53 protein-coding genes and 1 pseudogene (1 of these 54 cut by a window edge) are annotated in these 57,671 nt (G+C 54.8%); 32 read left to right on the top strand and 22 right to left on the bottom strand.

All coding sequences use genetic code 11. The features are described 5' to 3' along the window. Window positions 1-209: the 3' portion of a 2-keto-3-deoxygluconate transporter gene (gene kdgT, locus OGY67_RS15700; RefSeq protein WP_003826735.1), read on the top strand. It extends 790 nt beyond the left edge of the window; the window shows 209 of its 999 coding nt (coding positions 791-999); the start codon falls outside the window, past its left edge; its stop codon occupies window positions 207-209. 30 nt (window positions 210-239) lie between these two features. Here kdgT and OGY67_RS15695 read toward each other — a convergent pair whose 3' ends face one another. Both OGY67_RS15695 and crfC read right to left on the bottom strand, forming a co-directional pair. Next, on the bottom strand, window positions 240-1,133 hold the full coding sequence (locus OGY67_RS15695) for a diguanylate cyclase regulator RdcB family protein (RefSeq protein ID WP_286574133.1): 894 nt from the start codon (window positions 1,131-1,133) through the stop codon (window positions 240-242). After that, a complete protein-coding gene (gene crfC / locus OGY67_RS15690; RefSeq protein WP_286574132.1) occupies window positions 1,130-3,487 on the bottom strand; it encodes a clamp-binding protein CrfC in 2,358 nt (785 codons plus the stop codon). Before crfC ends, OGY67_RS15695 begins: the two co-directional genes overlap by 4 nt. 541 nt (window positions 3,488-4,028) lie before the next feature. Between crfC and OGY67_RS15685 the strand changes: the two genes are divergently transcribed. From OGY67_RS15685 to phnP, 16 genes are all read left to right on the top strand, one after another. After that, complete coding sequence (locus OGY67_RS15685; protein ID WP_003031835.1) at window positions 4,029-4,364, top strand: zinc ribbon domain-containing protein YjdM; 336 nt, start codon at window positions 4,029-4,031, stop codon at window positions 4,362-4,364. Between the two features lie 139 nt (window positions 4,365-4,503). Then, the gene (gene yjdN, locus OGY67_RS15680) at window positions 4,504-4,953 is read left to right on the top strand and encodes a VOC family metalloprotein YjdN (RefSeq protein WP_286574130.1); all 450 of its coding nucleotides are present in this window, start codon (window positions 4,504-4,506) and stop codon (window positions 4,951-4,953) included. Between the two features lie 132 nt (window positions 4,954-5,085). Then, on the top strand, window positions 5,086-5,874 hold the full coding sequence (gene phnC / locus OGY67_RS15675) for a phosphonate ABC transporter ATP-binding protein (RefSeq protein ID WP_003826726.1): 789 nt from the start codon (window positions 5,086-5,088) through the stop codon (window positions 5,872-5,874). Between the two features lie 23 nt (window positions 5,875-5,897). Continuing rightward, a complete protein-coding gene (phnD, locus tag OGY67_RS15670) occupies window positions 5,898-6,914 on the top strand; it encodes a phosphonate ABC transporter substrate-binding protein (protein ID WP_008786961.1) in 1,017 nt (338 codons plus the stop codon). A gap of 133 nt (window positions 6,915-7,047) precedes the next feature. Next, window positions 7,048-7,827: a phosphonate ABC transporter, permease protein PhnE gene (gene phnE, locus OGY67_RS15665; RefSeq protein ID WP_016155398.1), complete on the top strand. Its 780-nt coding sequence runs from the start codon at window positions 7,048-7,050 to the stop codon at window positions 7,825-7,827. A 20-nt stretch (window positions 7,828-7,847) separates the two neighbouring features. After that, window positions 7,848-8,573, top strand: coding sequence for a phosphonate metabolism transcriptional regulator PhnF (gene phnF / locus OGY67_RS15660; protein ID WP_071445601.1), 726 nt, complete (start codon window positions 7,848-7,850; stop codon window positions 8,571-8,573). Beyond that, window positions 8,574-9,026, top strand: a complete 453-nt coding sequence (phnG, locus tag OGY67_RS15655) for a phosphonate C-P lyase system protein PhnG (RefSeq protein ID WP_008786958.1) — start codon at window positions 8,574-8,576, stop codon at window positions 9,024-9,026. Next, entirely contained in the window at window positions 9,023-9,619 is a 597-nt protein-coding gene (gene phnH, locus OGY67_RS15650; protein WP_008786957.1) for a phosphonate C-P lyase system protein PhnH, read from the top strand. The genes phnG and phnH overlap by 4 nt, the downstream gene beginning before the upstream one ends. Then, window positions 9,619-10,686 carry a carbon-phosphorus lyase complex subunit gene (locus tag OGY67_RS15645; RefSeq protein WP_286574128.1) on the top strand — a complete coding sequence of 356 codons (1,068 nt, stop codon included), beginning with the start codon at window positions 9,619-9,621 and terminating at the stop codon, window positions 10,684-10,686. Before phnH ends, OGY67_RS15645 begins: the two co-directional genes overlap by 1 nt. A gap of 46 nt (window positions 10,687-10,732) precedes the next feature. Then, complete coding sequence (phnJ, locus tag OGY67_RS15640) at window positions 10,733-11,524, top strand: alpha-D-ribose 1-methylphosphonate 5-phosphate C-P-lyase PhnJ (protein WP_049259807.1); 792 nt, start codon at window positions 10,733-10,735, stop codon at window positions 11,522-11,524. Beyond that, the gene (gene phnK / locus OGY67_RS15635) at window positions 11,521-12,279 is read left to right on the top strand and encodes a phosphonate C-P lyase system protein PhnK (protein WP_003844769.1); all 759 of its coding nucleotides are present in this window, start codon (window positions 11,521-11,523) and stop codon (window positions 12,277-12,279) included. Before phnJ ends, phnK begins: the two co-directional genes overlap by 4 nt. Window positions 12,280-12,743: 464 nt before the next feature. Then, window positions 12,744-13,430: a phosphonate C-P lyase system protein PhnL gene (phnL, locus tag OGY67_RS15630; protein ID WP_003826708.1), complete on the top strand. Its 687-nt coding sequence runs from the start codon at window positions 12,744-12,746 to the stop codon at window positions 13,428-13,430. Further along, window positions 13,427-14,563, top strand: coding sequence for an alpha-D-ribose 1-methylphosphonate 5-triphosphate diphosphatase (gene phnM / locus OGY67_RS15625; RefSeq protein WP_286574126.1), 1,137 nt, complete (start codon window positions 13,427-13,429; stop codon window positions 14,561-14,563). The genes phnL and phnM overlap by 4 nt, the downstream gene beginning before the upstream one ends. Before the next feature lie 2 nt (window positions 14,564-14,565). Further along, a complete protein-coding gene (gene phnN, locus OGY67_RS15620; protein ID WP_100271633.1) occupies window positions 14,566-15,120 on the top strand; it encodes a ribose 1,5-bisphosphokinase in 555 nt (184 codons plus the stop codon). Next, window positions 15,107-15,541, top strand: coding sequence for an aminoalkylphosphonate N-acetyltransferase (gene phnO / locus OGY67_RS15615; RefSeq protein WP_008786952.1), 435 nt, complete (start codon window positions 15,107-15,109; stop codon window positions 15,539-15,541). Before phnN ends, phnO begins: the two co-directional genes overlap by 14 nt. An 8-nt stretch (window positions 15,542-15,549) precedes the next feature. After that, complete coding sequence (gene phnP / locus OGY67_RS15610) at window positions 15,550-16,308, top strand: phosphonate metabolism protein PhnP (RefSeq protein WP_128612522.1); 759 nt, start codon at window positions 15,550-15,552, stop codon at window positions 16,306-16,308. A 52-nt stretch (window positions 16,309-16,360) separates the two neighbouring features. On the opposite strand, the gene OGY67_RS15605 is transcribed toward phnP, so the two are convergent. The 4 genes and pseudogenes from OGY67_RS15605 to OGY67_RS15590 form a co-directional block, all read right to left on the bottom strand. Further along, entirely contained in the window at window positions 16,361-16,702 is a 342-nt protein-coding gene (locus OGY67_RS15605) for a HigA family addiction module antitoxin (RefSeq protein ID WP_008786950.1), read from the bottom strand. 20 nt (window positions 16,703-16,722) lie between these two features. Further along, window positions 16,723-17,026 (bottom strand): annotated as a pseudogene (locus OGY67_RS15600) (type II toxin-antitoxin system RelE/ParE family toxin). 155 nt (window positions 17,027-17,181) lie between these two features. Then, complete coding sequence (gene yjdP, locus OGY67_RS15595; protein ID WP_270423684.1) at window positions 17,182-17,511, bottom strand: DDRRRQL repeat protein YjdP; 330 nt, start codon at window positions 17,509-17,511, stop codon at window positions 17,182-17,184. Between the two features lie 69 nt (window positions 17,512-17,580). Then, window positions 17,581-19,845 carry a hybrid sensor histidine kinase/response regulator gene (locus OGY67_RS15590; protein WP_286574123.1) on the bottom strand — a complete coding sequence of 755 codons (2,265 nt, stop codon included), beginning with the start codon at window positions 19,843-19,845 and terminating at the stop codon, window positions 17,581-17,583. Between the two features lie 114 nt (window positions 19,846-19,959). Here OGY67_RS15590 and OGY67_RS15585 point away from each other — a divergent pair, with 114 nt between their 5' ends. The 6 genes from OGY67_RS15585 to OGY67_RS15560 all read left to right on the top strand — a co-directional run bounded on the left by OGY67_RS15585 (window position 19,960) and on the right by OGY67_RS15560 (window position 26,181). Next, a complete protein-coding gene (locus OGY67_RS15585; RefSeq protein WP_003844755.1) occupies window positions 19,960-21,483 on the top strand; it encodes a sugar ABC transporter ATP-binding protein in 1,524 nt (507 codons plus the stop codon). Beyond that, entirely contained in the window at window positions 21,476-22,471 is a 996-nt protein-coding gene (locus OGY67_RS15580) for an ABC transporter permease subunit (protein ID WP_032948335.1), read from the top strand. Before OGY67_RS15585 ends, OGY67_RS15580 begins: the two co-directional genes overlap by 8 nt. Window positions 22,472-22,559: 88 nt before the next feature. Next, window positions 22,560-23,501, top strand: a complete 942-nt coding sequence (locus OGY67_RS15575) for an ABC transporter substrate-binding protein (RefSeq protein WP_003826688.1) — start codon at window positions 22,560-22,562, stop codon at window positions 23,499-23,501. A 120-nt stretch (window positions 23,502-23,621) separates the two neighbouring features. Then, window positions 23,622-24,305: a D-lyxose/D-mannose isomerase gene (locus tag OGY67_RS15570; RefSeq protein ID WP_286574122.1), complete on the top strand. Its 684-nt coding sequence runs from the start codon at window positions 23,622-23,624 to the stop codon at window positions 24,303-24,305. A 14-nt stretch (window positions 24,306-24,319) separates the two neighbouring features. Continuing rightward, the gene (locus tag OGY67_RS15565; RefSeq protein WP_008786944.1) at window positions 24,320-25,180 is read left to right on the top strand and encodes a ketose 1,6-bisphosphate aldolase; all 861 of its coding nucleotides are present in this window, start codon (window positions 24,320-24,322) and stop codon (window positions 25,178-25,180) included. Beyond that, window positions 25,177-26,181, top strand: a complete 1,005-nt coding sequence (locus tag OGY67_RS15560) for a carbohydrate kinase family protein (protein ID WP_286574148.1) — start codon at window positions 25,177-25,179, stop codon at window positions 26,179-26,181. The genes OGY67_RS15565 and OGY67_RS15560 overlap by 4 nt, the downstream gene beginning before the upstream one ends. 87 nt (window positions 26,182-26,268) lie before the next feature. Here the strand turns inward: OGY67_RS15560 and OGY67_RS15555 are convergent, their stop codons facing one another. Further along, window positions 26,269-27,000 (bottom strand): response regulator transcription factor, encoded by a 732-nt coding sequence (locus OGY67_RS15555; RefSeq protein ID WP_234691939.1) that lies wholly within the window; start codon window positions 26,998-27,000, stop codon window positions 26,269-26,271. Between the two features lie 288 nt (window positions 27,001-27,288). On the opposite strand from OGY67_RS15555, the gene fdhF reads away from it, so the two are divergent. Together fdhF and yjcO are read left to right on the top strand one after the other, a co-directional pair. Beyond that, on the top strand, window positions 27,289-29,436 hold the full coding sequence (gene fdhF / locus OGY67_RS15550; protein ID WP_081003612.1) for a formate dehydrogenase subunit alpha: 2,148 nt from the start codon (window positions 27,289-27,291) through the stop codon (window positions 29,434-29,436). Between the two features lie 91 nt (window positions 29,437-29,527). Further along, a complete protein-coding gene (gene yjcO, locus OGY67_RS15545; RefSeq protein ID WP_032934129.1) occupies window positions 29,528-30,211 on the top strand; it encodes a Sel1 family TPR-like repeat protein YjcO in 684 nt (227 codons plus the stop codon). A gap of 78 nt (window positions 30,212-30,289) precedes the next feature. Here yjcO and gltP read toward each other — a convergent pair whose 3' ends face one another. The 7 genes from gltP to nrfA all read right to left on the bottom strand — a co-directional run bounded on the left by gltP (window position 30,290) and on the right by nrfA (window position 38,443). Further along, a complete protein-coding gene (gltP, locus tag OGY67_RS15540; RefSeq protein ID WP_020996087.1) occupies window positions 30,290-31,600 on the bottom strand; it encodes a glutamate/aspartate:proton symporter GltP in 1,311 nt (436 codons plus the stop codon). A 344-nt stretch (window positions 31,601-31,944) separates the two neighbouring features. Beyond that, the gene (nrfG, locus tag OGY67_RS15535) at window positions 31,945-32,556 is read right to left on the bottom strand and encodes a heme lyase NrfEFG subunit NrfG (protein WP_003826658.1); all 612 of its coding nucleotides are present in this window, start codon (window positions 32,554-32,556) and stop codon (window positions 31,945-31,947) included. Beyond that, complete coding sequence (gene nrfF, locus OGY67_RS15530; protein ID WP_286574147.1) at window positions 32,553-34,766, bottom strand: heme lyase NrfEFG subunit NrfF; 2,214 nt, start codon at window positions 34,764-34,766, stop codon at window positions 32,553-32,555. The genes nrfG and nrfF overlap by 4 nt, the downstream gene beginning before the upstream one ends. 8 nt (window positions 34,767-34,774) lie before the next feature. After that, window positions 34,775-35,731 carry a cytochrome c nitrite reductase subunit NrfD gene (gene nrfD, locus OGY67_RS15525; protein ID WP_032942109.1) on the bottom strand — a complete coding sequence of 319 codons (957 nt, stop codon included), beginning with the start codon at window positions 35,729-35,731 and terminating at the stop codon, window positions 34,775-34,777. Continuing rightward, window positions 35,728-36,399 (bottom strand): cytochrome c nitrite reductase Fe-S protein, encoded by a 672-nt coding sequence (nrfC, locus tag OGY67_RS15520; RefSeq protein ID WP_003031761.1) that lies wholly within the window; start codon window positions 36,397-36,399, stop codon window positions 35,728-35,730. The genes nrfD and nrfC overlap by 4 nt, the downstream gene beginning before the upstream one ends. Then, complete coding sequence (nrfB, locus tag OGY67_RS15515; protein WP_003826649.1) at window positions 36,396-36,962, bottom strand: cytochrome c nitrite reductase pentaheme subunit; 567 nt, start codon at window positions 36,960-36,962, stop codon at window positions 36,396-36,398. Before nrfB ends, nrfC begins: the two co-directional genes overlap by 4 nt. A 44-nt stretch (window positions 36,963-37,006) precedes the next feature. After that, window positions 37,007-38,443 (bottom strand): ammonia-forming nitrite reductase cytochrome c552 subunit, encoded by a 1,437-nt coding sequence (gene nrfA / locus OGY67_RS15510; protein ID WP_003826647.1) that lies wholly within the window; start codon window positions 38,441-38,443, stop codon window positions 37,007-37,009. A 434-nt stretch (window positions 38,444-38,877) separates the two neighbouring features. Here nrfA and acs point away from each other — a divergent pair, with 434 nt between their 5' ends. The 3 genes from acs to actP all read left to right on the top strand — a co-directional run bounded on the left by acs (window position 38,878) and on the right by actP (window position 43,040). Next, window positions 38,878-40,836: an acetate--CoA ligase gene (gene acs, locus OGY67_RS15505; protein WP_003826645.1), complete on the top strand. Its 1,959-nt coding sequence runs from the start codon at window positions 38,878-38,880 to the stop codon at window positions 40,834-40,836. A 243-nt stretch (window positions 40,837-41,079) separates the two neighbouring features. Next, a complete protein-coding gene (locus OGY67_RS15500) occupies window positions 41,080-41,394 on the top strand; it encodes a DUF485 domain-containing protein (protein WP_003031750.1) in 315 nt (104 codons plus the stop codon). Beyond that, window positions 41,391-43,040: a cation/acetate symporter ActP gene (gene actP / locus OGY67_RS15495; protein WP_008786931.1), complete on the top strand. Its 1,650-nt coding sequence runs from the start codon at window positions 41,391-41,393 to the stop codon at window positions 43,038-43,040. The genes OGY67_RS15500 and actP overlap by 4 nt, the downstream gene beginning before the upstream one ends. A gap of 45 nt (window positions 43,041-43,085) precedes the next feature. Here the strand turns inward: actP and OGY67_RS15490 are convergent, their stop codons facing one another. Then, on the bottom strand, window positions 43,086-43,775 hold the full coding sequence (locus OGY67_RS15490; RefSeq protein ID WP_003031745.1) for an LrgB family protein: 690 nt from the start codon (window positions 43,773-43,775) through the stop codon (window positions 43,086-43,088). Beyond that, window positions 43,768-44,178 carry a CidA/LrgA family protein gene (locus OGY67_RS15485; RefSeq protein ID WP_003826638.1) on the bottom strand — a complete coding sequence of 137 codons (411 nt, stop codon included), beginning with the start codon at window positions 44,176-44,178 and terminating at the stop codon, window positions 43,768-43,770. Before OGY67_RS15485 ends, OGY67_RS15490 begins: the two co-directional genes overlap by 8 nt. A gap of 101 nt (window positions 44,179-44,279) precedes the next feature. On the opposite strand from OGY67_RS15485, the gene OGY67_RS15480 reads away from it, so the two are divergent. Continuing rightward, entirely contained in the window at window positions 44,280-45,170 is an 891-nt protein-coding gene (locus OGY67_RS15480; RefSeq protein ID WP_003826636.1) for a LysR family transcriptional regulator, read from the top strand. Between the two features lie 76 nt (window positions 45,171-45,246). On the opposite strand, the gene OGY67_RS15475 is transcribed toward OGY67_RS15480, so the two are convergent. The 4 genes from OGY67_RS15475 to soxR all read right to left on the bottom strand — a co-directional run bounded on the left by OGY67_RS15475 (window position 45,247) and on the right by soxR (window position 50,357). After that, window positions 45,247-45,738, bottom strand: coding sequence for an REP-associated tyrosine transposase (locus tag OGY67_RS15475; protein ID WP_252431282.1), 492 nt, complete (start codon window positions 45,736-45,738; stop codon window positions 45,247-45,249). A 398-nt stretch (window positions 45,739-46,136) separates the two neighbouring features. After that, on the bottom strand, window positions 46,137-47,783 hold the full coding sequence (locus OGY67_RS15470; protein WP_003826634.1) for a Na+/H+ antiporter: 1,647 nt from the start codon (window positions 47,781-47,783) through the stop codon (window positions 46,137-46,139). Window positions 47,784-47,940: 157 nt separating this feature from the next. Beyond that, a complete protein-coding gene (gene ghxP, locus OGY67_RS15465) occupies window positions 47,941-49,290 on the bottom strand; it encodes a guanine/hypoxanthine transporter GhxP (RefSeq protein ID WP_003826632.1) in 1,350 nt (449 codons plus the stop codon). Window positions 49,291-49,898: 608 nt separating this feature from the next. Continuing rightward, on the bottom strand, window positions 49,899-50,357 hold the full coding sequence (gene soxR / locus OGY67_RS15460; RefSeq protein ID WP_003826630.1) for a redox-sensitive transcriptional activator SoxR: 459 nt from the start codon (window positions 50,355-50,357) through the stop codon (window positions 49,899-49,901). Window positions 50,358-50,443: 86 nt separating this feature from the next. On the opposite strand from soxR, the gene soxS reads away from it, so the two are divergent. Beyond that, entirely contained in the window at window positions 50,444-50,767 is a 324-nt protein-coding gene (gene soxS / locus OGY67_RS15455; RefSeq protein ID WP_003031731.1) for a superoxide response transcriptional regulator SoxS, read from the top strand. Between the two features lie 2 nt (window positions 50,768-50,769). Here soxS and pdeC read toward each other — a convergent pair whose 3' ends face one another. Then, window positions 50,770-52,356: a cyclic di-3',5'-guanosine monophosphate phosphodiesterase PdeC gene (gene pdeC, locus OGY67_RS15450; RefSeq protein WP_149607436.1), complete on the bottom strand. Its 1,587-nt coding sequence runs from the start codon at window positions 52,354-52,356 to the stop codon at window positions 50,770-50,772. Window positions 52,357-52,908: 552 nt separating this feature from the next. Between pdeC and OGY67_RS15445 the strand changes: the two genes are divergently transcribed. Beyond that, window positions 52,909-53,190 carry a YjcB family protein gene (locus OGY67_RS15445; RefSeq protein WP_003826625.1) on the top strand — a complete coding sequence of 94 codons (282 nt, stop codon included), beginning with the start codon at window positions 52,909-52,911 and terminating at the stop codon, window positions 53,188-53,190. 66 nt (window positions 53,191-53,256) lie between these two features. Here the strand turns inward: OGY67_RS15445 and ssb1 are convergent, their stop codons facing one another. Further along, on the bottom strand, window positions 53,257-53,781 hold the full coding sequence (gene ssb1, locus OGY67_RS15440; RefSeq protein ID WP_003826621.1) for a single-stranded DNA-binding protein SSB1: 525 nt from the start codon (window positions 53,779-53,781) through the stop codon (window positions 53,257-53,259). 251 nt (window positions 53,782-54,032) lie between these two features. Between ssb1 and uvrA the strand changes: the two genes are divergently transcribed. Then, window positions 54,033-56,855: an excinuclease ABC subunit UvrA gene (gene uvrA / locus OGY67_RS15435; protein WP_003826619.1), complete on the top strand. Its 2,823-nt coding sequence runs from the start codon at window positions 54,033-54,035 to the stop codon at window positions 56,853-56,855. Window positions 56,856-57,671 lie beyond the last annotated feature (816 nt).

Below are 57,671 nucleotides of genomic sequence, written 5' to 3'. Positions count from 1 at the left end.
GCGCTGCGGTAGCAAACCCGGTGATTATCGCCCAGATTAACCCGGCGTTCGAACCGGTTGCCGCATCCGCTACGGCGCTGGTTGCCGCCAGCGTAATTGTCACCGCCATTCTGGTGCCGATTATCACCGCGCTGTACGCCAAACGTTTTAATAAAAACCTGGTCGCCAACGAAGCGGTGGCCACCCCGGCAGACTCTCTGCACCACTAAACCTGCCTTTATCCTACTCACCAGCCCTGCTCAATTGACGAGCAGGGTCGGTGCAAAAATCTCCTCAACCATCGCATCGACCAGCCGCTTTGCCGAACACAATCGCGGCATTCCCAGCGCCACATTTTGCCAACGCTGCGTCACCGACCAGCTCACAGGATGGCGTTGCGCATCGCACCAGCTCCCCAGCCAGCTCAGCATATCGTTATACTCGCCCGATCCGCCGACAGCTGGCGTGCTGAGCCAATAATGATAGTAATGACGCGTAGCGGGCGCTGCATTCACGCTGTCCGCCAATGCCTGAGCCGCCATGGTTCGCAGGTTGTCTTTTAGCATTAACACCACATCGGCATTCGCTAACCGGCAGGCATCACCAAAAGCTCCCCAACGTAGCTCCTCCAGCGCGACAAAACAGCGTCCTGGTAACGACCAGCCGTCATACGCGCCAGCCCGCCAGCGGGTAAAAATTTGTTCGCTATGCTCGCCCGCCTGAACCGTCAGGCCGCGCTGGGTCAGCGCCTTCTCTTTATACGCCGCACGTTGGGTAAACCAGTCAGTCAGTGAATTTATTTGCTGTAAAAGACCGGGGGTTGAAAGCCCACGCGGGTGTTCTGTTTGTTGCAAAAACATCAGCCCTTCGGCGATCCGTACCAGCGCCAGATGACCCGGGTCAATCATGCCTGCCAGCTTCTCCACCAGCTTAAGGCGCATCACCAGATGCTCGCTGGACACTCCCGCCATCACCCACGCACGCAGTTGCGTCTGGGATAACACTTCCTGCGTCAGACGCGCGCGCAGCCGCTGCTGCTGTTGCAGAAAACCGCCGGAACGTTTGGTTTCATCTCCCTGAACCAGATCGACCATAAACTTCGGGTAGACACACTCCAGCGTCCTCCCGGGGCCTTCCAGTAAAACGTTAGTCATGTGTGCTCGGTTGCAAAAAGGGTATTGATATCGTCACGCAGCAATCGGGAATCTTCATAAAGCCATGCCGCAATCGTAATGCGCTGCTGCAATTGCTCATTCATTGCATTCACCGCGGATTCATTTTGTTGGCGTAGCGTCAGACTCTCACTCAGACTCGCCTGCAATTGCGCCAGGCACAGAGAGAAATCAGCAAAAAATGTGGCCATGCCAGCCGTAACGGAGATATCGACCTGAGCAGCTAAAGCTTTACGAATTTGTTGGCAAAACTGGGAGACGTACTGCACAAGGTTTTTATGCAATGCGCCCATATCAATGAGATAACGCGTTTTTGTTTCGACGTAATCATTCCATCCCCAGTTGGGTTGATTTAGCCAACGAGAGAAAGTGTCACGCACCACACCGCCAGTAGACGGCGCATTTTCTGCCGGAATATCCTGCTCAATGGCCTCGTTAAACAATTGGCGGGTATTGAAATTAAACATCGCCGTATGGAACGCTGGAAAACGGATCCGCGCACGAAAACCGGCGTGGTTTAGCTCCTCTTTCACCCTTTGCTCAATTGGCCGCATCGCGTCATTTAGCGCCCGGGAGAGCGTCGACTCAAGCTGTTCAAAACGCAGGGCTAAGTCCCGGCTGATGCTTTCCTGCGCCGCCAGCAATACCCCCTCACAGGACGAGCGAATTTTATCTAACACAATTTTTGCCTGCCCTTCATCATGCAGCACCAACATCTCTCCGGCCATTTCTGCCGTATTCACAGCATTCCCCAGACCGTGTTGTGACATCATCAGGACGTTTTCTTTGACAAAGAACGTGTTGATACCGCAAAGAATCTCAGTCTGTTGCTCACTGAGATAGACAGCGGCAGCCTCCAGCGCCAGTTCTACTTCATGGCTGACTTCATCGCTCACCCGCCCCTGGCTCACTTCTAACTGCTGCATATCCTCTTCAATATGCGTGATGTTCAGCCGCAGTTTGTCATAGGCGACCGTTAACCCGTGGGCGCGAAATTCCAGATATTCGTGCACGCTTTGTGCATAGTTCAATAACTTATGTGACGCTGAGCGAAGCGCATACAACGAAGCATTAGCATAAGCGGCGTGGATCACTTTCTGAATTGGCTGTTCAAACAGCGAGTCTTCCCACAACAGGTCGGCGGCATGGCGGATGTGTTCTGTATCGTCAAGATCGGTGGTGCGCCAGCGTCTGCCAAGCGCCGCTTCGGCAAAATCCTGCACCCAACGTTGCTCCTGATGATCCGGCAGTCGCCCGCGCGTCGTCAGCTCATGACGCGCCCTGTTCGCCAGATAGCCCCACATTGAGGAGACCGGATAAATTCTTTCAGGGGCGATTCCGCCTTGCATCAACGTGCCGGAAATCAACGCCCGCACCTGTTCTTCATCATCACTGTTGCGGTCTTTCTGATCGAACTTGTTCACCAGCGCATACAGCGGTACTGACTTGCCGACCGCCATAATCGCCTGACGCACTTCCTCATCGGAAATCGATTTCAGTTGGGTGTAATCCAACACCGCCAGCACCGCAGAGGCCCGCACCAGCTGTTCATTGAGCATTTTTTGTAAGTGCGGTTGCCCCGCCTCGTTCGGCCCCGGCGTATCCAGCAGCGTTAATTGCCCTGGGTAGCTTGCCTGTCCGGCCAAATGGACAAACTCAACTTCAATAACCGGAATATGCTCAATCGCGGCATAGGCGGCAAAAGGAAAATCAACGTCCAATGCTTTTGACAGGCGCACCAGGTCGTTCAGGCTTTTAAGGCAATGGAAAATAGGCTGTGCGCCAAGATAATACCGTTCAAATGCCACACCATTTTCAATATGTTGCAGCAGGACATTCATATCCTTGTCAATTTCCAGGGTCTGTGTAAGACGCAGACGATCGCACTCGCGCACGCGCTGCTGCAAAACCTTCATTAAGGCATCAATCGGCGCGACATGTGAAAAATGCAGCACCGGCTCTTTCTGCCCCGGCGTATGGCGTATTAGCGTTGGTAACGCCGTCATGGGGCGATTACGATTAGGTAACACCTCTGTCCCCACAATCGCGTTAATCGTCGTCGATTTTCCCGCTTTCATCGTGCCAACAATCGCCAGCACCATTTCCAGACGCGTAATCTTGCGCAGCTCATTATTGAGCGTTGCTTGCTGGACATCCATGCCACGCGCGCTGAAATGCAGGGGCTGAACAACCTGACTGCTATGCTCTCCTTGTTTTAGCGCGACATCATCCAACGACGTCATAGGCAATTTTTGCAATTGCCTGAGATGTTCAAGCGAGAGCATCAGCAAGCGTTCCGCTTCCTGACTTAATTCATATATTGTCTGTGTGTGCATGGAAAATTTTTCCTTAACGCAAATGGCATTGCTTTTATTTAGCCCAATCGTTTTATTTATAGATTTTTTGGCTTTTATAATTACGTATAGAAATAATTAAAATCAAAACAACCAATTGATATTATTAAAATAAATTTGGTGTATAACCGCTGGCCTGATGCCTCTCACTTATGAAAATAAGTAAGAAAGATAGACAGCGTAGTTCAGTTTTAAAAAATGCCAGCGGAATCCCCCTACTAAATTTAAGGGGTTCAATGATATTCAATCACAATGACTTAGGCATTTCTAAGCAATGTTACCTATGAATATCAGATATTTCGCCTCACCTTATCTTAAATATCTAAGCGTAGCAATTTCCCTTAAAAAATATTCCGCCATACTTTCATTGAGGTGAAAGCAGAGGGTCTTTACAGCAGATCATTTTGCGTAATCGCGCAGTAGTCCCGACAAATGCAGGGATTTTATGTATAATTGCGGCCTTTTTCGGCAATCTGCCATTTTTTGGGCGCATTTGCCCCTGCTGACTTTTGAGGAAATCCACATGTCATTACCACACTGCCCGCAATGCAACTCCGAATACACTTACGAAGATAACGGCATGTTCATCTGCCCGGAATGCGCTCACGAATGGAACGATGCTGAACCGGCGCAGGACAGCGACGAACTGATCGTTAAAGATGCCAACGGCAACCTGCTGGCTGACGGCGACAGCGTTACCGTCGTGAAAGACCTGAAGGTAAAAGGTAGCTCTTCCATGCTGAAGATTGGTACCAAAGTGAAAAACATTCGTCTGGTTGAAGGTGACCACAACATCGATTGCAAAATCGATGGCTTTGGCCCAATGAAGCTGAAATCTGAGTTTGTGAAAAAGAACTGATGCCAATTGCCTGATAGCGCGACGCTAATCAGGTCAACTCCAGCTCATCTGCCAGGCGGGAAGCTCATACTTCCCGCCTGGTTTATTTTTGCAGACGCTAACTACACTTAATTGGCTTCTTTTACCTGAGGTAAAGATTATGCCGTTAAGTCCCTATATCTCCTTTGCAGGCAACTGCGCTGACGCTATCGCCTACTATCAAAAAACGCTAGGCGCTGAGCTACTCTACAAAATCAACTTCGGTGAAATGCCCAAATCGGCGCAGGATAGCGAAGATGGTTGCCCTTCAGGCTTGAAATTCCCCGACACCGCCATCGCCCACGCCAACCTGCGCGTTGCGGGCAGTGACATCATGATGAGCGATAGCGCCCCGGACGGAAATGCTCACTACTCTGGCTTCACGCTGGTGCTCGACACGCAAAACGTCGATGAAGGCAAACGCTGGTTTGATAACCTGGCAGCAAACGGAAAAATCGAAATGGACTGGCAGGAAACCTTCTGGGCCCACGGTTTCGGTAAAGTGAGCGACCAGTATGGCGTGCCGTGGATGATCAACGTCGTCAAACAACAGCACCCCCCTACAGAGTAATCCAACGGGAGGCCAGCCCTCCCGTACTGTCATCAAATAGCGCTCAACTCTTCATCGTCGAGTAACCATCCCTTAACGAAAACGTCACATTGATCCGCCACGATGGGGCCACTTTTTTAGGGAGGCCGCATCATGCAAACGATTATTCGCGTCGAGAAACTCTCCAAGTCCTTCAATCAACATCAGGCGCTCAATGCGGTTGATCTGAACATCTGTTCCGGTGAGATGGTGGCTCTGCTTGGGCCGTCTGGCTCCGGCAAATCCACCCTTTTACGTCATTTAAGCGGTTTGATCACCGGTGATAAATCCCCCGGCAGCCGCGTCGAGCTGCTGGGCCGCACCGTTCAACATGAAGGCCGCCTGGCGCGCGATATCCGCAAAAGCCGCGCCCACACCGGCTACATCTTCCAGCAGTTCAATCTGGTGAACCGCCTGACAGTGCTGGAGAACGTCCTGATTGGCGCGCTCGGCAGCACGCCGTTCTGGCGTACCTGTTTTAGCTGGTTTAGCCAGGAACAAAAACAGCGTGCATTACAGGCGCTGACCCGCGTGGGCATGGCGCACTTTGCATACCAGCGCGTTTCCACGCTTTCGGGCGGTCAGCAGCAGCGCGTTGCAATCGCCCGCGCGCTGATGCAGCAGGCCAAAGTGATCCTCGCCGACGAGCCGATAGCCTCTCTGGACCCGGAATCCGCCCGCATCGTGATGGACACCCTACGCGATATAAACCAGACCGACGGCATCACCGTGGTCGTCACGCTGCATCAGGTGGATTACGCCCTGCGCTACTGCGAACGCATCGTCGCGCTGCGCCAGGGCAACGTCTTCTTTGATGGCAGCAGCCAGCATTTTGATAACGATCGTTTTGACCATCTCTACCGCAGCATGAACCGCGTCGAACAGAACGCGCAGGCTGCCTGACATCCCCACAATGAGGAATGGAAATGAGCTATAAGACCGTTGCCGCGCTGGCTTTCACCAGCATGTTTAGTCTCAGCACACTGCTCACCCCGGCCCATGCCGAAGAGCAAGAAAAAGCGCTGAACTTTGGCATTATTTCGACCGAATCACAGCAAAATCTGAAACCGCAGTGGGAACCGTTCCTGAAGGACATGGAAAAATCACTGGGCGTGAAAGTGAACGCCTTCTTCGCCCCGGACTACGCCGGGATCATCCAGGGAATGCGCTTTAACAAAGTTGATATCGCCTGGTACGGCAACCTCTCGGCAATGGAAGCGGTGGATCGCGCTAACGGGCAAGTGTTTGCCCAGACCGTCGCCGCCGACGGATCCCCTGGTTACTGGAGCGTGTTGATCGTTAACAAAGACAGCCCGATCAATAACCTGAACGATCTGATCGCCAAACGTAAGGATCTGACCTTCGGCAACGGCGATCCCAACTCAACGTCAGGCTTCCTCGTCCCCGGTTACTACGTCTTCGCCAAAAACAACATCTCCGCCAGCGACTTCAAACGCACCGTTAACGCCGGACACGAAACCAACGCGCTGGCCGTCGCCAACAAGCAGGTCGATGTCGCCACCAACAACACCGAAAACCTCGACAAGCTGAAAACTTCCGCGCCGGAAAAACTGAAAGAACTGAAGGTGATCTGGAAGTCGCCGCTGATCCCGGGCGATCCGATCGTCTGGCGTAAAAACCTCTCCGAAACCACCAAGGACAAGGTGTACGACTTCTTTATGAATTACGGCAAAACGCCGGAACAGAAAACCGTACTGGAACGCCTGGGATGGGCACCGTTCCGCGCCTCCAGCGATCTGCAACTGGTGCCGATTCGCCAGTTGGCACTGTTTAAAGAGATGCAGGGTGTGAAGGACAACAAAGGGCTGAACGAGGAAGAGAAAACCAGCAAAACCTCGGCATTGAAAGCGCAGCTCGATGACCTTGACCGTCTGACCGCCGCACTGGGCGCTATGACCAGCGTCACCAAAGCGGTGCAGTAAACCTGGTGACCAAATTGTAGGCCTGATAAGCGCAGCGCCATCAGGCAATGCAAGGGATTCCATGCCGGATGGCGGTGCCAGCACCTTATCCGGCCTACAACAGACCCGAAACATCGACACCCAGGAGCTAAACATGCAAACCATCACCGTCGCCCCGCCCAAACGTAGCTGGTTCTCGCTGCTGAGCTGGGCCATTCTTCTCGCCGTGCTGGTGGTCTCGTGGAAAGGTGCCGAAATGGCCCCGCTCACGCTGATCCAGGATTCCGGCAATATGGCGACCTTCGCCGCCGACTTCTTCCCGCCGGACTTCAGCCAGTGGCAGGACTATCTCGGTGAAATGGCCGTCACCCTGCAAATTGCCGTCTGGGGGACTGCCCTCGCCGTTGTGCTGTCGATTCCCTTCGGCCTGATGTGCGCCGATAACCTCGTGCCGTGGTGGATTTACCAGCCGATGCGTCGCCTGATGGACGCCTGCCGCGCCATCAATGAAATGGTCTTCGCCATGCTGTTCGTGGTCGCCGTCGGGTTAGGCCCATTCGCCGGGGTGATGGCGCTGTTTATCCACACTACCGGGGTGCTCTCCAAACTGCTTTCTGAAGCGGTAGAAGCTATTGAGCCAGGTCCGGTAGAAGGCATTCGCGCCACCGGTGCCAACAAAATTGAAGAGATTCTGTACGGCGTTCTGCCACAGGTCATGCCGCTGCTTATCTCTTACTCGCTGTATCGCTTTGAATCCAACGTTCGCTCGGCCACGGTGGTCGGAATGGTGGGTGCAGGCGGTATTGGCGTGACCTTATGGGAGGCGATTCGCGGCTTTCAGTTCCAGCAAACCTGCGCCTTGATGGTGTTAATCATCGTCACCGTCAGCCTGTTGGATTTCCTTTCCCAGCGTTTGCGTAAGCACTTTATCTGATTAGCGAGGCATTGATTGCTATGCACTTGTCTACACATCCGACCAGTTATCCAACGCGTTATCAGGAAATTGCCGCGAGACTTGAGCAGGAGCTACGTCAACATTATCGCTGCGGTGACTATCTGCCCGCCGAGCATCAGCTTGCCGCGCGCTACGAGGTAAACCGCCACACCCTGCGCCGCGCCATTGACCAGTTGGTTGAACGCGGTTGGGTTCAGCGTCGTCAGGGCGTCGGCGTGCTGGTGCTGATGCGCCCGTTCGATTACCCGCTTAATGCCCAGGCGCGCTTTAGTCAGAATCTGCTGGACCAGGGCAGCCATCCCACCAGCGAAAAACTGCTGGCGGTGCTGCGTCCGGCCTCCAGCCACATTGCCGATGCGCTCAGCATAAACGAGGGCGATAACGTGATTCACCTGCGCACCCTGCGCCGGGTTAACGGCATCGCACTGTGCCAGATCGACCACTATTTTTCCGACCTCTCGCTGTGGCCGCTGCTGCAAGGCTTCAACAGCGGTTCGCTTCATGACTACCTGCGCGAACAGTCCGGTCTGACGCTGCTACGCACGCAAACGCGCATCAGCGCCCGCCGTGCGCAGGCAAAAGAGAGCAAGGTGCTGGAAATCCCCAATATGGCGCCGCTGCTGTGCGTGCGCACCCTGAACCACCGTGAAGGCGAAGAACTCGCGGCGGAATACTCCGTCAGCCTGACCCGCGCCGACATGATCGAATTCACTATGGAGCACTGAATGCATTTCGATACCGCCACCCGCCAGCGCTGGATGCGCGCGCTGGCTTACAGCAATGCCGATGCCCTGAACGCCCGCATCACCGCGCTCAAACTGACGCCGGACTATGAACTTATCCGCGCTCCGGAAAGCGGACTGATGCAGATCCAGGCCCGTATGGGCGGTACCGGCAACCGCTTCTTTGCCGGTGACACCACGCTAACTCGCGCAGTGGTACGTCTGAAGAGCGGCACGCTGGGTTACAGCTACCTGCTGGGACGCAATAAACAACATGCCGAGCAGTGCGCGGTGATTGACGCACTGCTGCAGGAACAAACGCATTTCCAGAACCTAATGGAAACCTTAATTGCCCCGCTGGAAGCGGAACGCGATGCGCTGATTAACGCACGCCGTGCCGAAGTCAACGCCAGCCGGGTCGACTTCTTCACGCTGGTACGCGGAGATAACGCATGACACGATCTACAGCACTTCTGACCGCTTTTAATTTACCCGTTCAGGATGCTCAGCAGAGCTTTCGTCGCCTGCTGAAAGCCATGAGCGAACCGGGCGTAATCGTCGCCCTGCATCAACTGAAACACGGCTGGCAGCCGCTGGGTCTGGCAACCACCAGCGTGCTGCTGACCCTGGTCGATGGCGACACGCCGGTCTGGCTGGCGCCGTCGATGGATAACGATATTGCCCGCCAGAACCTGCGTTTTCATACCAACGCGCCGCTGGTGGATCAGCCGCAGCTGGCGGCCTTTGCCGTCGCCGACGAGCGCATCAGCAGCGAACAGCTTAACGCCCTCTCCGCCGGTTCAGCCGTCGCGCCAGAGACCAGCGCCACGCTGATTGTGCAGGTCTCTGGCTTAAGCGGCGGACGCATGCTGCGTCTGACCGGCGCGGGCATCGCCGAAGAGCGCATGATCGCGCCACAGCTGCCGGAATGTCTGATTCACGAACTCACCGAACGCCCGCACCCGTTCCCACTGGGGGTCGATCTGATCCTCACCTGCGGCGAACGCCTGCTGGCTATTCCGCGAACCACCCATGTGGAGGTGTGCTGATGTACGTCGCCGTCAAAGGGGGCGAAAAGGCGATAGCCAACGCCCACGCCCTGCAGGAAAACCGACGCCGGGGCGATGAAACCATTGCTGAACTGAGCGTGGCGCAAATCGAACAGCAGATGAACCTGGCCGTTGACCGGGTGATGACCGAAGGCGGCATCGCCGACCGCGAACTGGCGGCACTGGCGCTGAAGCAGGCCAGCGGCGATAACGTCGAAGCCATCTTCTTGCTCCGTGCCTACCGCACTACGCTGGCAAAGGTGGCGGTCAGTGAGCCGCTTAACAGCGCAGAAATGCGCCTTGAGCGCCGAATCTCAGCGGTCTACAAAGATATTCCCGGCGGGCAACTGTTGGGTCCAACCTATGACTACACCCATCGCCTGCTGGATTTTACCCTGCTGGCCAATGGCGAAACGCCGCCCCTGCGCAGCGCAGACGGCGTGCAGGATGCCTCCCCGCACGTTTTTTCCCTGCTGGCCAACCAGGGGCTGGCAAAGCGTGAAGAGGATGATGGCGCGACACCCGACGACATCACCCGCACGCCGCCGGTTTACCCCTGCTCACGCGCTTCACGTCTGCAACAGCTGATGCGCGGTGACGAGGGCTATCTGCTGGCGCTGGCCTACTCCACCCAGCGCGGCTACGGGCGCAACCACCCGTTTGCCGCCGAAATCCGCAGCGGCTATGTGGCACTGGAAACGGTACCGGAAGAGCTGGGATTTGCGGTGAACGTCGGCGAACTGCTGATGACCGAATGCGAAATGGTGAACGGGTTTGTCGCACCAGAAAACCAATCTCCCCATTTTACCCGCGGCTACGGGCTGGTGTTCGGTATGAGCGAACGTAAAGCGATGGCGATGGCGCTGGTGGACCGCGCCCTACAGGCAGCCGAATACGATGAAACGGTCACAGGACCGGCGCAGGACGAAGAGTTCGTGCTGGCGCATGCGGATAACGTCGAGGCGGCGGGTTTTGTTTCGCACCTCAAACTTCCCCATTACGTCGATTTCCAGGCCGAACTGGAACTGCTCAAACGCCTGCAACAGGAGGCCACCCGTGACCACTAACCTCTCCGGCTACAACTTTGCCTATCTTGATGAGCAGACCAAACGCATGATCCGCCGCGCAATTCTGAAAGCGGTGGCAATCCCGGGTTACCAGGTCCCGTTTGGCGGACGTGAAATGCCGATGCCCTACGGCTGGGGAACCGGCGGTATTCAGCTTACCGCCAGCGTGATTGGCGAGCCGGACGTACTGAAGGTGATTGACCAGGGCGCAGACGACACCACTAACGCCGTGTCGATTCGTAATTTCTTCAAGCGTGTGACCGGGGTGAATACCACTGAGCGTACGGAAGATGCGACGCTGATCCAGACCCGCCACCGCATCCCGGAAACGCCGCTGGTGGAAGATCAGATAATCATCTTCCAGGTACCGATCCCTGAGCCGCTGCGCTTTATCGAACCGCGTGAAACGGAAACTCGCACCATGCACGCGCTGGAAGAGTACGGCATCATGCAGGTGAAACTGTATGAAGATATCGCCCGCTTCGGCCATATCGCCACCACTTACGCCTATCCGGTGAAGGTCAATGACCGCTACGTCATGGACCCGTCGCCCATCCCGAAATTCGACAATCCAAAGATGGACATGATGCCAGCCCTGCAACTGTTTGGCGCTGGCCGCGAAAAGCGTATCTATGCCGTTCCACCTTATACCCGCGTGGAGAGCCTCGATTTCGACGATCACCCGTTTACCGTGCAGAGCTGGGATGAGCCTTGCGCCATCTGCGGCTCAACCCACAGCTATCTCGATGAAGTGGTGCTCGATGACACCGGCAAACGCATGTTTGTCTGCTCCGACACCGACTACTGCCGCCAACAGAGCGAGGCCCTCAGCAAATGACGCAACCGCTGCTTTCAGTCAACAACCTGACCCATCTCTACGCGCCGGGCAAAGGCTTCAGCGATGTCTCTTTTGACCTGTGGCCAGGCGAAGTGCTGGGCATCGTCGGCGAGTCCGGTTCCGGCAAAACCACGCTGCTGAAATCGATCTCTTCACGGCTGACGCCGCAGAGCGGTGAGATTTTGTATCAGAACCGTTCGCTGTACGGCATGAATGAGGCCGACCGTCGCCGTCTGCTGCGCACCGAATGGGGCGTGGTGCATCAACATCCGCTGGATGGCCTTCGCCGTCAGGTCTCCGCAGGCGGCAATATCGGCGAACGTCTGATGGCCACCGGCGCACGTCACTACGGCGACATCCGCGCCACCGCGCAGCGCTGGCTGGAGGAGGTAGAGATCCCTGCCTCGCGTATCGACGATCTGCCCACCACCTTTTCTGGCGGCATGCAGCAACGCCTGCAGATTGCCCGCAACCTCGTCACCCATCCCAAACTGGTGTTTATGGACGAACCTACCGGCGGGCTGGACGTTTCCGTACAGGCCAAACTGCTGGACCTGCTGCGCGGCCTGGTGGTGGAACTGGATCTGGCGGTAGTGATTGTCACCCACGATTTGGGCGTCGCGCGCCTGTTGGCCGACCGTTTGCTGGTGATGAAGCAAGGTCAGGTGGTGGAAAGTGGGTTAACCGACCGCGTGCTCGACGATCCGCATCATCCGTATACCCAGCTTCTGGTGTCGTCGGTGTTGCAGAACTGATTTTTTGTTGTGCCGGATGGCGGCTGCGCCTTATCCGGCCTACGGAGCGGCATCGCTTGTGCCGGATGGCGGCTATGCCTTATCCGACCTACGGAGCGGTATCGCTTGTGCCGGATGGCGGCTATGCCTTATCCGGCCTACGGAGTGGCATCGCTTGTGCCGGATGGCGGCTATGCCTTATCCGGCCTACGGAGCGGCATCGCTTGTGCCGGATGGTGGCTATGCCTTATCCGGCCTACGGAGTGGTATCGCTTGTGCCGGATGGTGGCTATGCCTTATCCGGCCTACGGAGCGGCATCGCTTGTGCCGGATGGTGGCTATGCCTTATCCGGCCTACGGAGCGGCATCGCTTGTGCCGGATGGTGGCTATGCCTTATCCGGCCTACGGAGCGGCATTGGTTGTAGGCCTGATAAGCGAAGCGCCATCAGGCAATCGAACGCAAAAATGTCTAAAGAGGCTAAAAATGAACGCGATCCGCGTTGAAAATGTCAGTAAAACTTTTGTCCTGCATCAGCAAAACGGTGTGCGTCTGCCGGTGTTGCAAAACGCCACTCTGGACGTTAAAAGCGGCGAATGCGTGGTGCTGCACGGTCACTCGGGCAGCGGCAAATCCACATTGCTGCGTTCGCTGTACGCCAACTACCTGCCGGATGAAGGACACATCCACATCCGCCACAGCGATGAATGGGTCGATCTGGTGCAGGCCCCGGCGCGCAAAGTACTGGAGGTTCGCCGTTCAACCATCGGCTGGGTGAGCCAGTTCCTGCGCGTGATCCCGAGGATTTCCGCGCTGGACGTGGTGATGCAACCGCTGCTGGATCTGGGGGTCTCCCGTGAGGAGTGTGCAGCCAAAGCAGCTAACCTGCTTACCCGCCTGAACGTGCCGGAGCGGTTGTGGCACCTGGCGCCGTCGACCTTTTCCGGCGGCGAACAGCAGCGCGTCAACATCGCCCGTGGGTTTATCGTCGATTACCCAATTCTGCTGCTCGATGAGCCTACCGCCTCGCTGGACGCCAAAAACAGCGCCGCCGTCGTTGCATTGATTGAAGAAGCGAAAGCCCGCGGCGCAGCCATTGTCGGCATTTTTCACGATCAAACCGTGCGCGACCGCGTAGCGGATCGTCTGCATCTGATGGGAACAACAGCATGATTATCAATAATGTAAAGCTGGTACTGGAAGATGAAGTGGTGCAAGGATCGCTGGAAATCGAGGGCGGGGTCATTCGCACCTTTGCAGAAAGTCCGAGCAGCCTACCTGAGGCGCTGGACGGCGAAGGCGGCTGGCTGCTACCAGGGCTTATCGAGCTGCATACCGATAATCTCGACAAATTTTTCACCCCGCGCCCGAAGGTAGACTGGCCTGCCCACTCGGCGATGAGCAGTCACGACGCGCTAATGGTCGCCAGCGGCATTACCACCGTGCTGGACGCGGTGGCAATTGGCGATGTACGCGACGGCGGCGACCGTCTGGAAAATCTGGAGAAGATGATTAATGCGGTGGAAGAGACGCAAAAGCGCGGGGTCAATCGCGCCGAGCATCGCCTGCACCTGCGCTGTGAGCTGCCGCATCACACTACCCTGCCGCTGTTTGAAAAACTGGTCAGCCGCGAGCCGGTAACGCTGGTGTCGCTGATGGATCACTCGCCAGGCCAGCGTCAGTTCGCCAATCGCGAGAAGTACCGCGAGTATTATCAAGGCAAGTATTCGCTCACCGACGAGCAGATGGCCCGCTATGAAGAAGAACAGTTAGCGCTGGCGGCGCGTTGGTCACAGCCCAATCGCACGGCGATTGCCCAGATGTGTCGTGAGCGCCAGATTGCGCTGGCGAGCCATGATGATGCCACCCATGATCATGTGCTGGAATCACACCAGCTTGGCAGCGTGATCGCCGAATTCCCCACTACCTTCGAAGCGGCTGAAGCCTCGCGCCAGCATGGTATGAACGTGCTGATGGGGGCGCCCAACATCGTGCGCGGCGGTTCTCACTCCGGCAACGTGGCCGCGCATAAGCTGGCTGAGCTGGGGCTTTTGGATATTCTCTCCTCCGACTACTACCCCGCCAGCCTGCTCGATGCGGCGTTTCGCGTAGCGGACGACGACGCCAACCGCTTTACGCTGCCACAGGCCATTCGTCTGGTGACCCGCAATCCCGCGCGGGCATTAAATCTCGACGATCGTGGCGTTGTTGCCGAAGGCAAACGCGCGGATCTGGTGCTGGCACACCGCAAAGGCGGCAGCATCCATATCGACCACGTCTGGCGTCAGGGCAAAAGGGTATTCTGACTATGGGTAAACTGATCTGGCTGATGGGGCCATCCGGCTCCGGTAAGGACAGTCTGCTGGCCGAACTCCGCCAGCAGGAACCGGCGCAACTGCTGGTAGCGCACCGTTACATCACCCGCGCCGCCAACGCCGGGAATGAAAATCATATTGCGCTGAGCGAACAAGAATTTTTTACCCGCGCCGGGCAGAACCTGCTGGCGCTAAGCTGGCACGCCAATGGCTTCTACTACGGCGTTGGCGTGGAGATTGACCTCTGGCTACACGCCGGTTTTGATGTGGTGGTCAACGGCTCACGAGCGCATCTGCCCCAGGCGCAGGCCCGTTACGACACATCTTTACTCCCCATTTGCTTACAGGTTTCTCCGGCAATTTTACGCCAGCGCTTGCAGGCTCGTGGACGGGAGAGCGAAACGGAAATCGCCGCCCGTCTTGAGCGCGCAGCCCGCTACGCCCCGTATGACTGCCACGTCCTGAACAACGATGGAAGTTTGCTACAGTCTGTCGATACACTACTCACACTGATGGGACGCAAGGAGAAGAAACATGTCTGTCTGTGAATTACGCCGCGCTACGCTATACGATACCGATGCGGTTTATGCGCTCATCTGTGAGTTGAAACAGGGTCAATTCGACCTGCAGGCCTTTAGTGCCGGATACGCCGCAAATCTGCAAGATCCCAATATGCACTACCAACTGGCGCAGCTCGACGGACAGGTCGTCGGCTTGATCGGTCTGCACCTGCAGTTTCATCTGCACCACGCTAACTGGATTGGCGAAATACAGGAACTGGTAGTGATGCCGCAGGCGCGAGGATTAACGGTGGGCAGTCAGTTACTGGCCTGGGCCGAAGCCACCGCGCGCGAAGCGGGTGCAGAGATGACCGAGCTTTCCACCAGCACTCAACGCCTTAACGCTCACCGTTTTTATCAGCGCGAAGGCTATACCCAGAGCCATTTTCGCTTCACTAAACCGTTGTAGGGGGAGCCATGAGTCTGACCATTACGCTGACGGGAACGGGCGGCGCGCAGCTGGTGCCGACATTTGGCTGCGACTGTGCGGCCTGCCAACGAGCACGCTTACAGGTGCAATACCGTCGACGCCCTTGTAGCGGGGTGGTCAGGTTCAATAATGCGGTGACGCTGCTGGACGCGGGGATCCCGCATCTGATGAACGACTGGCCGGCGGGCAGCTTCCAGCAGTTTCTGCTGACTCATTATCATATGGATCATGTGCAAGGGCTGTTTCCGTTGCGCTGGGGTGTGGGGGCGACCATCCCGGTGTACGGTCCGCCGGATGAACAGGGTTGCGACGATCTGTTTAAGCATCCCGGCATCCTCGATTTTAGCCATACCGTGGCACCGTTCGTGGTGTTCGACCTGCAAGGATTGCAGGTAACGCCGCTACCGCTCAACCATTCAAAGCTGACGTTTGGTTATCTGCTGGAGACCGCACATAGCCGCGTGGCGTGGCTCTCCGATACCGCCGGACTTCCCGACAAGACGTTGAAGTTTCTCCACAATAACCAGCCTCAGGTGATTATCATCGACTGCAGCCATGCCCCGCGCGCCGAGCCACCGCGCAATCATTGTGATTTAAACACCGTTATCGCATTGAACGACTTCATCCGCTGCCCACGGGTGATCCTGACGCATATCAGCCATCAGTTTGATCTGTGGATGATGGAACATCCGCTACCAGTAGGGTTTGAGGCAGGATATGACGGAATGGAGATTGTGCTGGAGTAAGGAAATTTGCCGGATGCGATGAAAACATCTTATCCGGCCTACAAACAGATGATTAAGCGACTTTTTTTGCGCCGACATCTCGCTGCGCAATAAAATCTTTAACTGAAACAATCCGGTTCAGTTCTTCTTGCGCCCGCATGTCATTTTCAACTTCCCACAGGTCAACCGCCGCCTGTAGGTTACGCCAGAAATCAACGGAGGTATCGAACGCTTTTGCCAAACGAAACGCCATATCCGTTGTTAATTTGCGATTATTGTTGACCAGTGCGCTCACTGTATTGCGGTGAACATGCAGAATTTCAGCCAGATCGTTGATTTTCAGATCAAGCGGTTCCAGGTATTCATATTGCAGGATATCACCCACAGTCGTTGGTTTTCTGGATGCCTGTTTCATATCGTTACCTTACGTTTTCTCTAATAGATGTGTGGATCTAAGTACACATCTTCGGCCTTACCATTAATCCATTTAAATATTAATCGGTACTGCTTGTTTACTCTGATTGAAGAATATTCCTGTAATTTTCCGGTTAACTCTTCATATCTGTTACCGGGTGGCGAGCGCAAATCCCGATGCGAAACAGCCGCATTAATGATATCCAGCTTTCTGGCTAATGCAGTGTGAATATCCGCAGGTATTTTTCTGTGCGATGTTGCCCGTTCAAAAAAAATCTTCAAGCCATGTATCCCGAAAATTTCTGATATTTAATGATTTAGACATTCCATTGCCAGCACCTTTTCCATAAGCATAGAGAGATTGTAGTGCATACATACACTGTGCTCAAGTGCATTCATTAACATAAAATGGTGAGCTGTTGGGCGAGCAGGTAAATCCCTGCCAGAAAGATAAAATACCCATAAATTTAATCGTTACCGCTAACGATCGTAATCTTCTTCCATTCTGCGTTCTTCGTCTTCTAACTGACGCCGTTCTTGATCGAGCTGGCGCTGACGGTCATCCAGTTGGCGACGTCGATCTTCAAACTGGCGGCGGCGATTGTCATATTGCCTGCGCCGGTCGTCACTCATCTGGCGCTGCCAGCTTTCATCACGGGAGTCATCATAATCCCGCCCGTTGTCCGGTTTGTATGCGTCGTTAATCGCCTGCTGAATATTACCAATGGCGTCATCGATAATATCCGCCTGTGCCGATACGGTGGTCAGCATTAGCAAACTAAAAAGAAGGAATGTCACGGAGCGTTGCATAAAACCAGCCTCACCAAGAAACTCGCCCCACGGTAATCAAAGCGTATTTGCGCGGGTAGCGGAGGAATCTCAATTACGCGAATGCCGCAGCGCCTGCGCCAGCTCTCCCCGAGTAAAAGGCTTACGCAATAGCGCCACATCCGGCAACGCCGGGTTATGCGCCGGACGTAAATCCTGACCGCTTATCAGCAGGATGGACAACTGCGGATAATGTGCCTGAGCATGGTTAACCACATCCACGCCGCTTAAACCACCTGGCAGCATTAAGTCGCTGATAAAAATATCAATCTCGGATGAAGCCGCCAGCATATGCATCGCCTGTTCCCCGTTTGCGGCCTCTAACGTCAGGTAGCCCAGCAGGTGTAATTGCTCGCACAACGTCTGGCGTACATCGTCCTCATCCTCGAGCACCAACACCAGTTTTTCACCGCTGTTCGCCGCATGTACCGCCACCGGTTCTGCCTGAGCCTGCACCGGCACAACGGCGCGAGGCAGTTGTAGCCTGACCGTCGTTCCCTGCCCGGGAGCGCTTTCAATCTCCACCCGACCACCGGACTGGCGCACAAAACCGTAAACCATCGACAGCCCCAGTCCGCTGCCGCTACCGGTCTGTTTGGTGGTGAAAAACGGTTCGAAGACCTGGGCTTTCACCTCCTGTGACATCCCGCTACCCTGGTCAGCCACCTCCAGCATCACCATATCCTGCTTGCGCCCATCGCTGCGCGTGACCCGCTGATTCCAGGTACGGATTTTAATCGTGCCCGCCTGCCCGTCCATGGCGTCACGGGCGTTCATCACCAGATTGATAATGGCGTTTTCCAGTTGGCTGACGTCAATCCACGCGGGCCAGGCGGGAGACTGGGCTTCAATCTCCAGCGTCAACGTGGCCGGAAGAGAGTGGCGCATCAGTTCGCCCAGATTTTCCAGCAGCGTTTTCAGCTCCACCGCATGAGGGTGCAACGACTGTTTGCGCGAAAAGGCCAGCAGTCGCTGGGTAAGCAGCGCCCCACGCTCGGCGGCTTTTAGCGCCCGATTGACCCGCGGCGCGTCGGGAGAATCCGGATCCACCAAATCCAGACTGCCAATAATAACCGCCAGCAGATTATTGAAATCATGTGCTAATCCGCCCGTCAATTGCCCCACAGCCTTCAGCTTTTGGCTGTGCAACAGCGCCTCTTCCAGCCCCTGACGTTCGGTGCGATCGATTTCCATCTGGCTGGTTTTTTCTTTTAGCAGTCGGGTGGTGTGCTCCAGCGACGCCGTATTCCGGGCAAAGACGCTAAAGGCGCGGGCCAGCTCGCCTAACTCATCACGACGCTGCAGGGCCGGGACGCTGACGTCTGATTCACCGTGCGCCAGCCGGGTCATCGCCCGTGAAATGGCCGTCAGGTTGGAACCGAGATTACGGTAGATATACCACCCGGCAAAACCGGTGATCACCACCGCCAGCAGCGCAAACACTAAAATAAACAACGCGCCGGATTGCAGTTCCTGATGGCTTTGCGCCACCCGCTGCTCTGAGATCAGCGCCACCTGCGAGGCATACTGATTGATATCGCTGTTGAGGATCGCCACCAGCGCTTTGATATGAAACATATACCAGTTGATGGCCAAATCGCTCTGCTCCAGCGCGGAAGAGAGCGGCTCCAGCTTATGCAGTTCCTGGTTGAAGTCGTTGAGGATACCGCTAATCAGCGGACTAGCATGGCGCAAGGGAAGCGCAGGCATCACCGCATCCAGTTGTTTCACCACCGAACGCGGCGTGGGCGTGTCGATGGCGGCAACAATTAAGCGGTCCATCTGCCCCAGCAGCACATCATCCTGCGCGCCGGTCAACTTTTGCAGATGACGTAAATAGCTTTGATTTTGATACAGCGAACTGAGCAACGCGTTACGCTCCAGGTGTCGCCGCTGCCCGCGCTGCAACATCCCTTCTACGCTGCTTTGTAGTTCATTACTGCGCTGGATAATACGCTCGACCAGCACCGGCTCTTGCTGTGCCAGCGGCGCGGTAGCCAGTTGTTCCAGCGACTGCTTCAGCGCCCTTTGCGTCTCCTGCAGCCGCTCCGCTTCCCCTTTGTATTCCAGCGCCCCGACCACCTGCGACAGCCGCACCGCCGCCGTCGCCACGTTCGCCGTATCCCGCGCCAGGTTCATGCTGCCGGTCATGTCGTCAACGGTTTGCTGCTGCACCTGCTCCTGAATCTGACTGGCATGCTGAAAACCCAGCACCGCCACGCCGCTCACCATCAGCGTGACAGCCACCACCAGCAGATTAAAGAACAGCAATCGTCCGCGCGCACTGGCGAGAAAGTGACGTCCCGGTTGCGGCATATCACGCTCCGTGAAGAAAAATCGCAATATGACAAATATGAACGGCTTCTGACATTTTGCATTTACATTCCTGTGATGGACTGCTGATATCGGCCACCCCACAGGAGATCCGCCATGAGCAGGACACCGGTTCTGGAGATGCGCAACATTGCTAAAGCGTTTGGCAAATTTTACGCGCTGAAAGGGGTCGATTTAACGGTCTGGCCGGGCGAGATTCATGCCCTGATGGGCGAGAATGGCGCGGGGAAGAGCACCCTGATGAAGATCCTCGCGGGTGCCTATACCGCCACCAGCGGTGAGATCCTGATTGACGGTCAGCCGTTTCACATTCGCGGTCCCAAAGATGCACTTAGCGCAGGCATCACGCTGATTTATCAGGAGATGCAGCTCGCGCCGAACCTGACGGTAGCGGAAAATATCTTTCTTGGCAGCGAGCTGTCGCGCGGCGGGCTGGTCCAGCGTAAAGAGATGGTCATGCAGTCGCAGAAAGTCATCGACCGACTCGGCGCCCAGTTTAAGGCCAGCGACCGTGTGATGACATTGACCATCGCCGAACAGCAGCAAGTGGAAATTGCCCGTGCCCTGCACCGTAACAGCCGCATTCTGGTAATGGATGAACCCACCGCCGCCCTCTCCTCACGTGAAACTCACCGCCTGTTTGAACTGATCATGCGCCTGCGCGATGAGGGGATGGCGATTATCTACATCAGCCACCGCATGGCGGAAGTGTACGAACTCTCGGACCGCGTCAGCGTCCTGCGCGATGGGCAATATGTTGGCAGCCTGACCCGCGACAAGCTCAACGCCTCGGAGCTGGTACGCATGATGGTGGGCCGTCCGTTAAGCGATCTGTTCAACAAAGAGCGCGACATTCCCTTAGGTAAAGCACGCCTCAATGTTCATCACCTGACCGATGGCCATAAAGTCCAGCCGTGCAGCTTGCTGGTGCGCTCCGGGGAGATCGTCGGCCTGGCCGGGCTAGTCGGTGCCGGGCGTTCTGAACTGGCTCAGCTTATTTTTGGCGTGCGTAAAGCCATCGGCGGCATGATTGAAGTAGACGGTGAACCGGTAGTGATCCACTCCCCGCGCGAGGCGATTGACCACGGCATTGGCTTTCTGACGGAAAACCGCAAAGAACAGGGATTATTTTTAGAGCTGGCAGCGGCAGAAAACATCACCATGGCGACTCTGGAGCGTGACGCCAACTGGGGCATGCTCGATCGCAAAAAGGCGCAGGCTATTTCCGATGACGCCATCAAGCTGCTCAACATCCGCGTGCCGCACGCACAGGTACGCGCGGGCGGGCTGTCCGGCGGAAATCAGCAAAAACTGCTGATTTCACGCTGGGTCGCGATCGGCCCACGTATTTTGATCCTCGATGAACCCACGCGCGGCGTGGACGTCGGTGCCAAAAGCGAGATCTACCGGATCATGAACGATATGGCGCGCAAAGGCGTAGCGATCCTGATGATCTCCAGCGAGCTGCCGGAAGTCGTCGGTATGAGCGATCGCGTTTATGTCATGCGGGAAGGCAGTATTGCCGGCGAGCTGAACGGACAAAGCATTACCCAGGAAAATATTATGACGCTGGCAACCGGCGTGAACGACTCCCACCATCAGGCGGTGCCCCATGAATAATCCAACCACTCCCCAGCAGGTGGCGAAATCCGCCTCCGCAAAAAAAATGCTGATGAGCGATCTGATGCAAACGGTCGGCATCTTACCGATTCTCATCCTGATTGTGGCGGTATTTGGCTTTATCGCGCCTAACTTTTTTACCGAAAGTAACCTGCTGAATATTACCCGTCAGGCCTCGATCAACATCGTGCTGGCGGCTGGCATGACCTTCATTATTTTGACCGGCGGGATCGACCTCTCGGTTGGCTCGATTCTCGGTACCACCGCTGTCGCAGCCATGGTCGTTTCTCTTATTCCTGAGTTTGCCATGCTGTCGATTCCGGCGGCGCTGATGCTCGGTCTGGTGCTGGGATTGTTTAACGGCGCGCTGGTTGCTTTTGCCGGACTACCGCCGTTTATCGTCACGCTTGGAACCTATACGGCGCTGCGCGGTGCGGCCTATCTGCTGGCCGACGGTACAACGGTGATTAACTCCAATATCAGCTTTGAGTGGATCGGTAACAACTATCTCGGCCCGGTTCCGTGGCTGGTGGTCATTGCGCTGGCGGTGGTGGTGGTGTGCTGGTTCATTCTGCGCCGCACCACGCTCGGCGTTCATATCTACGCGGTCGGCGGCAATATGCAGGCCGCACGTTTAACCGGGATCAAAGTGTGGCTGGTGCTGCTGTTCGTCTACGGCATGAGCGGTTTGCTCTCAGGTCTTGGCGGGGTGATGAGCGCCTCGCGGCTGTATAGCGCCAACGGCAACTTAGGTATGGGTTACGAGCTGGACGCCATCGCGGCGGTGATCCTCGGCGGCACCAGCTTTGTTGGCGGGATCGGCACCATCACCGGCACGCTGGTGGGGGCGTTGATAATCGCCACGCTCAATAACGGCATGACGCTGATGGGCGTCTCCTATTTCTGGCAACTGGTGATCAAAGGGGCGGTGATCATCATAGCGGTGCTGATCGACAAATACCGTACCCGACACCATCAAAGTGCATAGACAAGCTTACTGGCCTGCTCATTCGTAGGCCTGATAAGCGCAGCGCCATCAGGCGTATAACAACAATACCCTACGTGAGGAAACGAGTATGCGTTTGAAGCCATTAGTAACCGCGCTCTGTGCTGGCGCCCTGCTTGCTGCAGCTCCGTTTGTGCAGGCAAAAGAACTGAAATCGATTGGCGTTACGGTGGGCGATCTGGCCAACCCGTTCTTCGTGCAGATCACCAAAGGCGCGGAGCTGGAAGCACGCAAGCTGGCAGGTGATAGCGTTAAAGTAACGCTGGTTTCCAGCGGCTACGATCTGGGTCAACAGGTGTCGCAGATCGACAACTTTATTGCCGCCAAAGTCGACATGATTATCCTTAACGCTGCCGACTCCAAAGGCATCGGCCCGGCGGTAAAACGCGCGAAAGACGCCGGGATCGTGGTGGTTGCCGTTGACGTGGCGGCGGAAGGCGCAGATGCGACCATTACCTCCGATAACACCCAGGCAGGTGAAATGGCCTGTAAATACATTACCGACCGCCTGAAAGGCAAAGGCAACGTCGTCATCATCAACGGGCCGCCGGTTTCCGCCGTCCAGAACCGCGTGGAAGGCTGCCAGACTGAGTTTAAACGCCACCCGGACATCAAGGTGCTGTCGCATAACCAAAACGCCAAAGGCAGTCGTGAAGGCGGGCTGGAGATCATGACCGCGCTGCTGGCGGCGAATCCGAAGATCGACGGCGTATTCGCCATTAACGATCCGACGGCGATCGGTGCCGATCTGGCGGCAAAACAGGCGCAGCGTAGCGAATTCTTTATTGTCGGCGTAGATGGATCCCCGGACGGTGAAGAAGCGCTGAAGCGCGAAAACTCACTATTTGTGGCGACTCCGGCACAAGATCCGCAGGTGATGGCTGCCAAAGCGGTCGAAATCGGCTATGACATATTGCAGGGGAAACCCGCCCCGAAAGAACCCGTACTGATCCCGGTGACGATGATCGATAAAAACAACGTCGGCAGTTATAAGGGTTGGACGGTTAAATAGCCCGCCACAACAACGCCGGATGGCGGCAAAAATGCCCTATCCGGCCTACAAGATCGCTATGAATTTGTAGGCCGGATAAGCGCGGTGCCATCCGGCATTATATTAAGGAGGATTCAGCCGATGAAACGCTCCGCAATAAACGAGATCCTTGGCCACACGCGCCAGTTTTTCTCTCAGCACGACGTGCATCTCCCCCCTTTTGCCAGCTTCCCCCCGACCCAATGGCGCAAGCTTGATGCTGCAGCCTGGAGCGAAGTGTTCGACCTTAAGCTCGGTTGGGATGTCACCGCATTTGGCGGCAACAATTTCGCCGCGCAAGGGTTAACGCTGTTCACTCTGCGTAATGGCTCGCCGAAAGGCATGCCTTACGAGAAATGCTACGCCGAGAAAATCATGCATGTTCGCGATGCGCAGGTCACGCCGATGCATTTTCACTGGCGCAAACGCGAAGACATTATCAATCGCGGCGGCGGCAATTTAGTTGTGGAACTGTGGAATGCGGGGAGCCGGGAACAAACGGAGGAGACCGACGTGAGCGTAGTGATTGACGGCTGTCGGCAAACCCATGCAGCGGGAAGTCAGTTACGCCTGACGCCGGGTGAAAGCATCTGCCTGCCGCCGGGCCTGTATCACAGCTTCTGGGCGGAAGAAGGTTTTGGCGACGTGTTGGTCGGCGAGGTTTCTTCTGTTAATGACGACGACCACGATAACCACTTTCTGCAACCGATCGCCCGCTATAACGACATTGAAGAAGACGAGCCGGCGCAGCTGGTGCTGTGTAACGAATATCGCCTGTTCCGCTAACCAAGGAGCGCATTATGCCGTTGATATCTCTCGCTGATGGTCTTGCACATGCCCGTGAGCATCACTATGCCTTAGGGGCATTTAATGTTCTGGATTCACACTTCCTGCGCGCGCTGTTTGCCGCGGCAAAGCAGGAACGTTCGCCGTTTATCATCAATATCGCCGAAGTACATTTTAAATATATCTCGCTGGATTCTCTGGTCGAAGCGGTCAAGTTCGAAGCCGCGCGGCATGACATTCCGGTGGTGCTAAACCTTGACCACGGCCTGCACTTTGAGTCGGTAGTGCGGGCACTACGCTTAGGGTTCAGTTCAGTGATGTTCGATGGCTCCACGCTGGAGTATGAAGAAAATATCCGCCAGACCCGCGAAGTGGTGAAAATGTGCCATGCCGTCGGCGTGTCGGTGGAAGCCGAACTGGGTGCGGTGGGCGGTGATGAGGGCGGCGCGCTGTACGGTCATGCCGACGAGTCGCTGTTTACCGACCCAATGATGGCGCGTGATTTCGTCGACAGAACCGGGATTGACGCGCTGGCGGTCGCCATTGGCAATGCCCACGGCAAATACAAAGGCGAACCGCTGCTCGACTTCCCGCGTCTGGACGCCATTCGCCAGCAGGCGGCAATCCCGCTGGTACTGCACGGCGGCTCCGGCATCAGCGACGACGATTTCAAGCGTGCGATTGAACTCGGCATTCACAAAATCAACTTCTATACCGGCATGTCGCAGGCGGCGCTGTCGGCGGTAGAAACACGGATGGCGAATCGCCAGCCGCTGTACGACGAATTCGCCGAACTGCTGCTCGGCATTGAAGAGGCCATTACCGATACCGTTTCGGAACAGATGCGCATTTTTGGCAGCGCGGGACGGGTCTGATGGAACGCAAAGGCGTTATCGCCGCAGGCAACATGCTGGTCGATCACGTGCATCAAATTGTGCAGTGGCCGGAACGTGGCTGGCTGGCGGAAATCACCCGTAGCGAACGCGCCACGGGCGGTGCGCCGCTTAATGTGCTGCTGACGCTGGCAAAAATGCACACTGGGCTGCCGTTGCAGGCGGTGGGGTTAATCGGTCAGGACAGCGACGGCGACTACATTATGGCGATGCTGGAGCAGTATCACGTTAATCGCCAACACGTGCAGCGCACCACATTCGCCCCCACGTCGATGTCGCAGGTGATGACCGATCCCAGCGGTCAGCGCACCTTTTTCCACTCGCCCGGTGCCAATCGGCTACTCGATCTGCCTGCGTTTGAGCAACTGGATACCTCGATGAAAATCTTCCATCTGGGATATCTGCTGCTGCTCGACAGTCTGGACATGCCGGATGAGGAGTACGGGACGCGTAGCGCACGGCTGCTGGCGCAAATGCGCGACAACGGCTTTGAAACGTCGCTGGATCTGGTCTCACGTAAGGGCGACCCGCGCTATCAACCGCTGGTGATGCCAGCCCTGCGCCATCTCGACTATCTGGTGATTAACGAGCTGGAAGCCGGGGAGTTCAGCGGGCTGGAGATCCGCCAGCCAAACGGCGAACTGCATATTGCGCACATCGCCACCGCCGCACGCGAATTATTGAATGCAGGTGTACGCCAGCGGGTGGTGATCCACTGTCCGGAAGGTGCCTGGGGTGAAGCGCCGGATCTGCCGGGCGTCTGGATCCCGTCGCAGTACCTGGCACATGAGGAGATCGTTGGCAGCGTCGGAGCGGGAGATGCGTTTTGCGCTGGATTTTTGTATGGCTGTCATGAGCGCTGGTCGCTGACGGACAGCGTCAGGTTGGCACACGCCTGTGCGCGGGCAAGCTTGCTGTGCGCGAATGCGATAGATGGCGCGAAGACGCTGGCAGAGTTGAAAGCAGAAATGGCTGACGCCTGATGCGCTACGCTTATCAGGCCTACGGAGTTGTTATCGCTTTTGTAGGCCGGATAAGGCGTTTACGCTGCATCCGGCAACTGCACACGTTCACGCCGCCTTATCGTGATGTTGCACGTCGGCGGCAAACACATAACCCAGCCCGCGCAGGGTTTTGATCAACATTGGCTGGTGCGGGTTGTTCTCTATTTTTCGCCGCAGCCGCATGATTAACACGTCAATAGTGCGGTCAAACACCTCAACGCTGTCGCTGCGCGTCAGCTCCAGCAGTTGTTCCCGGCTCAGCACCCGGCGGGCATTTTGGGCCAGCGCCAACAGCAGGCTGTATTCCCCCTGCGTCAACTCCACCTTCAACTGCTGGGGATTATGCAGCTGGCAACCGGCGGTATCCAGATGCCAGCCATTGAAAGAAAGCCCCGTGGTCTGTGGGCCGCCGCTTTCTGCCGTTAACACGCCAACGCGTCTGAGCACCGCCTTTACCCGCGCCACCAGCACCCGCGCATTGAACGGCTTACCGATATAGTCGTCAGCCCCCATTTCCAGCCCAACAACCACATCCGACTCGCCGCCTAAGCCCGTCAGCATGACTACCGGTAATCCGGGTCTCATCTTTTGCACCTGCTGCAACACCATCAGACCGTTGATATCGGGCAACATCATGTCCAGCAATACCAGAGCGATATCCGGCTGAGTCTCAATGCAGCGCAGCGCCTCCTGCCCGGTGTGACAGGCGGTCACCGTAAAGACGTGTTCGCTCAGCACATCCTGTAAAAGCGTGCAGACAGCGATGTCATCATCCACAACCAGTATGGCTGGCTTCATTGTTTTTCCCCATTTCTGGCCAACTTAAATGAGTGTGATTGATTCTGCACAGAGTGACAGCGATAAGGCACAAGGATGTGCGGGAAACATAACCTCGGTCACACTGCCGGGGCGTCACGTATTGGAGATTCGTCACGTCAAATATGACGACAGCCTGTTTTTCGTCAGGGTTTTGCGCAAAATTCGCCCGTAATATCGACTAATGCCCCTGATAAAAACATGGCATAAAAGATGCATAACAAAAACGACAAGCGCGTATGCGCGATTTGATTAACTGGAGCGAGACCGATGAAAAAAGTCGTCACGGTTTGCCCATATTGCGCATCAGGTTGCAAAATCAACCTGGTGGTCGATAACGGCAAAATCGTCCGGGCTGAAGCGGCGCAGGGGAAAACCAACCAGGGTACCCTGTGTCTGAAGGGCTACTATGGCTGGGATTTTATCAATGATACCCAGATCCTGACCCCTCGTCTGAAAACCCCTATGATCCGTCGCCAGCGTGGCGGCAAACTGGAATCCGTTTCCTGGGATGAAGCGCTTGATTACGTCGCCAGTCGTCTGAGCGCCATCAAAGCGAAGTATGGCCCGGACGCTATTCAGACGACCGGTTCATCTCGCGGTACGGGTAACGAAACCAACTATGTAATGCAAAAATTCGCGCGCGCCGTTATTGGTACCAATAACGTTGACTGCTGCGCTCGCGTCTGACACGGCCCATCGGTTGCAGGTCTGCACCAATCGGTCGGTAACGGCGCAATGAGTAATGCTATCAATGAAATTGATAACACAGATTTAGTATTCATCTTCGGGTACAACCCGGCGGATTCCCACCCGATCGTGGCGAATCACGTGATTAATGCTAAACGTAACGGGGCGAAAATCATCGTCTGCGATCCGCGCAAAATTGAAACCGCGCGTATTGCCGACATGCACATCGCGTTGAAAAACGGCTCGAACATCGCGCTGCTCAACGCTATGGGTCATGTCATCATCGAAGAAAAACTGTATGACCAGGCGTTCGTCGCCTCCCGTACGGAAGGATTCGAAGAGTACAGCAAGATCGTCGAAGGCTACACGCCGGAGTCCGTCGAAGATATCACTGGCGTTAGCGCGCAGGATATTCGTCAGGCTGCACGTATGTATGCCACGGCGAAAAGCGCGGCCATCCTGTGGGGCATGGGTGTTACCCAGTTCTATCAGGGCGTGGAAACCGTGCGTTCACTGACCAGCCTCGCAATGCTGACCGGCAACCTCGGTAAGCCAAGCGTGGGCGTTAACCCGGTTCGTGGGCAGAACAACGTTCAGGGCGCATGTGACATGGGCGCGCTGCCGGATACTTATCCGGGCTATCAGTATGTGAAAGATCCGGCTAACCGCGAGAAGTTCGCTAAAGCCTGGGGCGTGGAAAGTCTGCCTGCTCATACCGGTTATCGCATCAGCGAACTGCCGCACCGTGCAGCGCATGGCGAAGTACGCGCGGCGTACATCATGGGTGAAGATCCATTACAAACCGATGCTGAACTCTCCGCAGTGCGCAAAGGCTTTGAGGATCTGGAACTGGTCATCGTGCAGGATATCTTCATGACCAAAACTGCCGCTGCCGCAGACGTTATTTTACCGTCTACGTCATGGGGTGAGCATGAAGGCGTATTCTCCGCAGCTGACCGTGGCTTCCAGCGCTTCTTTAAAGCCGTTGAGCCGAAGTGGGATCTGAAAACGGACTGGCAGATTATCAGTGAAATCGCCACCCGTATGGGCTATCCGATGCACTACAACAACACCCAGGAAATCTGGGACGAGTTGCGTCATCTGTGCCCGGATTTCTACGGTGCCACTTACGAGAAAATGGGCGAACTGGGTTATATCCAGTGGCCTTGCCGCGACACCTCAGAAGCCGACCAGGGTACGTCTTATCTCTTCAAAGAGAAGTTCGACACCCCGAACGGCCTGGCGCAGTTCTTCACCTGCGACTGGGTAGCGCCAATCGACAAACTCACTGAGGAGTACCCGATGGTACTGTCTACAGTGCGTGAAGTCGGCCACTACTCTTGCCGTTCGATGACCGGTAACTGTGCGGCGTTGGCCGCGCTGGCGGATGAACCGGGCTATGCCCAGATCAACACCGCCGACGCAGAACGCCTGGGCATCCAGGATGAAGAGCTGGTGTGGGTGAACTCGCGTAAAGGCCGGGTCATTACCCGTGCGGCAGTCAGCGATCGTCCAAACAAAGGCGCGATTTACATGACCTACCAGTGGTGGATTGGCGCATGTAATGAACTGGTAACCGAGAACTTAAGTCCGATTACCAAAACGCCGGAGTACAAGTACTGTGCTGTAAACGTTGAACGCATTGCCGATCAGCGCGCTGCCGAGCAGTATGTCATTGATGAGTACACCAAGCTGAAAGCCAGCCTGCGCGAAAGCGCGATGGGTTAAGCTTCCCCTGACGGCCTCCATTCGGAGGCCGTTTTTTTATGCACATAATCTCTCTATACTGTTCATTCCCTACACTAAATCTAAATATAAGATGAAACGACTTTTCGCCTTGATGGTGTTAATGACATGCTTTGTCCATGCCGAAGAGCCCGGTAGTCAGTTTTTGAAAGCCGCCGAGTCCGGAGACCGACGTGCACAATATTTCCTCGCTGATACCTGGTTTAGCTCAGGCGATTTGGGTAAAGCGGAATATTGGGCGCAAAAAGCCGCCGACAATGGTGATGCCGATGCTTACGCATTGCTGGCACAGATTAAGATTACCAATCCGGTCAGTCTGGATTACCCCCAGGCCAAAACGCTGGCGGAAAAAGCGACCCAGGCAGGCAGTAAAACTGGGGAAATTACGCTGGCGCGTATTCTGGTCAACACTCAGGCTGGACACACCGATTACCCCAAAGCCATTACCTTGCTGCAAAACGCCTCCGAAGACCTGGAAAATGATTCCGCTGTCGACGCGCAAATGCTGCTTGGGCTGATTTACGCCAACGGCGTGGGTATTCCCGCAGACGATGAGAAAGCGACGTGGTATTTCAAACGTAGCTCAGCCATCTCCCGCACCGGTTATTCCGAATACTGGGCCGGGATGATGTTCTTAAACGGTGAGCAGGGTTTTATCGTGAAGAATAAACAGAAGGCACTGCACTGGCTGAATCTGAGCTGTACGGAAGGATTCGATACCGGCTGCGAAGAGTTTGATAAGTTAACCAACGGGTAGTCGTTGTAGGCCTGATAAGCGTAGCGCCATCAGGCAACCCGGAGCAGGTTGCCGGATGGCGGCGTTGCCTTATCCGGCCTACAAGGCGGTCTTATCAAACTTACCTAATACTTCGCGCTCATAGGCCAGCGCTTTTTTGCGGTCAAATTTGTGTTCCCACTTGGAGATAACCAGCACCGCCAGTGCGTTACCCACCACGTTCAGCGCGGTACGCGCCATGTCGAGGATACGGTCAACACCGGCAATAAACGCCAGGCCTTCCAGCGGGATCCCCACGCTGCCCAGCGTTGCCAACAGCACCACGAATGATACGCCCGGCACGCCCGCAATCCCTTTCGAGGTCACCATCAACGTCAACACCAGCACGATTTCCTGCCACAGCGACAGGTCGATACCGTACAGCTGTGCAATAAAGATCGCAGCAATACTCTGGTACAGCGTTGAACCATCAAGGTTGAATGAGTAGCCGGTCGGCACCACAAAGCTGGTGATTGAAGCTGGCGCGCCATAGGCTTCCATCTTCTCGATAATACGCGGCAGTACGCTCTCGGAGCTGGCGGTAGAGTAAGCCAGAATCAACTCGTCTTTCAGAATGCGGATCAGGATCCAGATGCTCAAACCGCAGATACGCGCCACGATCCCCAGCACCACCAGCGCGAAGAACAGGATGGCAAAGTGCACCAACAGCACCAGCTTCGCCAGCGGCCACAGGGAGGCAAAACCGAAGTTCGCGACGGTAACGGCAATCAGCGCGAAAACGCCGACTGGCGCATAGCGCATAACCATGTGGGTCACTTTAAACATGGTTTCGGAAATAGAGCGGAACACGGTAACCAGCGGTTCGCGGTGAGTTGCCGGCAGGGAAGACAAGCCTAAACCGAACAGCACCGAGAAGAAGATAATTGGCAGCATATCGCCTTTTGCCATCGAGGCGACGATATTGGTCGGCACCAGTGACAAAATTGTCCCCATCAAACCATGCGCGTGGCTCTGTACTTCTGCAGTCGTGCTTTGATATTTCGAAATATCCACGGTCGCCAGTTGCGACATATCAATCCCGGAACCCGGCTGGAACACATTAGCCAGCGTGATCCCAAGGATAATCGCCACGGTGGTGATCACTTCGAAATAGAGAATAGTTTTGGCACCAATGCGGCCCAGCTGTTTTGCATCACCGACTCCGGCAATACCGACAACCAGCGTAGAGATGACAATGGGCACAACGATCATTTTGATCAGATGGATAAAGATATCGCCCGCCGGTGACAGCAGGTTTACAACCAGCCATTCACGGCTGTCACTATGGTAATGCAGGTAACTCCCTAGCAGAATGCCCAGCACCATGGCGATTAGAATCTGCCATGCCAGGCTGACTTTCAAATTTTTCATAACAACGGACTTCCTCGATGGAGCGCTATTCCACATGCGGTGTGTGGGAATAGTACATACTGAAAGGGTATGAATTGTGTTGCGTTCGTTTATGGAGTTTTTTAACGCTTATTATCATTATCATCTGCATGGCATTCCGCGCAACCCTCTAAGAACAGGGCTTTTGGCTGATTTTTTGCATAAAAATGCAATTTTATCGCGGTGTTGATGAATAACTTTTTGTTATAAAAGAATTTTAATATGTTCAAAAATGAAGAAGTCATGGTGTGAGTTTTTTTCGCCCATTTGTTCGTTTGCCTGTTTTTTAAACAGGCCAAATGATACAAATCACAAAAAAAACAAATTTATTTTTGCCGATTCTGCAATAACTTCGCCATATTAATAGAGTCAACGAGCTGTGCCCGGTTCACCCTAGGCGAATTTAAATCCATAACCTTTTGCCACACTGAAATAGCCTGGGCGTAGTCTGCCTGCATAAACGCATCTGAGGCTAACAGCATCAGCGCGGTGACCTCTGCCGGATCCAGCGCCAGAGCCTTATCAATCATCTCGCGAGTGGGTGGCGTCATATGTTGTCCGGCCTGGTAATACAATACCGTTGCCATCGCTGAATAGATCTCAGCATTTTCACCGCCGACACGCAGCGCCTGCTCGTAGGCCAGCAGCGCATTATGATACGCGTTTTGCCAAAGATAGTACTCCCCGAGTTGCGCCCATTTCACGCCGTCCTGGGGATTAGCGCGAATCTGCGATTGCAGCAAAAGCAACTGTTTTTCCTGAACATTCTCATCGGAGAAAGCATGTAAAGGATCCGCCAGCCGCGTCTGCTCCTGACGAACCGCCTGCCATTTTGGCGTCAACAAGTAGCCTCCAATGCAGGCCACAACCATCAGCACCGCCGCAGCGGTCAGCCGCTTCACAGGCATTGGGCGTAACAGCGGTTCGGACTGGTTCATTGTTCACCTGCCTCCGTATGCTGACGTCTTCTCACTCGCCAGACCACCACCCCTACCAGCAATAACAACAGGCACGGTAACGCCCACAGCAGCAGCGTTTGCTCATTCAGCGGCGGATTATAACGAACGAAGTCACCATAACGCTCGGTCATCCATGTCGTGATCTCGGCTTCGCTTTTCCCTTCCGCCACCATGCTATAAACCTGATGGCGCATACTGACCGCTACCGGCGCATTGGATTCCAGCAAGTTTTGGTTTTGACACTGCGGGCAGCGAAGCTGGCTGGCAATGGACAGCGCTTGTTCCTGCTGTTGCGGATTTTCAAAGCGCCAGGTATCCACAACCTGGGCATGGGTGGTAAAAGGTAGAAAAATCAGTAAAGCCACAAGTAACATCGTTTTGCCGGATGGCGGCGTGAACGCCTTATCCGGCCTACCCTGCTTTTCACTCGTAGGCCTGATAAGCGCAGCGCCATCAGGCAATAACTCTGGATGCTTCCTTCCTCGCCATGCGCTCAGCAGCGCGCCAAAGACCATTAATAGCCCTCCACCCCAAATCCAGCGCACGCCGGTCTGCACGTACAAACGCATGGCATAGCGGTCAGGTCCGGTTTTTTCACCCATTACCGCATACCAGTCATGCATCAGGTTCCAGCGGATCCCCGGCTCCACCATCTGTTGACGGCGCGCGGCATAGAAGCGCCTTTCAGGTTGCAGGCTGCCAATACGTTTCTCATTGTGCCACAGCGTGATCTGCGCTTTTTCACTGGTGTAGTTACCTTTGGCTTCCAGGTCGAGACGCTCAAAACGGAAAATGTAACCCGCCAGTTCAACCTGCTGCCCAGGGCTCAGGTTCAGGCTTATCTCCTGACGGCTACCGCTGGAAAAGACGATCCCCGCCGCAAACACCAGCACCCCGGCATGCGCCAGCAGTGCCGGAAGCTGGATGCGGAAAGACACGTTGCGGCTTCTGACCGTTGCCAGCACGATAACCAGTAGCATCAGCAGGCCAAAGGGCAGCGTAGCACGGTTAAAGTATGGTGCGCCTACGGAGAGCCGTCCCCAGCCGAACAGCCCGTAAATCATCGGGTAGAGCGTGCCAATCAACACAATCAGCAGCACCGCACTAAAGAGCAGCAGCGCAACCAGAATCAGCATCTCGCGTGACCAACCGCCAAAACGCGCATTCTGCCGGACTTGCTGGCCCCGCCAGGCGTACAGCCCGAGCGACGCCAGACTCAACACGGTAAACAGCGCAAACAGCGGCGCGGCGCGGACGTTATCCAACGCGAAAGCATGTACCGAAACGAGAATGCCGGAACGTACAATCAGCGTCCCAAGCAGCGATAAAATCAGCGTGACGATCGCCAGTAGCAGCGACCAGTGGCGGAAGATTCCGCGCTGGCGCGTGATATACAGGCTATGCAGCAGCGCGCTGGCGGAAAGCCAGGGTAATAAGGAAGCATTTTCAACCGGGTCCCAGAACCACCAGCCGCCCCAGCCCAGCTCGCAGTAGGCCCACCAGGAGCCGAGGATAATCCCCAGCGTCAGCGCGCACCAGCCGGGCAGCGCCCAGCGCCAGCACACCCAGGCGCTCTGCGCATTAAAGTCACCCCGTAGCAGCGAGGCCAGCGCCACGCCTGCCGCCACCATCAAACCACCGTAACCCAGGTACAGCAGAGGTGGATGGAGGATTAACCCGAGATGTTGCAGCATCGGGTTAAGGTCGCGCCCTTCAATGGCTGGCGGGAAGATACGCACAAACGGATCGGACCATACCACCACAAACAGTAGCAGCAGGGCCGTAATCATTGAGAGGACGCTGAGCGTCAGCGGAAACAGCGCGTCGGTATCACGCCGATAGCGTAAAGCGAACAGCGCGCTCCAGCCGGAAAGAAACAGCACCCACAGCAGCAGCGATCCTTCATGACCGCCCCACACCGCCGCCAGTTTTAATCCCCACGGCAGTAGACTGTAGCTGTGCTGAGCAACGTAGACCACCGAAAAGTCGCTGGTCAAAAAGCAGAATACCAGAATGGCAAAAGCCAGCAGTAGCAGGGTAAATTGCGCCCACACGCCCACCGTTGCAAGGCGCATCACCCCTTGCCAGCGCTGGCGGACACCCACCAACACGGCAAGCGGGGTCAACACGTTGACCCCAAGGCTTAATAACAGCGCCAGAAAACCGGCTTCAGGAAGGAGAACGTCCAGATATCACCTTACGCAACGGTTAGCTGACCCGCATAGAGTATAAAAAAACGCAGCAGCAGTACGCCGGTCAGGCTGGCGCCGCAGACTGCCAGCACGCCATGAAACGTCGAACTGCGGTTGGCCCAGGGTTTTAGCAGCATCGGCAGTATCAGCCCAAGCCCAGCCACGCCAAGCCAGAACCACCAGGTCCAGAATCCACCGCCCAGTGCCGCCGCCAGCGCGCGCATTTTGCCGTCATCGCCCAGCGCCAGACCAACAAAGAACGCCGCCAGCAGGAAGATCTCCAGCCATACCACCGGGACTTCCATGCGATGCACAAAGTGCGCTTCGGTGCTGTGCGGGTTGCTACGATGGCGTAACGCCATGGCGATCAGCGCCACCGCGGCGCCGGAGGAGATCCCAGAGAACAGGAACAGCACCGGCAGGATCGGGTTATTCAGGAACGGGTAAGATTTCAGCGCCGACAGCAGAAAGCCGGTGTACGCCCCGAGCAGGACCGCCAGCACCAGCATTAACGTCTCAAGCGCACGATGGAACGGCGCAATCAGCGTCAATACTTTCTGCACGATACCTAACCGCGGCAGCCAACGCTGTTGCAGGGCAATTACTTCTTTTTCAAAGATTTTTGCCAGCCACAGCACTAACACCACCATGTACAACTGGAACAGCATGACCCCCATCGACATCACCGAAGTGAAGCTGTAGTGGAACATCAGTTTCCAGAAAGTCCATGGCCGCGTCAGGTGGAACACCAGAATCAACAGACCGAGGATAATCGCCCCCGGCCCTAACACCAGCGTAGTGCGCAGCAGCGTGCTGTCCGAACCGCCCGCCTCCGGATGGAAGCGACGCAGCAGAATCGCCAGCGTGACCAGTCCGGCAGAGATACCTATCAGGAACAGATAGATGGCAATGGGCCAGTCCCACACCAGTGATTCAAAATGAAATGCAGAAGCGGATGTCATTGGCTCACCTCCCCAAATTTAAAGGGAACGCGGTAGACCTTCGGTTTTGTACCCAACGCCAGCTTGTAACGGTAGGTCGTTTTCTGCTGCAACAAACGGGAGATATCGCTGTTGGGATCGTCCAGATTACCAAACGTCAGCGCCTTCGTCGGACATGACTCAACGCAGGCGGGCTGTTTGCCCGCTTTCAGGTTGGTTTTCCGGCAGAAATCGCATTTATCCGCCGTTTTGCTCACCGGATGGATAAAGCGCACGCGATAAGGACACGCGGCAATGCAGTACTGGCAGCCAACGCAAAGGTCCGGGTTCACATCCACAATGCCGCTGGCGGCATCGCGATACGATGCCCCCGTCGGGCAGACGTCAACGCAGGGAGCGTGGTCGCAGTGCTGGCACGAATGACGGAAGAAGCGATACTTCACATCAGGAAACGTTCCTTGCGGCTCACTGCGAATAATCGTCAGACGCGATACGCCTTCCGGCACGTTGTTGACTTCGCGACAAGCATCCATACAGGCCGTACAGCCGATGCATAATGACTCATCATGTACCATACCGTAACGCACGCCGTTGATGTTCAGCGTCTTCGCCACAACGCGCCCCGCCGTCCCGCTCACTGCCACCAGCGCGCCGACGCCGGTGATAAACTGGCGACGAGAGCAACTCATGGATGCTCCTTAAGCAACGGAATCGACGCCGGGTTAAAGTTCGGATTGTTACGCTGATCGCTGTGGCAATCGACGCAAATCTTGATCCGTCCTTTATCGCTCAGCGTTTGCATCGTGTCTTGCTTCGGATGCAGTGAGTGACAGCTGGCACACGCCACTTTGGTTACGTGGACATCGTGCGGCCAGAACGCTTTTTGCAGCTGCTCAGGCAGGTGACAGGACATACAGACGCTGTTCTGCTGCTCCACGTTGTACATCGGCTCATTAAAGCGCATCACATCTTTCACCCCTTCACGGTGGTTCGGTGACGGCTGGCCGTGACAGTTGGTGCAGGTGACCGGCAGTTTGTTATTCGGGTTGATGACTTCCGCATGCTTACCATGCATGCCTTCGGTATCCGGCTTGTGACAGTCCAGACAGGCGGCATCCGGATTACGCTGTTGGGTAACCGTCCAGCGTTGATCCGACTCCTGCGGCGTTGGCGTGGCAGTGATTCCACTCAGGCTCCATAACAAGCCTGACGCCAGCACCCCAGCAGTTAATAACGAACGTAATACGCTCATATTCACTCCGTTGAGTTATCCGCCCCTTGCGGGGCGGAATGGGGTTATTGGCTTAACAGACCGTTTTTACGTGCCTGATCTTCCCACTGTGGAATCACCGTTTTGATGAAGTCCTGCTTCTCAGCATTGATTTGCTGCATGTTCAGACCAATCGCCGCCTGGGCTTTCTCTTTGGTCGAGATATCCGGCAACGGAATTTCATGCGTGATGCCTTTGGTCGCCAGCAGACGGACCAGTTTGGTACGCGCGTCGGCGGCTTTATCCATTGCGCTACCCAGCATCCGCAGGCCTTCTTCCGGGGCGTGCATATGAATGCCATGTGAGGCGATAGACAGGTCCCAGCGCCATTGTGCGTGACGGATATCTTCCAGAATCGGCTTCATTTCCGCTTCAGTCGCGCCCGCATCCCATGCGGCTTTCGCTTCGAAGTGCGCACGAACCAGCTGATCTTCAACTTTGATTTTCAGGTCATGAATAGCCTGTTTACGCTCGGCGACCACTTTTTGCAGGGACGCTTTGTCCTGGGTGTGGCAGTTCGCGCAGGTCTGAGGGAAGTTGTCGAACGGGTTACCAATCTTATGGTCGGTGTAGATCTTGCCTTCCGCGTTTTGCACTTTCGGCATGTGACAGTCGATACAAGTCACGTTGTTCTTGCCGTGAATGCCCGCGCTCCAGGTTTCATACTCCGGGTGCTGCGCTTTCAGCATCGGCGTTTTAGACAGGGAGTTGGTCCAGTCAGAGAAAGCAATGTTGTCGTAGTATTTCTCCATGTTCTCGACTTTCATGCCGTCGTCCCACGGGAACTTAACGGCTTTGTTTTTACCGTCGAAGTAGTATTCCACGTGGCACTGGCCGCAGACCATGGATTGCTGGTCAAAGCGACCGGCTTTCTCAAACGGTTTACCGATGGCTTCCATCGCGCGTTCTGCATAAGGACGCGACAGAGTCAGTTCTGGCTTGCCTTTGGCGAAGTCTGGTGACGCGGTATTATGGCAATCCGCACAACCGAGGTTGTTAACAATTTCCGGACCGCCGCGCGCCCATTTACCGTGGAAGTAGCCATCTTCACCGTCTTTCTGGATAAGACGCGCTACGTCCGGGCTTTTACAGCTCCAGCAAGCCATCGGCAGCGGACCATCTTCTGCCGTTTTTGGTGCGCCGGTACGTAAGGTTTCACGGACATCGGTCACGGCATACGCGTGTCCCCGCGGTTTGTTGTAATCGCGCGAGAATGGGTATCCCGCCCACAGGATCACCAGACGCGGATCTTCTGCCAGTGCATCTTCACGGGCTGATTGCTCAGACGTGGCTTTCCAGGAGAGATATTGATCGGGATGCTGAGGTGCGAAGGTTTCATTCTTCGCTTCAACGGTGACGGTTTTTGCAGGTACAGAAGTTTGTTCAGCGTGAACAGCAGAAATAAATAATAAAGGTAATAACAGGCTGAAGAAACGGCGTACGCGTGATTTTATCCTTGCCATAGGGGTCTCATCCAGATGACGCCATTATCTGCAATGGCGGTTCTTTTATTGTTTTCCACAACAGCAACCACACGAATACTGTCATGACATTGCTCCACCCTATTTGTAACAAGAAACCACACTGAAAATGTTGTTTTTAATCAATTGTAAGTGTATGTAAAATACCACTTTAGAGTTATAACACCCCTCTAATCTCTCACTCTTTTGTCTAATTCAGAGACAGATCACCTTTTCAACAATCCTTTAGATAACTGCATGTTATCGCGAGATTTAATCAATTTTTGCTAGTTCCCTTCAAAATTCAGTTTGTCGCTAATTTGCACAATTCGTTTATTGCGTGATCTGCCGCGCAAATACTAAACAAAACTCTCAAAGCCCCTACATTTAACGTTTATGAGACATATTATTAACATCCTACAAGGAGAACAAAAGCCATGAGCCAAATACATAAACACGCTATTCCCGCAAACATTGCGGATCGTTGCCTGATAAATCCGGAGCAGTACGCAGAGAAATACCAGCAATCCGTTAACGAACCCGACACATTTTGGGGCGAGCAGGGAAAGATTCTTGATTGGATCAAGCCGTACAGCCAGGTGAAGAACACCTCCTTCGCACCAGGCAACGTGTCTATTAAATGGTACGAAGACGGCACCCTGAACCTGGCCGCAAACTGCCTTGACCGCCATCTGCAGGCAAACGGCGATCGTACCGCCATTATCTGGGAAGGCGATGACGCTACCCAAAGCAAAAACATTACCTATCGCGAGTTGCATCGCGATGTCTGCCGTTTCGCCAATACGCTACTGGATTTAGGCATTAAAAAAGGTGACGTGGTGGCCATTTATATGCCGATGGTGCCAGAAGCTGCGGTTGCCATGCTGGCCTGTGCCCGCATTGGGGCCGTGCATTCTGTCATCTTCGGTGGTTTCTCACCGGAAGCCGTCGCCGGACGTATTATCGACTCCAATTCACGCCTGGTGATCACCGCCGACGAAGGCGTACGCGCCGGACGCGCTATCCCACTGAAAAAGAACGTGGATGATGCGCTGAAAAATCCAAACGTAAAAACCGTTGAACATGTGGTCGTCCTCAAACGTACCGGTGGTAAAACGGAGTGGCAGGAAGGCCGTGACCTGTGGTGGTCCGATCTTATTGAGAAAGCCAGCTCAGAACACCAACCGGAAGAGATGAACGCGGAAGATCCGCTGTTTATCCTGTATACCTCCGGTTCAACCGGCAAGCCAAAAGGCGTGCTGCACACCACCGGCGGGTATCTGGTCTACGCTGCAACCACCTTTAAGTACGTGTTTGATTACCATCAGGGCGATATCTATTGGTGCACCGCTGACGTGGGTTGGGTAACCGGACACAGCTACCTGCTGTACGGCCCGCTGGCCTGCGGCGCAACCACGCTGATGTTCGAAGGCGTACCAAACTGGCCAACGCCTGCGCGTATGTCGCAGGTTGTGGACAAGCACCAGGTCAATATTCTGTATACCGCACCGACCGCCATTCGCGCACTGATGGCAGAAGGCGACAAAGCGATTGAAGGTACTGACCGTTCGTCGCTGCGTATCCTGGGTTCCGTTGGCGAGCCGATCAACCCGGAAGCGTGGGAGTGGTACTGGAAGAAGATCGGCAACGAAAAATGTCCGGTCGTCGATACCTGGTGGCAGACCGAAACCGGGGGATTCATGATCACCCCACTGCCGGGCGCTACCGAGCTGAAAGCTGGTTCTGCAACCCGTCCATTCTTTGGCGTACAGCCTGCGATTGTCGATAACGAAGGTAATCCACTGGAAGGCGCGACGGAAGGTAACCTGGTGATTACCGACTCGTGGCCAGGCCAGGCGAGAACGCTGTTTGGCGATCACGAACGCTTTGAGCAAACCTACTTCTCTACCTTCAAGAATATGTACTTCAGCGGCGACGGCGCGCGCCGTGACGAAGATGGCTATTACTGGATCACCGGACGTGTGGACGATGTGCTGAACGTCTCTGGCCACCGTCTGGGAACGGCTGAAATCGAATCGGCGCTGGTGTCACATCCGAAGATTGCCGAAGCCGCGGTGGTGGGAATTCCGCACAATATTAAAGGCCAGGCGATCTACGCCTACGTCACGCTGAATCACGGTGAAGAGCCGTCACCTGAGTTGTACGCCGAAGTTCGCAACTGGGTGCGTAAAGAAATTGGCCCGCTGGCAACGCCAGACGTGCTGCACTGGACCGACTCACTGCCGAAAACCCGCTCCGGCAAAATCATGCGCCGCATCCTGCGCAAAATTGCGGCGGGCGATACCAGCAATCTGGGCGATACCTCGACCCTCGCCGATCCTGGCGTCGTGGAGAAACTGCTCGAAGAGAAGCAGGCCATCGCGATGCCATCATAACAAAGTCCTGAAAATGCCGGATGGCGACGCGAAAGCGTCTTATCCGGCCTACAAATCTGACCCTACCCTCTCTTCACCGGGAGGGAAATATAAAAAACCTCCCCCCAAAGGATTTCGTGTTACAGGAAGGCGGCAAGCGAGCACATCCCCAAAAGCATAGTTCACTATGTGACTGGGGTGGGCAAGTGCGGCCAACGAACTTGTAGCACGAAAGACGCAGGGGGACCTCTGGAGAGCTCTGTGATGAATGACCAAATTTATCAGCGGATAGAAGACAGTGCGCGTTTCAGGGAGTTAGTAGAAAAACGGCAACGGTTTGCCACCATTCTGTCCATCATCATGCTGGCAGTTTATATCAGCTTTATTTTATTGATTGCCTTTGCGCCGGGCTGGCTGGGTACTCCGCTACACGCGGGAACCAGCGTCACCCGCGGTATTCCGATTGGGGTCGGTGTGATCCTTATCTCCTTCATCCTGACCGGGATCTACATCTGGCGGGCAAACGGTGAATTCGATCGCCTGAACAATGCGGTTTTGCACGAGGTTAAAGCATCATGAAGAGAGTCCTGACGGCGCTTGCCGCCACGCTGCCCTTCGCCGCAAACGCGGCGGATGCTATTAGCGGTGCAGTCCAACGCCAGCCAACCAACTGGCAGGCGATTATTATGTTCCTGATTTTCGTCATCTTTACGCTCGGCATTACCTACTGGGCGTCAAAGCGCGTACGTTCGCGTAATGACTACTACACCGCTGGCGGTAACATCACCGGTTTCCAGAACGGGCTGGCGATTGCGGGCGACTATATGTCGGCGGCATCGTTCCTCGGGATTTCCGCGCTGGTCTTTACCTCCGGTTATGACGGGCTGATCTATTCACTCGGCTTCCTGGTCGGCTGGCCAATTATTCTGTTCCTGATTGCTGAGCGTTTGCGTAACCTGGGTCGTTACACCTTTGCAGACGTTGCGTCTTATCGTCTGAAGCAAGGGCCAATCCGTATTCTGTCTGCCTGTGGTTCCCTGGTGGTGGTTGCGCTGTATCTGATCGCGCAGATGGTTGGTGCAGGTAAGCTGATTGAGCTGCTGTTTGGTCTGAACTATCACATCGCTGTCGTACTGGTTGGCGTGCTGATGATGATGTACGTTTTGTTTGGCGGCATGTTGGCGACCACCTGGGTACAGATCATCAAAGCCGTACTGTTGCTGTTCGGTGCCAGCTTTATGGCCTTTATGGTGATGAAGCACGTCGGCTTTAGCTTCAATAATCTGTTCACCGAAGCGATGGCGGTACACCCGAAAGGTTCAGCCATTATGAGCCCGGGCGGGTTGGTAAAAGACCCAATCTCCGCACTGTCGTTAGGTCTCGGCCTGATGTTTGGTACGGCGGGCTTGCCGCACATCCTGATGCGCTTCTTCACGGTTAGCGATGCCCGTGAAGCACGTAAGAGTGTGTTCTACGCCACCGGTTTTATGGGTTATTTCTATATCCTGACCTTTATCATCGGCTTTGGCGCAATCATGCTGGTAGGTGCAAATCCGGCGTACAAAGATGCTGCGGGCGCGCTGATTGGCGGTAATAACATGGCGGCGGTTCACCTGGCGAATGCGGTGGGCGGTAACCTGTTCCTCGGCTTCATCTCAGCCGTGGCGTTTGCCACCATTCTGGCGGTGGTTGCCGGTCTGACTCTGGCGGGCGCATCGGCAGTGTCTCACGACCTGTACGCCAACGTGTTCCGCAAAGGCGCCACCGAACGTGAAGAGCTGCGGGTTTCGAAAATCACCGTGCTGGTGCTGGGCGTGATTGCCATCGTGCTCGGCGTGCTGTTCGAAAACCAGAACATCGCCTTCATGGTCGGCCTGGCGTTCGCCATCGCGGCGAGCTGTAACTTCCCCATCATTCTGCTCTCTATGTACTGGTCGAAACTGACCACGCGTGGCGCAATGTTGGGTGGCTGGTTAGGCCTGCTGACGGCAGTGGTGCTGATGATTCTTGGTCCAACGATTTGGGTCCAGATCCTCGGTCACGAAAAAGCCATTTTCCCGTATGAGTATCCGGCGCTGTTCTCCATCAGCGTAGCATTCCTCGGGATCTGGTTCTTCTCTGCCACCGACAACTCAGAAGAAGGCAACCGCGAACGCGAGCAGTTCCGTGCTCAGTTCATCCGTTCCCAGACCGGGTACGGCGTAGAACAAGGTCGCGCGCACTAACTTCCCTTCTCCTCCGGCTTTCGGGCCGGAGGATTACATCCTTTCTCAGAACATCAGCCTCGCCACCAGCGGTGCCACCAGCACCATTACCACGCCGGAAAGCATCATCACCAGGCTGGCAACGACCCCTTCCTGCTGACCGAGTTCATAAGAGCGTGCCGTGCCTGCGCCGTGCGATGCTGCGCCAAATCCTGCGCCTTTCGCCATCCCTTCACGAATGGAAAGCCGTAAAAACAGCACATCGCCGACCGCCATACCAAATACGCCGGTCACCACCACGAACAATGCCACCAGGTCCGGCTGCCCGCCCAACGGTTCTGCCGCCGCCAGCGCAAACGGTGTGGTGACGGAGCGCACCGCCAGACTGCGTTGGATCTCATCAGGCAACATAAACAGGCGCGCCAGCCATACGGAACTGGTGACGGCCACCAGCGTTGCCGTTACCACGCCCGCCGTCAGCGACATCCAGTGACGCTTAATCACGGCAAGGTTGTCATACACCGGAACGGCAAAGGCGATGGTCGCCGGGCCTAACAACCACAGCAACCAGTGCGATTCACCGATATAGTTTTGCCAGGAGATATGGCCGAAGACCAGCATCAGCACCAGCAGGGCCGGGGTGAGAACTAATGGCATTAGGGGTAATTTACGAAAACGGCGATACAGGCGCTTATTGGCAAAGTAGATACCCAGCGTAATCACCAGACACAACACGCTTAACTGGAAATTACTCACGGTTTAGCCTGCGCATTTCATAGCGATACACTTTATCCACCACCCACGCCGTTGCGCCGAGCACCATCAGCGTACTGATCGCAATCACGGCAAATATACGCCAGCCATCAACCAGCAACAGCTGCGTGTAGTTCACAACGGCGACCACCGCCGGGACAAAAAACAGCAGCATTTCAGCCAGTAACCAGCGAGCACCTGCGCGAATCCAGTTCAGCGGGATAACCCGACAGACAATTAACGCCAGCATCAGCACCATCCCGACCAGGTTGGCAGGAAGCGGCAGATGCAGCCAGGAGACAAGATATTGAGCAAATACAAAAAGACCTGCGTACAACAGAACCTGAACAGGAATCTGGAGTCGATGAATAACAGCAGGCGTCACGCGGCTTATCGCCACAGCCATGAGGGTATGTCCTTAAAAAATAGAGAGCGCCAGTATAGAGAGCCCCCTTCCAGGACTGAAATGAATTAAACTCATTGCAGGCATAGTCTTAAGGAATAATCATGGATATCAGAACGCTGCGATATTTTGTTGAGGTGGTTCGTCAGCAGAGCTTTACCCGCGCAGCGGAGAAGCTTTTTGTCACCCAGCCCACCATCAGCAAGATGTTGAAGAACCTTGAAGACGAGCTTAACTGCACGCTGTTAATCCGCGATGGTCGGCGACTGCTGTTAACCGATACCGGGCAGGTCGTTTTCGAACGCGGCCTGGCGATCCTTGCCGAGTTTCGCCAGCTTGAAGCGGAACTCAGTGACATAAATCACCTCAACAAGGGCGTGCTGCGCCTCGGTATCCCGCCCATGGTGGGGATGTTAATGGCTGGGCCGATCGGCCTGTTTCGCCAGCGCTATCCCGGCGTAGAGCTGAAGGTCTCTGAATTTGGCGGCTTAACCGTTCAGCAGGCGGTAATGAACGGTGACCTGGATGTCGCGATGACCGCGCTGCCGGTTGAAGAAGAGAGCGGTCTGGCAACCTTACCGCTTTTTAGCCATCCACTCTGCGTGTTGGTTCCTCGCTCCGGCCAGTGGACAACGTGCGAATCCATTCCCCCCGAGGCGCTGGCGGAACATCCGCTGCTTATCTACAACGAAGATTTCGCGTTGAGCCGCCAATTGCTTGAGCTGTTTAGCCAACACAACGTCAAACCCCGCATCGCGGTGCGCAGCGGGCAGTGGGATTTTCTGGCAGCAATGGTACAAGCCGGAGTCGGGATTGCCATTTTACCGGAGCCGATTTGCCAGCGGCTGGATAAGCAAACGTTGCGCTGGATCCCTCTGGAGAGTGACTTACGCTGGCAGTTGGGCATGATTTGGCGCGAAGGCGTGTATCTGTCGCACAGCGCCCAGGCGTGGCTCAAATGCTGTGAAGGGTTTTGGCTACCGCAAGCGTCGTAAAATGCCGGATGCGGCTAACGCCTTATCCGGCCTACATCGGTATGCCGGTGTTGTAGGCCTGATAAGCGTAGCGCCATCAGGCACGTTCGCCCGCATTAAAATCCATGATTTCACCTGCCCAATCTTGCGGGTACAAACCGTGCCTCACATCACGATGAAATGTTGAAAAAGACCAGTCCTGTACCTGTTTTACCCAGCCGTGCTTCACAGGGTTAATGTAAATATAATCAACATGCTGGCGATAATCATGTTCATCACGGATGGTGTGCTCCCAAAAGCGAGATTGCCAGATATGTCGGGAAGACAATGAGTGGGTGAAATGCTTCTTAATTTCCCGCCAGCGAGAGGAATAATCCGCATCATTGCCAGGTAACGTCCATATGCAATGCATATGCTCGGGTAAAACGACCCACGCATTGATGCGAAAAGGCCTAACCTTTTTGACCGCAGCGATTGCACACCGAAGCGCGTGAATGTTGTCTGTCAGAAGGTGGCTTCGACGGTCCTGCAGATTTACCGTAAAAAACCAGGTTCCCCCATTGATGTAATTTCGTCGATAGTTGGACATGTTTCCCCCTTTCCTCAACCGTATGGAGAAAAGAGGGAATCGACAAGAGGGATGGATTCGTTCAGGAATGTCGCTCGCAAATTACACGATGAATAATTTCTTGCAGCCAGTTGCGCGGCATTTGGCCCACCCTTCGCCGGATGCGGCTAACGCCTTATCCGGCCTACATCGCTGTTGCCGGTCTTGTAGGCCTGATAAGCGTAGCGCATCAGGCACACCCTTCGCCGGATGCAGCTGACGCCCTATCCGGCCTACATCACTATTCCCGATCTTGTAGGCCTGATAAGCGTAGCGCATCAGGCACACCCTTCGCTGGATGCGGCTAGCGCCTTATCCGGCCTACATCGCTGTTGCCGGTCTTGTAGGCCTGATAAGCGTAGCGCATCAGGCGCTATCGTTTACTGATTCTCAATCAACAGCGCTTCCAGCAAATCCAGGTCGTGCAGTAGTTTTTGCAGCGTTTCATTGCTGATTTCACGCGTGGCGCGCAGGTGATAAAGCTCCGCGCGTTCTGAACGCAGCGCTGCCAGGCGGAAACGTCGCTCGAGGTTTTCTTCCTGCATCGAGCTTTCCACATCGTTGCGCCCGTCGGCGCGTCGGCGCAGGTTACCAATCACGCGTGAACTCACCTCGGTGAGCAACTGGTTATCGATGTTCTCTTCGGTGTCTGCGGCCAGTCGCTCCTCCATTTTCTGGATCGCGACAATCGCCACTTCTGCCGTGGCGGCGCGGGCAATACGTTCCTCTTTCTGCTGCTGCGAGTGGTCTGCCACTTCCAGATGTTGTAGCAGAATCGGCAGCATCACCACGCCGACAAACAGCGAGAACAGGATCACGCCTGCGGCAAGGAAGATCAGCTCATATCGCGCCGGGAAGCCGCTACCATCCGGTAACAACAGTGGAATGGAGAGCACACCGGCGAGGGTAATTGCCCCGCGTACACCGGCAAAAGAGGCGATCATGATTTCACGCGTCGTCCAGGATCCAAACTCCATCGGTTTTTTCTTCAGGAAGCGCAGACTGAACTTTTTCATGGTCCACAGCCAGCCAAAACGTACCAGCATTAGCGCCACGTAAATCAGCACGACATCGGTAAACAGCATCCAGATTTCAACATTCGGATCGGCCTCGGCCGCCGCCAAAGAAGACTCCAGAATTCCCGGTAACTGTAGCCCTAACAGCAAGAAGACCATGCCGTTAAACACAAACTCCAGCATCGCCCAGGTACTGTTAGCACGTAAACGCATCGCCAGCGGCGCGCGGCGCATCACCCCGGAACGGGTGATCGTCATCCCGGCAGCGACCGCCGCGAGGATACCGGAAACGCCGATATGTTCCGCAATCAGGTAAGACGCAAACGGCAGCAGGAACAGCAGGACGATTTGCGTTGCCGGCTCGTCACCGCCCCAGCGGCTGAGGAAGCGCAGGGAGCGGCCGTACAGCCAACTGACGACAAAACCAGCCAGGATGCCGCCAATCGCCACTTTGAAGAACTCAAGCGTTGCGCCACCAACGGTAAACACCATCGTCCCCATCGCCACGGCGACGGCAAACTTCAGAGAGACCAGACCGGAGGCGTCGTTCATCAACGCTTCGCCCTGCAGGATACCCATGATTTTCTTCGGTATACGTCCCTCTCCCACAATGCCGGAAAGTGCGACGGCATCGGTTGGCGATAGCACAGCAGCCAGCGCAAAGGCTGGGATGAGAGGGATCCCCGGCACCAGCCAGTAAATCATAAATCCAATGCCGACCACCGTGACCAGCACCAGCGCCAGTGCCAGGCCGAAAATCTCTCGCCCGTGCTCGAGAAACTCACGCGTTGGCGTCTTCCAACCATCGGCAAAGAGCAGCGGCGGGATGAACAGAACCAGGAACAGCTCAGGATCGAATTCCACATGCAAACCAAACGTCGGCCACGCCAGCAAGGCGCCGATGGCGATCTGCATAAGGGGTAAAGGAAGTTGGAAGGGCAATACGCGAGTAAATACCCCCGACAGCGAGACCACAAGGGTCATGATAAGTATGGTGAAAAAGATTTCCATGCGTTCCCTGTTTGCGATGTTTCTTATGATTGCTAATGAGAGGCGTCGTGCCTCAATTCTATCTAATTGAGAGTAACGCAAAAGACAACGAGTGTGTTCTGAAAATGAAAACGGGCGGCCAAAGCCACCCGTTTTTAGGATCGTCAGGAAATCAGAATCAGATAGCCCAACCGCCGGCGTAGAAGGCCACCAGCGCGATGGCGATCACCACGGTGCCGATGTTCAGTTTGCGCCATTCACCAGAAACGATGCGACCAATTACCAGGGTCGCAAAGCCAATCATGATGCCGGTAACGATGTTACAGGTCAGCACGATAAATACGGCCGTAACCAGTCCTGCCATTGCGTCGACAAAGTCAGCAAAGTCGATTTTCGCGACGTTGCTCAGCATCAACAGACCCACATACATCAGCGCAGGTGCCGTTGCGTACACAGGTACAAGATAAGAGAGCGGAGAGAGGAACAGGATCAGCAGGAACAGTACGCCAACGGTGATCGCTGTCAGGCCAGTTTTACCGCCTGCCGCCGTACCCGCTGCGGATTCAATGTAAACCGCCGCCGGAGCTGCACCCACCAGACCAGAGAACACGCTGCTCAGGGAGTCAGTGGTCAGCGCTTTGCCACCGTCGATAATCTGTCCGTCTTTATCCAGCAGATTCGCCTGTCCGGCTACCGCGCGGATGGTTCCGGTTGCATCGAAGACAGCGGTCATGACCAGCGCCAGCACGCTCGGCAGGACAATCGGGTTCAGTGCCCCCATGATATCCAGGCTGCCGATCAGCGAATTGCCGTTTTCATCACTCAGAGACGGCATGGCAAAAATGCCGGAGAAATGCACGGCCGGGTCGAAAATCAGACCAACCACGGAAATACCGATAATGGTCAGCAGAATGCCACCCGGTACTTTCAGTTTTTCGAGGCCAATAATTACCGCCAGACCAATCAACGACATAATGACCGGGAAGGTATCGAAGTCACCCAGCGCAACCGGCAGGCCGTCCAGCGGGTTCTTAATTACCAGACCGACACCGTTTGCCGCAATCAGCAGCAGGAACAGGCCGATACCAATCCCCGTACCATGCGCAACGCCCTGCGGCAGATTGCGCAGGATCCAGCTACGGATACCGGTCGCGGAAATGATGGTAAACAGAACACCCATCAGGAACACCGCACCCAGCGCAACGGGCACGCTAATATGTTGGCCCAGCACCAGGCTGAATGCGGTAAATGCGGTCAGAGAAATGGCGCAACCAATTGCCAGCGGCAGGTTTGCCCACAGGCCCATCACAATAGAACCGACGCCCGCGACCAGACAGGTCGCCACAAATACAGCAGCAGGTGGGAACCCGGCTTTACCCAGCATCCCCGGAACCACGATAACGGAGTAGACCATGGCCAGGAAGGTCGTTAATCCGGCAACGACTTCCTGACGAACGGTACTGCCGCGGAGCGAAATTTTAAACCAGGCGTCGAGTGAACCGCCGGTACGCGCTGAAGGCGTAGACATAGAAAACATCCCCTGAGAGTTTATTTTTTCGTCATTATGCGTGCTGGACAATCCACTGCCTGCTAAACGTTTTCTCCATGTGCCAGGTTTGCGTCAATAGGGGTGTCGCAAAAAAGCAAACGTTTAGCTCCGCGCATAAAAAACGGGTGGTAAAAAAAAGCAAACGATTATCTAGCGATCATACGCTGGTTTTCAACTGAACTTTGCCGCTTTTTACTCATTTCTTCTTATAACGCGCAAGAAATAACCAGTCGATGCGCAAACGTTATCGTCAATGCGCAATTTGGCAACAAATTTCGCGGAGTTATTACAACATCGGCGTGTTTATTTCGCGCAACTCGCGCAAGAAAACAGGTGAAGATGCGTAAAATTTTTTGGCTAAAAAATCACCATTTCACTGGCAAATGGAGGGAGGTGGCTTACACTTACATTATCAACACAGGCCGGAACCTCCCCTAATGTGCTCGACTGAGGGGTGTTGATGTCGGGGGAAACCCTCCCGTGAACCAGCGGGATAGAGTGAAAGACAAAGACCGGAACCAAACTAAAGCGCCCTCTGTGGCGCTTTAGTTTTATATCCTTCATACCCGTCACATATTTTAAACCAATTAATCATCTTCCAGCAGGCGCGCTCCGGTCCCCTGCTCGCCAAGCTGATCGCCAGGGTTACGCAACGGGCAATCGCTACGTGACAAGCATCCGCAACCAATACACCCATCCAGCTCATCGCGTAGCGCCACCAAAGTATGGATGCGTCGGTCCAGTTCTTCACGCCATTGCGAAGAGAGCTGCTTCCACTCTTTGGCACTAAGCGAATGCCCCTCAGGTAATACCCCTAACGCGTCACCGATCGTGGCCAGCGGGATCCCGATGCGTTGAGCAATCTTGATTATCGCGACGTAACGCAACACATCACGTTTGTATCGGCGCTGATTGCCGCTGTTGCGCATGCTACTGATTAACCCTTTGCTTTCATAGAAATGCAGGGTCGATACCGCCACGCCGCTACGTTTGGCGACTTCACCTGGTGTGAGCAGCGCTTTTATCCGGGGTAATTTCTTTTCCATAAATCGCTTTACCTCAAGTTAACTTGAGGAATTATACTCGCCCACAGACAAAACGACGAATCGAATACTGAGAAAGAGGCAGCCCTATGTCCCATCAGCAGATTATTCAGACCCTTATTGAATGGATTGATGAACATATCGATCAACCGCTGAACATTGAGGCGGTGGCGAAAAAATCAGGTTACTCGAAGTGGTATTTACAAAGAATGTTCCGCACGGTGACGCGCCAGACCTTGGGTGACTACATCCGCCAGCGTCGACTTTTGCTGGCCGCCGTTGAACTACGGACAACTGAGCGACCTATTTTTGATATCGCGATGGATCTTGGTTATGTGTCGCAACAAACCTTCTCGCGTGTGTTTCGCCGCGAATTTGATCGTACTCCCAGCGACTACCGCCATCGTCTGTAATATTATTGCCCGCTCTGCGTCAGTATGGCGGGCGACCGTTGTATCCAGTGCATGAACTCCTGCGGCGGCAGCGCCTTCGCAAAATACCAGCCCTGACAATACTGTACGCCGCGTTCAAGCAGCCATTCGATTTGCTCCTTCGTTTCCACCCCTTCCGCAATCGTCTTCAGGTGTAAGCTTTGTGCCATCTCAATAATATGTTCGGCAATCAAGTGACTGGTGCTGTTAGTGGACAACGTGCTAATAAACGATTTGTCGATCTTCAGGATATCGACATTCAGCGCTGACAAATTATGCAGATTGGAATATCCCGTGCCAAAATCATCAAATGCCACTTCATAACCCGCTTTGCGGAACGCTTGGATTACGGGGGTCATTTTATGTACATCTATGAACCCACGCTCGGTCACTTCGACTTTAATTTGCTGGGCCGCCACGGAGTACTCACGATTTTTGTCGTTAATCAGAGCAATCAATCGGGATGAATGAAAGTCAGAAGCGGAAAGGTTAATCGAGATAGAAAGCTGAGGATGCGCCGAAAGAAAATACCCCAAATCGTTGAACACCTCTTCAACGACATAATCCGTGATCCGCTCAATCATTCCCTCTTTTTCAGCCAGCGGAATAAACTCCGTCGGGCTCATCACCTCACCTTTACAGCCCGGCCAGCGCAGCAGAGCTTCAGCACCAACACATTGCCCATTCTTAATATCAATAATCGGCTGGTAATGCAGGCAAAGCTGACGTTTTTTGATCGCGCGTTTTAGCAAACGCCGAGGGGATAAGTATTCCTGGCGCGTGCGCCACCACATTAGCAATATCAGGATGCTGCAGATAATCCCGAAGGGGATGGTTAATACCGCCTCGTGATAGAAAATCTGACTTACGCGGTTGTCTGAGGTCGACACAATAATCGCAATTGGACGTTTTTCTGAATGCACGATGGTGTAGAAGCGATCGTCTTGTTGAAAGGTCGAGGCTTCACCGCGTATGAGCGGCGCGAATTGCGCAATATTTGCCGCTTCGCTGGCAGAGAAAAACGTATCTGTTACTGTGTCATACACGCCCCAGGAGAGATCCGGATCATCTGACATGACTTCGCTGTAGGACAATGGATTGATGACTGCGACGTAGTTCCCGCGTTGCATGTACGTCATTCTGTAGCCAGCGAAAAAAGGGGTATCGCGGTAGTAATAGATGGCGATATCCGGCGTACGTTTATAGTCAGGTGTCGGCATAATATAAGTAACAGGCGGCGCCATAGACGTAGAGCACAAAAAATGATCGCCCTGCGCATAAATTAGCTCACTGATATATAAACGACCGCGAATAATATTTAGCATACTTTTCTGATGTGCCGGGGTACACATCTTACCCTGATACAACTGGGCCATATCACGCGCCAAATCAGCTTGTAGGATCACCAATTCTGTTTTATTTAACACCAGTTGAGCAAAAGAGCGGAGTTGGCTATGGGTTTCGGTCATCGCCCGGATGTGCGCAAACCATATCGCCAGCACCACGGGGAACAATACCACCATGAATGTTCCCAGGAACTTCAGCATCTTGCGTCGCGCACTGTGATTCATGTCAGCCCTATTTCCCTGTTTCGTATATGCCAGAACCCATCAAGGCAGGATGCTATAAACACCGACTGATTAAGTTGCATGAATCTATCAGTATTAGCAACAGACTTCTCTATGTAAAAGTCTGATAATAGTTGATGATGATATTATTTTTCCGTAAGGCAAACTTAAAGTTATGCTTATTTCATAACGTTATTATCCCCACGGAGTAATTTTTTATGAGCATTATCCTGGCTGCATTTAAGAAATTCATTAATTTTTTTTAACGTTTAATTTAGGATAAATATAACAAGCAGACTAAATACATGTTTAAAACATGGTTATTTATTATCAACTCTTCATTAAACAAAACCACACACCTGGAGTGGTTATAAGCCTACAAAAATAACGGCCAATACTGGTGAACAAACGACCAGATGTGATATAGTTCACAAAAATCATGTAACAGAAACAATGTTTCATTCATGTTATTGCCCGTCGATAGCCAGAGTATCACACCCTCGGTGAACACCCCCGCGCTGTCCTGGGCATCCAGACTTTCTGAGGACGTTTTTCATGGCGACAATAACAACTGGCGTGGTTCTTCTGCGGTGGCAACTACTCAGCGCGGTGCTGATGTTTTTAGCCAGTACGCTCAATATCCGTTTTCGTAAATCAGATTATATTGGCCTGGCCGTCATTAGCAGCGGTTTGGGGCTGGTTTTTGCCTGCTGGTTTGCGACTGGATTGCTCGGCATAACCCTGGTGGATATGTCCGCTATCTGGAAGAACATTGAAACCGTGATGGTTGACGTGATGAGCCACACACCGCCAGATTGGCCGATGGTGTTGAACTGATAACAAAATTGCATATGGCTACCCCAGTCTTGAGGTAGCCATTATTTTCAGCGTAACGCAGTGGGATTAGAACGGAATATCGTCGTCGAAATCCATCGGCGGCTCATTAGACGGTGCTGCCGGCGCTGACTGTTGCGGACGAGACTGTGCGCCGCCGCTGAACTGGTTGCCACCCTGCGGCTGCTGAGGTTGACCCCAACCGCCCTGCTGCTGACCGCCACCTGCCGGAGCACCACCACCCTGACGACCACCCAGCATTTGCATGGTGCCGCCAACGTTAACCACAACTTCTGTGGTGTACTTTTCTACACCGGACTGATCGGTCCATTTGCGGGTACGCAGCTGACCTTCGATATAGACCTGAGAACCTTTACGCAGATATTCGCTGGCCACTTCCGCCAGTTTGCCAAACAGCACAACACGGTGCCATTCAGTCTGCTCTTTCATTTCACCGGTCGCTTTATCACGCCAGGATTCGGAAGTAGCCAGCGTAATGTTGGCAACTGCGCCACCATTCGGCATATAGCGTACTTCCGGGTCCTGGCCCAGATTACCGACGAGAATCACCTTGTTTACGCCTCTGCTGGCCATGATCGTGTCTCCTGAAAAACGTTACTGAATAAGTGTAAGCGCGGGATTGTAGCATTTCCAATAGCGCTTTTACTACGTTGCGAAGTTGATTCCAGTAAACAACCCCAGCCAGACATTGTTGCACAGACGTCTGCGTTTTGCATTCCAATACTGTATATCCATTCAGGTCAGGTTGTGTCATAATTAACCGTTTGTGATCGCCGGTAGCACCATGCAGCCAGGCAAAAAAGCGTTTAATCCGGGAAAGATGAATGGATAAGATCGAAGTTCGGGGCGCCCGCACCCATAATCTCAAAAACATCAACCTCGTCATCCCGCGCGACAAGCTGATTGTCGTCACCGGGCTTTCGGGCTCAGGCAAATCTTCGCTCGCTTTCGACACCTTATATGCCGAAGGGCAGCGTCGTTACGTTGAATCCCTTTCCGCGTACGCGCGTCAATTTCTGTCGCTGATGGAAAAACCGGACGTCGACCACATTGAGGGGCTCTCTCCTGCCATCTCAATTGAACAAAAATCGACGTCCCATAACCCGCGATCCACGGTAGGTACAATTACCGAAATTCACGACTATCTGCGTCTGCTGTTTGCCCGCGTTGGCGAGCCGCGCTGTCCGGATCACGACGTTCCCCTGGCAGCGCAGACCGTAAGCCAGATGGTGGATAACGTCCTGTCGCAGCCGGAAGGTAAGCGGCTGATGCTGCTGGCGCCGGTGATCAAAGAGCGTAAAGGCGAGCACACCAAAACGCTGGAAAACCTGGCAGGCCAGGGCTATATCCGCGCCCGTATCGACGGAGAAGTCTGTGACCTTTCCGATCCGCCCAAGCTTGAGCTGCAAAAGAAACACACCATTGAAGTGGTGATTGACCGATTTAAAGTCCGTGACGATCTCACCCAACGACTGGCGGAATCCTTTGAAACCGCGCTGGAACTGTCCGGCGGCACGGCGGTCGTTGCCGATATGGACGATCCGAAAGCGGAAGAGCTGCTGTTCTCCGCCAACTTCGCCTGCCCTATCTGCGGCTATAGCATGCGCGAACTGGAACCGCGGCTGTTCTCGTTTAACAACCCGGCGGGCGCGTGTCCAACCTGTGACGGTCTCGGCGTGCAGCAATATTTCGATCCTGATCGGGTGATCCAAAACCCGGAACTGTCGCTGGCCGGTGGTGCTATCCGCGGTTGGGATCGCCGTAACTTCTATTACTTCCAGATGCTTAAGTCTCTGGCGGAACACTATAAATTCGACGTTGAAGCCCCGTGGGCCAGCCTGAACCCTGCTGTGCATAAAGTGGTACTGTACGGTTCCGGTAAAGAGAATATCGAATTTAAATACATGAACGATCGCGGTGATACGTCCGTACGTCGCCATCCGTTCGAAGGCGTATTGCACAATATGGAGCGCCGCTATAAAGAGACGGAATCCAGCGCTGTACGTGAAGAATTAGCCAAGTTCATCAGTAACCGTCCTTGCGCCAGCTGTGAAGGGACGCGTTTACGCCGGGAAGCCCGTCACGTATTTGTTGAAAATACGCCGCTGCCTGCGATTTCTGACATGAGCATCGGTCATGCAATGGATTTCTTCAACAATCTGAAGCTTGCGGGTCAGCGGGCGAAGATTGCCGAGAAAATTCTTAAAGAGATTGGTGATCGTCTGAAGTTCCTGGTCAACGTCGGCCTCAACTACCTGACGCTATCGCGTTCAGCAGAAACACTCTCCGGTGGTGAGGCCCAGCGTATTCGCCTGGCAAGCCAGATCGGCGCGGGTCTGGTCGGTGTAATGTACGTACTGGATGAGCCGTCTATTGGCCTGCACCAGCGCGATAACGAACGTCTGCTGGGTACGCTTATCCACCTGCGTAATCTGGGTAATACCGTTATTGTGGTCGAGCACGATGAAGACGCGATTCGCGCCGCTGACCACGTTATCGATATCGGCCCGGGCGCGGGTGTTCACGGCGGTCAGGTCGTCGCCGAAGGGACACTCGACGACATCATGGCAGTGCCTGAGTCGCTGACCGGCCAGTACATGAGCGGTAAACGCAAGATTGAAGTGCCTAAACAGCGCGTTGCGGCTGACCCAGAGAAAGTGCTGAAGCTCACCGGTGCACGCGGTAACAACCTGAAAGATGTCACCCTGACGCTGCCGGTAGGTTTATTTACCTGCATTACCGGTGTTTCCGGTTCGGGTAAATCGACGCTGATTAACGACACACTGTTCCCGATTGCACAGACGGCGCTAAACGGTGCGACGCTGGCTGAACCTGCGCCGTATCGCGACGTTCAAGGCCTGGAGCATTTCGACAAAGTGATCGACATTGACCAAAGCCCGATTGGCCGTACGCCGCGCTCTAACCCGGCAACCTACACCGGGGTGTTTACGCCAGTGCGCGAACTGTTTGCCGGTGTACCGGAGTCACGAGCACGCGGTTACACGCCGGGGCGTTTCAGCTTTAACGTCCGTGGCGGACGCTGTGAAGCCTGTCAGGGCGACGGCGTGATCAAAGTCGAAATGCACTTCCTGCCGGATATCTACGTGCCGTGCGATCAGTGCAAAGGCAAGCGCTATAACCGCGAAACGTTAGAAATTAAGTACAAAGGCAAGACTATCCACGAAGTGCTGGATATGACGATTGAAGAAGCACGTGAGTTCTTCGATGCCGTTCCGGCGCTGGCACGTAAGCTGCAAACGCTGATGGACGTTGGCCTGACGTACATTCGACTGGGTCAGTCCGCTACCACGCTCTCGGGCGGTGAAGCACAGCGCGTGAAGCTGGCGCGCGAACTGTCCAAACGCGGTACCGGGCAAACGCTGTATATTCTCGATGAGCCGACCACCGGTCTGCATTTTGCGGATATTCAGCAACTGTTGGACGTGCTGCATCAACTCCGGGATCAGGGCAACACCATCGTGGTGATTGAGCACAATCTGGACGTGATTAAGACCGCAGACTGGATTGTCGATCTCGGTCCGGAAGGCGGTAGCGGCGGCGGCGAAATCCTTGTCTCCGGCACACCAGAAACGGTCGCTGAGTGTGAAGCCTCACACACGGCCCGCTTCCTCAAACCGCTGTTGTAATTACGCAACACTTGTCTGGCCTACAGAATATGCATAAAGCTTGTAGGCCGGATAAGGCGCTTACGCCGCATCCGGCAACAGTTGTGCCTGATGGCGCTGCGCTTATCAGGCCTACGAAACTACAGACCAGTTTAAAGCCTGTAGGCCGGATAAGGTGCTTGCGCCGCATCCGGCAACCGTTGTGCCTGATGGCGCTGCGCTTATCAGGCCTACGAAACTACAGACCAGGTATAAAGCTTGTCGGCCGGATAAGGCGCTTGCGCCGCATCCGGCAACGGTTATGCCTGATGGCGCTACGCTTATCAGGCCTACGAAACTACAGAATACGCATAAAGCCTGTAGGCCGGATAAGGCGCTTGCGCCGCATCCGGCAACCGTTGTGCCTGATGGAGCTGCGCTTATCAGCACCTACGAAACTACAGATCAGGTATAAAGCCTGTAGGCCGGATAAGGTGCTTGCGCCGCATCCGGCAACCGTTGTGCCTGATGGCGCTGCGCTTATCAGCACCTACGAAACTACAGATCAGGTATAAAGCCTGTAGGCCGGATAAGGCGCTTGCGCCGCATCCGGCAACAGTTGTGCCTGATGGCGCTGCGCTTATCAGCGCCTACGAAACTACAGACCAGGCATAAAGCCTGTAGGGCGGATAAGGCACTTGCGCCGCATCCGGCAACCGTTGTGCCTGATGGCGCTGCGCTTATCAGGCCTACGAAACTACAGATCAGGTATAAAGCTTGTAGGCCGGATAAGGTGCTTGCGCCGCATCCGGCAACCGTTGTGCCTGATGGCGCTACGCTTATCAGGCCTACGAAACT

The sequence above is a fragment of the Citrobacter sp. Cpo015 genome, from assembly GCF_030333035.1.
Taxonomy (GTDB): domain Bacteria; phylum Pseudomonadota; class Gammaproteobacteria; order Enterobacterales; family Enterobacteriaceae; genus Citrobacter; species Citrobacter portucalensis.
The sequence above is the reverse complement of the archived record's forward strand: the minus strand, read 5'-3'. Positions and strand labels throughout refer to the sequence as shown.

Coding starts and splice junctions, on each gene's coding strand:
- OGY67_RS15605 (WP_008786950.1), bottom strand. CDS start 16,702: ATGAAACAGGCATCCAGAAAACCAACGACTGTGGGTGATATCCTGCAA.
- OGY67_RS15565 (WP_008786944.1), top strand. CDS start 24,320: ATGCCGTTGATATCTCTCGCTGATGGTCTTGCACATGCCCGTGAGCAT.
- soxR (WP_003826630.1), bottom strand. CDS start 50,357: ATGGAAAAGAAATTACCCCGGATAAAAGCGCTGCTCACACCAGGTGAA.
- OGY67_RS15570 (WP_286574122.1), top strand. CDS start 23,622: ATGAAACGCTCCGCAATAAACGAGATCCTTGGCCACACGCGCCAGTTT.
- phnG (WP_008786958.1), top strand. CDS start 8,574: ATGCATTTCGATACCGCCACCCGCCAGCGCTGGATGCGCGCGCTGGCT.
- ssb1 (WP_003826621.1), bottom strand. CDS start 53,781: ATGGCCAGCAGAGGCGTAAACAAGGTGATTCTCGTCGGTAATCTGGGC.
- phnN (WP_100271633.1), top strand. CDS start 14,566: ATGGGTAAACTGATCTGGCTGATGGGGCCATCCGGCTCCGGTAAGGAC.
- OGY67_RS15485 (WP_003826638.1), bottom strand. CDS start 44,178: ATGGCTGTGGCGATAAGCCGCGTGACGCCTGCTGTTATTCATCGACTC.
- OGY67_RS15645 (WP_286574128.1), top strand. CDS start 9,619: ATGTACGTCGCCGTCAAAGGGGGCGAAAAGGCGATAGCCAACGCCCAC.
- OGY67_RS15500 (WP_003031750.1), top strand. CDS start 41,080: ATGAATGACCAAATTTATCAGCGGATAGAAGACAGTGCGCGTTTCAGG.
- acs (WP_003826645.1), top strand. CDS start 38,878: ATGAGCCAAATACATAAACACGCTATTCCCGCAAACATTGCGGATCGT.
- nrfC (WP_003031761.1), bottom strand. CDS start 36,399: ATGAGTTGCTCTCGTCGCCAGTTTATCACCGGCGTCGGCGCGCTGGTG.
- OGY67_RS15585 (WP_003844755.1), top strand. CDS start 19,960: ATGAGCAGGACACCGGTTCTGGAGATGCGCAACATTGCTAAAGCGTTT.
- soxS (WP_003031731.1), top strand. CDS start 50,444: ATGTCCCATCAGCAGATTATTCAGACCCTTATTGAATGGATTGATGAA.
- phnE (WP_016155398.1), top strand. CDS start 7,048: ATGCAAACCATCACCGTCGCCCCGCCCAAACGTAGCTGGTTCTCGCTG.
- OGY67_RS15590 (WP_286574123.1), bottom strand. CDS start 19,845: ATGCCGCAACCGGGACGTCACTTTCTCGCCAGTGCGCGCGGACGATTG.
- OGY67_RS15580 (WP_032948335.1), top strand. CDS start 21,476: ATGAATAATCCAACCACTCCCCAGCAGGTGGCGAAATCCGCCTCCGCA.
- nrfB (WP_003826649.1), bottom strand. CDS start 36,962: ATGAGCGTATTACGTTCGTTATTAACTGCTGGGGTGCTGGCGTCAGGC.
- phnH (WP_008786957.1), top strand. CDS start 9,023: ATGACACGATCTACAGCACTTCTGACCGCTTTTAATTTACCCGTTCAG.
- nrfG (WP_003826658.1), bottom strand. CDS start 32,556: ATGAACCAGTCCGAACCGCTGTTACGCCCAATGCCTGTGAAGCGGCTG.
- ghxP (WP_003826632.1), bottom strand. CDS start 49,290: ATGTCTACGCCTTCAGCGCGTACCGGCGGTTCACTCGACGCCTGGTTT.
- phnC (WP_003826726.1), top strand. CDS start 5,086: ATGCAAACGATTATTCGCGTCGAGAAACTCTCCAAGTCCTTCAATCAA.
- nrfD (WP_032942109.1), bottom strand. CDS start 35,731: ATGACATCCGCTTCTGCATTTCATTTTGAATCACTGGTGTGGGACTGG.
- uvrA (WP_003826619.1), top strand. CDS start 54,033: ATGGATAAGATCGAAGTTCGGGGCGCCCGCACCCATAATCTCAAAAAC.
- OGY67_RS15555 (WP_234691939.1), bottom strand. CDS start 27,000: ATGAAGCCAGCCATACTGGTTGTGGATGATGACATCGCTGTCTGCACG.
- phnD (WP_008786961.1), top strand. CDS start 5,898: ATGAGCTATAAGACCGTTGCCGCGCTGGCTTTCACCAGCATGTTTAGT.
- pdeC (WP_149607436.1), bottom strand. CDS start 52,356: ATGAATCACAGTGCGCGACGCAAGATGCTGAAGTTCCTGGGAACATTC.
- yjdN (WP_286574130.1), top strand. CDS start 4,504: ATGCCGTTAAGTCCCTATATCTCCTTTGCAGGCAACTGCGCTGACGCT.
- OGY67_RS15470 (WP_003826634.1), bottom strand. CDS start 47,783: ATGGAAATCTTTTTCACCATACTTATCATGACCCTTGTGGTCTCGCTG.
- yjdP (WP_270423684.1), bottom strand. CDS start 17,511: ATGCAACGCTCCGTGACATTCCTTCTTTTTAGTTTGCTAATGCTGACC.
- phnK (WP_003844769.1), top strand. CDS start 11,521: ATGACGCAACCGCTGCTTTCAGTCAACAACCTGACCCATCTCTACGCG.
- phnJ (WP_049259807.1), top strand. CDS start 10,733: ATGATCCGCCGCGCAATTCTGAAAGCGGTGGCAATCCCGGGTTACCAG.
- phnO (WP_008786952.1), top strand. CDS start 15,107: ATGTCTGTCTGTGAATTACGCCGCGCTACGCTATACGATACCGATGCG.
- OGY67_RS15695 (WP_286574133.1), bottom strand. CDS start 1,133: ATGACTAACGTTTTACTGGAAGGCCCCGGGAGGACGCTGGAGTGTGTC.
- crfC (WP_286574132.1), bottom strand. CDS start 3,487: ATGCACACACAGACAATATATGAATTAAGTCAGGAAGCGGAACGCTTG.
- yjcO (WP_032934129.1), top strand. CDS start 29,528: ATGAAACGACTTTTCGCCTTGATGGTGTTAATGACATGCTTTGTCCAT.
- OGY67_RS15475 (WP_252431282.1), bottom strand. CDS start 45,738: ATGTCCAACTATCGACGAAATTACATCAATGGGGGAACCTGGTTTTTT.
- OGY67_RS15685 (WP_003031835.1), top strand. CDS start 4,029: ATGTCATTACCACACTGCCCGCAATGCAACTCCGAATACACTTACGAA.
- actP (WP_008786931.1), top strand. CDS start 41,391: ATGAAGAGAGTCCTGACGGCGCTTGCCGCCACGCTGCCCTTCGCCGCA.
- OGY67_RS15445 (WP_003826625.1), top strand. CDS start 52,909: ATGGCGACAATAACAACTGGCGTGGTTCTTCTGCGGTGGCAACTACTC.
- OGY67_RS15575 (WP_003826688.1), top strand. CDS start 22,560: ATGCGTTTGAAGCCATTAGTAACCGCGCTCTGTGCTGGCGCCCTGCTT.
- phnF (WP_071445601.1), top strand. CDS start 7,848: ATGCACTTGTCTACACATCCGACCAGTTATCCAACGCGTTATCAGGAA.
- nrfA (WP_003826647.1), bottom strand. CDS start 38,443: ATGGCAAGGATAAAATCACGCGTACGCCGTTTCTTCAGCCTGTTATTA.
- phnM (WP_286574126.1), top strand. CDS start 13,427: ATGATTATCAATAATGTAAAGCTGGTACTGGAAGATGAAGTGGTGCAA.
- OGY67_RS15480 (WP_003826636.1), top strand. CDS start 44,280: ATGGATATCAGAACGCTGCGATATTTTGTTGAGGTGGTTCGTCAGCAG.
- gltP (WP_020996087.1), bottom strand. CDS start 31,600: ATGAAAAATTTGAAAGTCAGCCTGGCATGGCAGATTCTAATCGCCATG.
- phnL (WP_003826708.1), top strand. CDS start 12,744: ATGAACGCGATCCGCGTTGAAAATGTCAGTAAAACTTTTGTCCTGCAT.
- phnP (WP_128612522.1), top strand. CDS start 15,550: ATGAGTCTGACCATTACGCTGACGGGAACGGGCGGCGCGCAGCTGGTG.